Annotated in this window: 55 protein-coding genes (2 of these 55 running past the window's edge); 31 read left to right on the top strand and 24 right to left on the bottom strand. The window is 60.6% G+C overall.

The features are described 5' to 3' along the window. On the bottom strand, window positions 1-75 hold the 5' portion of the coding sequence (gene prlC, locus ACQZ2L_RS03590) for an oligopeptidase A (RefSeq protein WP_430324678.1). 2013 nt of this gene lie to the left of the window's left edge; only the first 75 of its 2088 coding nucleotides appear in the window; it begins with the start codon at window positions 73-75; its stop codon lies off the left edge, out of view. 66 nt (window positions 76-141) lie between these two features. Between prlC and ACQZ2L_RS03585 the strand changes: the two genes are divergently transcribed. Continuing rightward, window positions 142-690: a gamma carbonic anhydrase family protein gene (locus tag ACQZ2L_RS03585; RefSeq protein WP_101322735.1), complete on the top strand. Its 549-nt coding sequence runs from the start codon at window positions 142-144 to the stop codon at window positions 688-690. 38 nt (window positions 691-728) lie between these two features. After that, the gene (locus tag ACQZ2L_RS03580) at window positions 729-1379 is read left to right on the top strand and encodes an HAD family hydrolase (RefSeq protein WP_430324677.1); all 651 of its coding nucleotides are present in this window, start codon (window positions 729-731) and stop codon (window positions 1377-1379) included. Here the strand turns inward: ACQZ2L_RS03580 and ACQZ2L_RS03575 are convergent. Then, on the bottom strand, window positions 1369-2478 hold the full coding sequence (locus ACQZ2L_RS03575; RefSeq protein ID WP_430324676.1) for an aminopeptidase: 1110 nt from the start codon (window positions 2476-2478) through the stop codon (window positions 1369-1371). The two genes, ACQZ2L_RS03580 and ACQZ2L_RS03575, sit on opposite strands and share 11 nt — an antisense overlap. Window positions 2479-2544: 66 nt before the next feature. Here ACQZ2L_RS03575 and ACQZ2L_RS03570 point away from each other — a divergent pair, with 66 nt between their 5' ends. Continuing rightward, entirely contained in the window at window positions 2545-2958 is a 414-nt protein-coding gene (locus ACQZ2L_RS03570; protein WP_430324675.1) for a hypothetical protein, read from the top strand. Window positions 2959-3013: 55 nt separating this feature from the next. Beyond that, window positions 3014-3427 (top strand): hypothetical protein, encoded by a 414-nt coding sequence (locus ACQZ2L_RS03565; RefSeq protein ID WP_314875371.1) that lies wholly within the window; start codon window positions 3014-3016, stop codon window positions 3425-3427. Window positions 3428-3473: 46 nt separating this feature from the next. Here ACQZ2L_RS03565 and ACQZ2L_RS03560 read toward each other — a convergent pair whose 3' ends face one another. Further along, on the bottom strand, window positions 3474-3707 hold the full coding sequence (locus tag ACQZ2L_RS03560) for a DUF1161 domain-containing protein (RefSeq protein ID WP_430324674.1): 234 nt from the start codon (window positions 3705-3707) through the stop codon (window positions 3474-3476). A 74-nt stretch (window positions 3708-3781) separates the two neighbouring features. Further along, the gene (locus ACQZ2L_RS03555; protein ID WP_430324673.1) at window positions 3782-4207 is read right to left on the bottom strand and encodes an OsmC family protein; all 426 of its coding nucleotides are present in this window, start codon (window positions 4205-4207) and stop codon (window positions 3782-3784) included. A gap of 155 nt (window positions 4208-4362) precedes the next feature. Here ACQZ2L_RS03555 and ACQZ2L_RS03550 point away from each other — a divergent pair, with 155 nt between their 5' ends. Next, complete coding sequence (locus tag ACQZ2L_RS03550) at window positions 4363-5367, top strand: LLM class flavin-dependent oxidoreductase (protein WP_430324672.1); 1005 nt, start codon at window positions 4363-4365, stop codon at window positions 5365-5367. A gap of 159 nt (window positions 5368-5526) precedes the next feature. On the opposite strand, the gene ACQZ2L_RS03545 is transcribed toward ACQZ2L_RS03550, so the two are convergent. Further along, window positions 5527-5748, bottom strand: a complete 222-nt coding sequence (locus ACQZ2L_RS03545) for a DUF1161 domain-containing protein (protein ID WP_430324671.1) — start codon at window positions 5746-5748, stop codon at window positions 5527-5529. 99 nt (window positions 5749-5847) lie between these two features. Beyond that, window positions 5848-6063, bottom strand: a complete 216-nt coding sequence (locus tag ACQZ2L_RS03540) for a dodecin (protein WP_101322744.1) — start codon at window positions 6061-6063, stop codon at window positions 5848-5850. Window positions 6064-6218: 155 nt separating this feature from the next. On the opposite strand from ACQZ2L_RS03540, the gene ACQZ2L_RS03535 reads away from it, so the two are divergent. Further along, entirely contained in the window at window positions 6219-6542 is a 324-nt protein-coding gene (locus ACQZ2L_RS03535) for a DUF883 family protein (RefSeq protein WP_101322745.1), read from the top strand. Here the strand turns inward: ACQZ2L_RS03535 and ACQZ2L_RS03530 are convergent. Next, on the bottom strand, window positions 6539-7432 hold the full coding sequence (locus ACQZ2L_RS03530; RefSeq protein ID WP_430324670.1) for a LysR family transcriptional regulator: 894 nt from the start codon (window positions 7430-7432) through the stop codon (window positions 6539-6541). The genes ACQZ2L_RS03535 and ACQZ2L_RS03530 overlap by 4 nt on opposite strands. A gap of 108 nt (window positions 7433-7540) precedes the next feature. On the opposite strand from ACQZ2L_RS03530, the gene trpB reads away from it, so the two are divergent. Then, window positions 7541-8758: a tryptophan synthase subunit beta gene (gene trpB, locus ACQZ2L_RS03525; protein ID WP_103435466.1), complete on the top strand. Its 1218-nt coding sequence runs from the start codon at window positions 7541-7543 to the stop codon at window positions 8756-8758. Further along, window positions 8755-9564, top strand: coding sequence for a tryptophan synthase subunit alpha (gene trpA / locus ACQZ2L_RS03520; protein ID WP_430324669.1), 810 nt, complete (start codon window positions 8755-8757; stop codon window positions 9562-9564). Before trpB ends, trpA begins: the two co-directional genes overlap by 4 nt. Window positions 9565-9609: 45 nt before the next feature. On the opposite strand, the gene ACQZ2L_RS03515 is transcribed toward trpA, so the two are convergent. Both ACQZ2L_RS03515 and ACQZ2L_RS03510 read right to left on the bottom strand, forming a co-directional pair. After that, the gene (locus ACQZ2L_RS03515) at window positions 9610-9942 is read right to left on the bottom strand and encodes a DOPA 4,5-dioxygenase family protein (RefSeq protein WP_430324668.1); all 333 of its coding nucleotides are present in this window, start codon (window positions 9940-9942) and stop codon (window positions 9610-9612) included. Window positions 9943-10030: 88 nt separating this feature from the next. After that, window positions 10031-10930, bottom strand: coding sequence for a choline sulfate utilization transcriptional regulator (locus tag ACQZ2L_RS03510; protein WP_430324667.1), 900 nt, complete (start codon window positions 10928-10930; stop codon window positions 10031-10033). Between the two features lie 108 nt (window positions 10931-11038). On the opposite strand from ACQZ2L_RS03510, the gene betC reads away from it, so the two are divergent. The 3 genes from betC (at window position 11039) to ACQZ2L_RS03495 (ending at window position 15135) form a co-directional block, all read left to right on the top strand. Then, window positions 11039-12553: a choline-sulfatase gene (gene betC, locus ACQZ2L_RS03505; RefSeq protein ID WP_430324666.1), complete on the top strand. Its 1515-nt coding sequence runs from the start codon at window positions 11039-11041 to the stop codon at window positions 12551-12553. A 14-nt stretch (window positions 12554-12567) separates the two neighbouring features. Further along, the gene (choX, locus tag ACQZ2L_RS03500; protein WP_430324665.1) at window positions 12568-13491 is read left to right on the top strand and encodes a choline ABC transporter substrate-binding protein; all 924 of its coding nucleotides are present in this window, start codon (window positions 12568-12570) and stop codon (window positions 13489-13491) included. 78 nt (window positions 13492-13569) lie between these two features. Beyond that, entirely contained in the window at window positions 13570-15135 is a 1566-nt protein-coding gene (locus ACQZ2L_RS03495; protein WP_430324664.1) for a SulP family inorganic anion transporter, read from the top strand. 182 nt (window positions 15136-15317) lie between these two features. Here ACQZ2L_RS03495 and aroE read toward each other — a convergent pair whose 3' ends face one another. Continuing rightward, entirely contained in the window at window positions 15318-16142 is an 825-nt protein-coding gene (aroE, locus tag ACQZ2L_RS03490; protein ID WP_430324663.1) for a shikimate dehydrogenase, read from the bottom strand. 26 nt (window positions 16143-16168) lie between these two features. Then, window positions 16169-17080, bottom strand: coding sequence for an oxygen-dependent coproporphyrinogen oxidase (gene hemF / locus ACQZ2L_RS03485; RefSeq protein ID WP_430324662.1), 912 nt, complete (start codon window positions 17078-17080; stop codon window positions 16169-16171). Between the two features lie 135 nt (window positions 17081-17215). Here hemF and ACQZ2L_RS03480 point away from each other — a divergent pair, with 135 nt between their 5' ends. Then, window positions 17216-18193: an NADPH:quinone reductase gene (locus tag ACQZ2L_RS03480; RefSeq protein ID WP_430324661.1), complete on the top strand. Its 978-nt coding sequence runs from the start codon at window positions 17216-17218 to the stop codon at window positions 18191-18193. Between the two features lie 45 nt (window positions 18194-18238). Here the strand turns inward: ACQZ2L_RS03480 and ACQZ2L_RS03475 are convergent, their stop codons facing one another. Beyond that, window positions 18239-18553, bottom strand: coding sequence for a DUF3077 domain-containing protein (locus ACQZ2L_RS03475; RefSeq protein ID WP_430324660.1), 315 nt, complete (start codon window positions 18551-18553; stop codon window positions 18239-18241). A gap of 653 nt (window positions 18554-19206) precedes the next feature. On the opposite strand from ACQZ2L_RS03475, the gene ACQZ2L_RS03470 reads away from it, so the two are divergent. Continuing rightward, entirely contained in the window at window positions 19207-20403 is a 1197-nt protein-coding gene (locus ACQZ2L_RS03470; RefSeq protein WP_430324659.1) for a Fic family protein, read from the top strand. 42 nt (window positions 20404-20445) lie between these two features. Here ACQZ2L_RS03470 and ACQZ2L_RS03465 read toward each other — a convergent pair whose 3' ends face one another. Continuing rightward, window positions 20446-21003: an L-threonylcarbamoyladenylate synthase gene (locus ACQZ2L_RS03465; protein ID WP_430324658.1), complete on the bottom strand. Its 558-nt coding sequence runs from the start codon at window positions 21001-21003 to the stop codon at window positions 20446-20448. A gap of 36 nt (window positions 21004-21039) precedes the next feature. Then, window positions 21040-22137: a DNA-processing protein DprA gene (gene dprA / locus ACQZ2L_RS03460; protein ID WP_430324657.1), complete on the bottom strand. Its 1098-nt coding sequence runs from the start codon at window positions 22135-22137 to the stop codon at window positions 21040-21042. 209 nt (window positions 22138-22346) lie between these two features. Between dprA and def the strand changes: the two genes are divergently transcribed. Genes def through ACQZ2L_RS03435 form a run of 5 tightly spaced genes read left to right on the top strand, consistent with a single transcriptional unit; the run spans window position 22347 to window position 26870 of the window. Beyond that, window positions 22347-22853, top strand: coding sequence for a peptide deformylase (gene def / locus ACQZ2L_RS03455; protein WP_101322761.1), 507 nt, complete (start codon window positions 22347-22349; stop codon window positions 22851-22853). Between the two features lie 60 nt (window positions 22854-22913). Beyond that, the gene (gene fmt / locus ACQZ2L_RS03450) at window positions 22914-23846 is read left to right on the top strand and encodes a methionyl-tRNA formyltransferase (RefSeq protein ID WP_101322762.1); all 933 of its coding nucleotides are present in this window, start codon (window positions 22914-22916) and stop codon (window positions 23844-23846) included. Then, window positions 23843-25153: a 16S rRNA (cytosine(967)-C(5))-methyltransferase RsmB gene (rsmB, locus tag ACQZ2L_RS03445; protein ID WP_430324656.1), complete on the top strand. Its 1311-nt coding sequence runs from the start codon at window positions 23843-23845 to the stop codon at window positions 25151-25153. Before fmt ends, rsmB begins: the two co-directional genes overlap by 4 nt. A 22-nt stretch (window positions 25154-25175) precedes the next feature. Then, window positions 25176-26549: a Trk system potassium transporter TrkA gene (trkA, locus tag ACQZ2L_RS03440; RefSeq protein ID WP_430324655.1), complete on the top strand. Its 1374-nt coding sequence runs from the start codon at window positions 25176-25178 to the stop codon at window positions 26547-26549. A gap of 12 nt (window positions 26550-26561) precedes the next feature. After that, a complete protein-coding gene (locus ACQZ2L_RS03435) occupies window positions 26562-26870 on the top strand; it encodes a tetratricopeptide repeat protein (protein WP_430324654.1) in 309 nt (102 codons plus the stop codon). 133 nt (window positions 26871-27003) lie between these two features. Here ACQZ2L_RS03435 and ACQZ2L_RS03430 read toward each other — a convergent pair whose 3' ends face one another. Beyond that, the gene (locus tag ACQZ2L_RS03430; RefSeq protein WP_314875330.1) at window positions 27004-27891 is read right to left on the bottom strand and encodes a lysophospholipid acyltransferase; all 888 of its coding nucleotides are present in this window, start codon (window positions 27889-27891) and stop codon (window positions 27004-27006) included. Between the two features lie 40 nt (window positions 27892-27931). Continuing rightward, the gene (locus tag ACQZ2L_RS03425; RefSeq protein ID WP_220632825.1) at window positions 27932-28483 is read right to left on the bottom strand and encodes a DNA-3-methyladenine glycosylase I; all 552 of its coding nucleotides are present in this window, start codon (window positions 28481-28483) and stop codon (window positions 27932-27934) included. Between the two features lie 83 nt (window positions 28484-28566). On the opposite strand from ACQZ2L_RS03425, the gene glyQ reads away from it, so the two are divergent. The 4 genes from glyQ to ACQZ2L_RS03405 all read left to right on the top strand — a co-directional run bounded on the left by glyQ (window position 28567) and on the right by ACQZ2L_RS03405 (window position 32941). Continuing rightward, window positions 28567-29514: a glycine--tRNA ligase subunit alpha gene (gene glyQ / locus ACQZ2L_RS03420; RefSeq protein ID WP_101322768.1), complete on the top strand. Its 948-nt coding sequence runs from the start codon at window positions 28567-28569 to the stop codon at window positions 29512-29514. Continuing rightward, window positions 29511-31565: a glycine--tRNA ligase subunit beta gene (gene glyS / locus ACQZ2L_RS03415; RefSeq protein WP_430324653.1), complete on the top strand. Its 2055-nt coding sequence runs from the start codon at window positions 29511-29513 to the stop codon at window positions 31563-31565. Before glyQ ends, glyS begins: the two co-directional genes overlap by 4 nt. A 3-nt stretch (window positions 31566-31568) precedes the next feature. Further along, window positions 31569-32096 carry a D-glycero-beta-D-manno-heptose 1,7-bisphosphate 7-phosphatase gene (gmhB, locus tag ACQZ2L_RS03410; protein WP_430324652.1) on the top strand — a complete coding sequence of 176 codons (528 nt, stop codon included), beginning with the start codon at window positions 31569-31571 and terminating at the stop codon, window positions 32094-32096. Between the two features lie 62 nt (window positions 32097-32158). Continuing rightward, window positions 32159-32941 (top strand): lysophospholipid acyltransferase family protein, encoded by a 783-nt coding sequence (locus ACQZ2L_RS03405; RefSeq protein ID WP_101322771.1) that lies wholly within the window; start codon window positions 32159-32161, stop codon window positions 32939-32941. Between the two features lie 255 nt (window positions 32942-33196). Here ACQZ2L_RS03405 and ACQZ2L_RS03400 read toward each other — a convergent pair whose 3' ends face one another. Continuing rightward, complete coding sequence (locus ACQZ2L_RS03400; RefSeq protein WP_430324651.1) at window positions 33197-34816, bottom strand: MFS transporter; 1620 nt, start codon at window positions 34814-34816, stop codon at window positions 33197-33199. Window positions 34817-34913: 97 nt separating this feature from the next. Beyond that, window positions 34914-36563: a GMC family oxidoreductase gene (locus tag ACQZ2L_RS03395; protein ID WP_430324650.1), complete on the bottom strand. Its 1650-nt coding sequence runs from the start codon at window positions 36561-36563 to the stop codon at window positions 34914-34916. Between the two features lie 170 nt (window positions 36564-36733). On the opposite strand from ACQZ2L_RS03395, the gene ACQZ2L_RS03390 reads away from it, so the two are divergent. Then, window positions 36734-37621: a LysR family transcriptional regulator gene (locus ACQZ2L_RS03390; protein WP_430324649.1), complete on the top strand. Its 888-nt coding sequence runs from the start codon at window positions 36734-36736 to the stop codon at window positions 37619-37621. On the opposite strand, the gene ACQZ2L_RS03385 is transcribed toward ACQZ2L_RS03390, so the two are convergent. Genes ACQZ2L_RS03385 through ACQZ2L_RS03375 form a run of 3 tightly spaced genes read right to left on the bottom strand, consistent with a single transcriptional unit; the run spans window position 37610 to window position 40630 of the window. Further along, entirely contained in the window at window positions 37610-38464 is an 855-nt protein-coding gene (locus ACQZ2L_RS03385; RefSeq protein WP_430324648.1) for a sulfite exporter TauE/SafE family protein, read from the bottom strand. The genes ACQZ2L_RS03390 and ACQZ2L_RS03385 overlap by 12 nt on opposite strands. Then, entirely contained in the window at window positions 38419-39699 is a 1281-nt protein-coding gene (locus tag ACQZ2L_RS03380; protein ID WP_430324647.1) for an NAD(P)/FAD-dependent oxidoreductase, read from the bottom strand. The genes ACQZ2L_RS03385 and ACQZ2L_RS03380 overlap by 46 nt, the downstream gene beginning before the upstream one ends. Window positions 39700-39745: 46 nt before the next feature. Next, window positions 39746-40630: an MBL fold metallo-hydrolase gene (locus ACQZ2L_RS03375; RefSeq protein WP_430324646.1), complete on the bottom strand. Its 885-nt coding sequence runs from the start codon at window positions 40628-40630 to the stop codon at window positions 39746-39748. A 245-nt stretch (window positions 40631-40875) separates the two neighbouring features. On the opposite strand from ACQZ2L_RS03375, the gene ACQZ2L_RS03370 reads away from it, so the two are divergent. From ACQZ2L_RS03370 to ACQZ2L_RS03350, 5 genes are all read left to right on the top strand, one after another. Further along, window positions 40876-42177 (top strand): sigma-54 interaction domain-containing protein, encoded by a 1302-nt coding sequence (locus ACQZ2L_RS03370; RefSeq protein ID WP_430324645.1) that lies wholly within the window; start codon window positions 40876-40878, stop codon window positions 42175-42177. 183 nt (window positions 42178-42360) lie between these two features. Then, complete coding sequence (locus ACQZ2L_RS03365; RefSeq protein ID WP_430324644.1) at window positions 42361-43416, top strand: haloacid dehalogenase-like hydrolase; 1056 nt, start codon at window positions 42361-42363, stop codon at window positions 43414-43416. A gap of 766 nt (window positions 43417-44182) precedes the next feature. Then, window positions 44183-44584, top strand: a complete 402-nt coding sequence (locus ACQZ2L_RS03360) for a hypothetical protein (RefSeq protein WP_169882566.1) — start codon at window positions 44183-44185, stop codon at window positions 44582-44584. An 81-nt stretch (window positions 44585-44665) separates the two neighbouring features. Next, window positions 44666-46063, top strand: coding sequence for a hypothetical protein (locus ACQZ2L_RS03355; RefSeq protein WP_230385194.1), 1398 nt, complete (start codon window positions 44666-44668; stop codon window positions 46061-46063). A gap of 188 nt (window positions 46064-46251) precedes the next feature. Continuing rightward, window positions 46252-46794 (top strand): hypothetical protein, encoded by a 543-nt coding sequence (locus ACQZ2L_RS03350; RefSeq protein ID WP_044270172.1) that lies wholly within the window; start codon window positions 46252-46254, stop codon window positions 46792-46794. An 86-nt stretch (window positions 46795-46880) separates the two neighbouring features. Here ACQZ2L_RS03350 and ACQZ2L_RS03345 read toward each other — a convergent pair whose 3' ends face one another. From ACQZ2L_RS03345 to ACQZ2L_RS03335, 3 genes are all read right to left on the bottom strand, one after another. Further along, the gene (locus tag ACQZ2L_RS03345; RefSeq protein WP_044270171.1) at window positions 46881-47204 is read right to left on the bottom strand and encodes a hypothetical protein; all 324 of its coding nucleotides are present in this window, start codon (window positions 47202-47204) and stop codon (window positions 46881-46883) included. Window positions 47205-47322: 118 nt separating this feature from the next. After that, window positions 47323-47997, bottom strand: a complete 675-nt coding sequence (locus ACQZ2L_RS03340) for a heavy metal response regulator transcription factor (RefSeq protein WP_003253420.1) — start codon at window positions 47995-47997, stop codon at window positions 47323-47325. Between the two features lie 488 nt (window positions 47998-48485). Beyond that, window positions 48486-49829: an OprD family porin gene (locus ACQZ2L_RS03335; RefSeq protein WP_047279633.1), complete on the bottom strand. Its 1344-nt coding sequence runs from the start codon at window positions 49827-49829 to the stop codon at window positions 48486-48488. Window positions 49830-50233: 404 nt separating this feature from the next. Here ACQZ2L_RS03335 and ACQZ2L_RS03330 point away from each other — a divergent pair, with 404 nt between their 5' ends. The 3 genes from ACQZ2L_RS03330 to ACQZ2L_RS03320 all read left to right on the top strand — a co-directional run. Further along, window positions 50234-51505, top strand: coding sequence for a TolC family protein (locus ACQZ2L_RS03330; RefSeq protein ID WP_139047608.1), 1272 nt, complete (start codon window positions 50234-50236; stop codon window positions 51503-51505). Between the two features lie 68 nt (window positions 51506-51573). Continuing rightward, a complete protein-coding gene (locus ACQZ2L_RS03325; protein ID WP_047279635.1) occupies window positions 51574-52824 on the top strand; it encodes an efflux RND transporter periplasmic adaptor subunit in 1251 nt (416 codons plus the stop codon). A 24-nt stretch (window positions 52825-52848) separates the two neighbouring features. After that, window positions 52849-55663, top strand: partial view of a CusA/CzcA family heavy metal efflux RND transporter gene (locus ACQZ2L_RS03320; RefSeq protein ID WP_047279636.1) — the 5' portion only. Its footprint extends 347 nt past the window's final position; 2815 of the gene's 3162 nt are visible here — the first part of the coding sequence; it begins with the start codon at window positions 52849-52851; its stop codon lies off the right edge, out of view.

Raw genomic sequence — 55663 nt, 5'->3', positions numbered from 1 at the left:
CAGATCGTAGGACTGCAGAAGCGGGTTGTTCGCACTCACGGTTTGGATACCTTGGCAGGAGAAACATGGGACCATCTTAATTACAATCGACGCCGTCCGCAGCAGGCAGCCCGCCTATTGGCATTCAAGAGAGGCGCTATCATGGCCATTCGTAGCTTTCAGCAACACACTCCGATCGTTGGACCCCGGGCCTTTGTCGACCGTTCGGCGGTGGTGCTGGGCGACGTGCAGATCGGCGAGGACAGCTCGGTATGGCCGCTGACCGTGGTGCGCGGCGACATGCACCGCATCCGCATCGGCGCGCGCACCAGCGTGCAGGACGGCAGCGTGCTGCACATCACCCACGCCGGCCCGTTCAACCCGGACGGCTTCCCGCTGATCATCGGCGACGAGGTGACCATCGGTCACAAAGTCATGCTGCATGGCTGCACCCTGGGCAATCGCATCCTGGTCGGCATGGGCAGCACCATCATGGATGGCGCGGTGGTCGAGGATGAGGTGATCATCGGCGCCGGCAGCCTGGTGCCGCCGGGCAAGCGCCTGCAAAGCGGTTACCTGTATGTCGGCAGCCCGGTCAAACAAGCGCGGGCACTGACTGACAAGGAGCGGGCGTTTTTCCCGTACAGTGCCGCCAACTACGTCAAGCTCAAAGACCTGCACCTGGCCGAAGGCTACGACCGCCCGGAATGACGCCCTCGCGGCGCCCATCCGCACAACCGAGAGACTCCATGCACCAGCAGACCATTCTTTTCGACCTGGACGGCACCCTGACCGACCCGCGTCTGGGCATTACCCGTTCGATCCAGTACGCCCTGGCCAAACTGGGCATCGACGAGCCGAACCTGGCCCGCCTCGAGCACTTCATCGGCCCGCCCTTGCTGCAGGCCTTCATGCAGTTCTACGAGTTCGACGAGGCCAAGGCCTGGCAGGCGGTGAACTTCTACCGCGAGCGCTTCAAGGTCACCGGGCTGTACGAAAACAGCGTATATGCCGGCGTGCCCGAGCTGCTCGCAGCGCTCAATGAGCAAGGCCGCACGCTTTATGTAGCCACCTCGAAGCCGTGGGAATTTGCCCGCGAGATCGCCCGCCACTTCGCCTTCGATCATCACTTCAAGGTGATCTACGGCAGCGAGCTGGATGGCACCCGGACCAACAAGGTCGAGCTGATCGCCCACCTGCTCGAGCAGGAAGGCCTCGACCCGGCGCACACCCTGATGATCGGTGACCGCAAGCACGACCTGATTGGTGCGCGCAGCAACGGCGTGCAGGCCGTTGCAGTGGGCTACGGCTTCGGCAGCCGCGAAGAGCTGACGGCAGAAGCGCCAGCCTTCCATTTCGAAACGCTGGCGGAACTGCATCAGGCGTTTATCAGGGCCTGATTGGCTTCGCCGACGGCTGTGCAAGCTTACCCAGCTCAGCTTTACGCTGTGCCAGGGGCAGCTTGCCCAGCTGTTCAACCGCCTGATAGAACCGCGGCCAATCCCCGCCGACCTGTTGGAACAACGCTGCAAAGGCCGGCACCCACTGGTCATAAAGGCCGAAGGGCAACAGCTTGGCATTGCTCATTGGCGCGTAGATCCAGGCGTCATAGCGTTTGTCGCCGGCCCATTGGCTATCGCGCAGTTGCCGGTACTCATCGCGTAGACGGGCAAACTCGGCGTGCTTGGCCGCTCGCTTAGCGATATCGGACAGCGGTCCGGCGTAAAGCTGCTGCAATCGCTCTCGGCTATCGAGCACCAGCTGAATGAACTGCTCGCGTTGCCGTGAGGCGTCTTCGCCAATCGCTGCAAGGCCACGGGCGGCGCGCCATTGCCGCGTGCCTTGCTGCTCGACGAAGGTAGCAAAGGATTCGTTGAACTCGGTGTCGTCCTTCACGTAGAAGCGCTGGTGCGCCAGCTCGTGAAAGATCAGAGAAGCCAGCCGCTCGTCACCCCAGCCAAGCATCGACGACAGCAGCGGATCATCGAACCAGCCCAAGGTTGAATAGGCTTCGACGCCACCGACATACACGTCCAGCCCTTGCTGACGCATCAGCGCCGCTGCACCGCGCGCTGCGCCCTGGCGGTAGTAGCCACGATAGGCCACGCAGCCGGCAATCGGGAAGCAGTGGGTGATTGGCTGCAGCGACAGCTCGGGCGTGGCAAACACATTCCACACCACATACGGCCGGCCCAGGTCGGCATACACCCGGTAGCTGCGGTTATCCGGAAGCTTCAGCACATCGCTGGCAAACATTCGGGCCTGCTCGGCATGCTCAAGCCGCTCGCGCAATACCGGATCTGTCGCCGGGTCGCGCAGCACCTGCGCGACCGGCTGACGCGCACGCAGCAACTGCAACTGGCCCTCGGCCAGCTGGCTGTAGTAGCTCACGCTGCTGCAACCGCTCAGCAGAACGAGCGCCAGTACGGGAACCAAAGGTGAAAAAACGCGGTCGAGTGCCCCAAGGCCTGAGCGCTGACTAAAAAAATCGCAAAGCATCGCCGCTGTTCATCTCGCTCAAGGTTGTGCAAAGCCACAGACTATCTCGCCAAGGGGAGTATCGCCATGCGTGCACCGATAGCCATCGGCGCCTTACTGCTGTTGTCGGGTTGCTCCACCCTGCCCGATGCCGACCCGAGCAAGGCCTGGGTCGATCTTGCGCCGAACGATGACACGGCGCTGCACGCCGTGCAGGTCGACGAGCGCGACTGGCAAGACAACCGTTACTTCGAGGTTGAGCCCGGCAAGCATGAGCTCACCGTGCGCTATCAATTCCCGGTAGCGCCGAGCAACATTGGCCCGGTGGCCGAGCCGCTATGGCGCGACTGCCAGCTGAATGTCGACTTCAAGGACTTCAACGCTGGCCAGCGCTACAGCCTGCAAGCAGGCAGCATCGGCTTCAGGCCGTGGCTGAAACTCTACGATGAACAACAAAAACTGGTCGGCCAGGGTGCACCGGCCGGCTGCCAACGCAGCTGATGACGACGATTGGCGCTATGCTCAAGGCTTGTAACCTGCAAGTGGGAGTTTCACCATGCGCCAGCCCATGATGCTGATCGCCCTGAGTACACTTGGGGCCTGCGCCAGCCCCTTGCCCCCCGTTGACCCGAAACAGGCGTGGGTCGACCTCTACACCATGACCCCCGGCAAGGTGATCATGGCTGATCGCCTGGATGGCAAGCGCCTCGACGACGGCCGCTACTTCCAGGTACCCCCCGGCCAACACGAGCTGCGAGTACGTTTTGACTACGAACTCAGTGGCGGACTGTTCACCACTGATCCCACCGAGCGGACCTGCTACCTGACCGTACGTTTCGACAACTTCGAAGCCGGCCAGCGTTATCGCCTGGAAGCCAGGGCGCCAGCCATGCAGCCGCAGGTGTACCTGTACGACACCAGTCGCAAGGTGTTGGTAGATGAGCCCAGCGACGTGTTTTGCATCCCGTAACGAAAATGGGGCTGCTCGAATCCGAGCAGCCCCATGGCATTAACCGTTACTGATCATTCTTTTGATAAATGATCTTCTTGCTGCCACCTTCACAGCTGCCCACCACCATGTTCGGGTCGGTGACTTCACTGTTGGCAACAATCTCCAGGGTGTAGGAAGCAACGCCTTGCGCCTGGATCTTGGCTTCGATTTCAGATTTGAGCTCTTCGCAGGGCTTCACTGCAGCTAACGCAGAGGTAGCGAGCAGCGAAGCCAGCAGAGCGATTGCGACGCGAATCATGGGACGGCTCCTGGAGCGGCAGGCCAACTGCCGACAGTCCTTAGACTACAACAAACCGCCCCAGTTGCGCCGCCTCAGCCCTCCAGCGTGGCGTCGAGGCTGATCTGCGCGTTGAGCACTTTCGACACCGGGCAACCGGCCTTGGCCTTGTTGGCGATCTCGGTGAACTGCTCTTGGCTGGCGCCCGGCACCTTGGCCTTGAGGATCAGGTGCACGGCGGTGATGGCGAAGCCGTCGTCCTGTTTGTCGAGGGTGACCTCGGCGGTGGTGTCGATGCGCTCTGCGGTCAGGCCAGCCTCACCGAGCATCATCGACAGTGCCATCGAGAAGCAGCCGGCGTGGGCAGCGCCGATCAGTTCTTCAGGGTTGGTGCCGGGGGTGCCTTCAAAGCGGGTATTGAAGCCATAAGGGTTCTGCTTGAGCGCGCCGCTCTCGGTGGAGAGCATGCCTTTGCCATCCTTCAGACCACCTTGCCATACCGCTGATGCTGTCTTTTTCATGGTGTCCCCTGAATAGTTGCTTGCGTGTAGGTAAAGATTGAGAGGACACCACCTACGGCAAGTTCAGAACAATCCGCGGGCAAACATTGAATCCATCGAATCTGCCCATACAGAGTCTACAAGGCTAACGCCCTTTACTTTTTGCGGAGGCAGCGATGACGCAGTTGCGTGATCTGAAGATTTCAACCCTCGACCTGGTCCCGGTACGCGCCGACGCCGGCCCAGCCCAATCCCTGCACAATTCACTGGACCTGGCGCGCCACGTCGAGCGCTTTGGCTACAACCGCTTCTGGGTGGCTGAACACCACAACATGGATGGCATCGCCAGCTCGGCCACCTCGGTACTGCTCGGCTACCTGGCCGGCGGCACCTCGACCATCCGCGTCGGCGCCGGTGGGGTGATGCTGCCCAACCACGCGCCACTGGTGATCGCCGAGCAGTTCGGCACCCTCGCCAGCCTGTACCCCGGCCGCATCGACCTGGGCCTGGGGCGTGCGCCCGGCTCTGACCAGATGACCGCCCGCGCCCTGCGCCGCGAGCGCTCGGGCAGCGCCGACGACTTCCCCGATGATGTCGAAGAGCTGGTGCGCTACCTCGGCCCACGCACACCTGATCAAAAAGTGATCGCCGTACCCGGCTATGACACCGAAGTGCCGATCTGGCTGCTCGGTTCCAGCCTGTTCAGCGCCCAGCTGGCTGGCATGCGCGGCTTGCCCTACGCCTTTGCCTCGCACTTTGCGCCGCGCTACATGCATGAGGCGATTCGCACCTACCGTAATCACTTCAAGCCGTCGACGGTGCTCGACAAGCCCTATGTGATGCTCGGCGTGCCGATGGTGGTCGCTGATACGGACGAAACTGCAGAATATCTGGCAACGTCGGTGTACCAGCGCATCCTTGCCCTGATGCGCGGCCAGAGCCTGATGCAGCGCCCACCGGTGAGCACCATGGACGGCCTGTGGCTGCCCCATGAGCGCGAGGCGGTGATGAGTTTCCTCGGTCTGGCGATGATCGGCAGCCCGCAGAAGGTTCGGGCCAAGGTCGAGGTCTTGCTGGAGCAGACCGGGGCCGATGAGCTGATCTTTACCTGTGACCTGTATGAGCATGCCGACCGCATCAGGTCGTACGAGCTGCTGGCGCAGGCGCTCAAGGTCGAATAAAGGCAATTGGGGCCGCTTCGCGGCCCTTCGCGGCGGTCCGGCGTTCCGGTGAACCCGCTCCCACAAGGTTTGCAGCGCCGCCGTAACCTGTGGGAGCGGGTTTACCGGAACGCCGGACCGCCGCGAAGGGCTGCAGAGCAGCCCCAATCGCAGGCAGCATTACTTACGCGAATAAACGATTTCCTTGGTGCCGCCCTCGCAAGAGCCCACCACTTTGCCCGCTGGATCACCCTTGTCAAAGATCTCCAGCGTATAACCACTGACCCCTTTGGCATCCAGCTTGGCCGCAATCTCTGCCTTGAGCTCCTCGCACGGTTTGCCTGCGGCCATGGCACCACCGGCCAGCATCAGCAAACCCATCGCCATCAGTAGCTTGTTCATCGATCGCTCTCCTTGTTCAGATCAAATCAAACAGGGCGCAACGCGCGCCCCTGAACTGTATTACCCCATCCTGCACGGACACTCTAGCCCGGTAGTGTTTCAGCTCTCGGCAATACGGAAACCAACCTTCAGGGTGACCTGGAAGTGCGCGACCTTGCCGTTCTCGATATGGCCGCGGGTTTCGGTAACTTCGAACCATTCCAGATGCTTGAGGCTCTTGCCGGCCTCGGCAATAGCGTTGTTGATGGCGTCTTCTACACTGGTCGTGGAAGATCCAACCAGCTCGATTTTCTTGTACGTACGATGCTCAGACATTAGCGCGTTCCTCGAGTGATTACCGCAGATGAGCCTAGCAGTGCAGGCTTGATTTACCTGCGAGCGGTCAATTCGAGAAAAAGTTCGATCGCACTTTTGCCGCGCGGCGCAGTCGCACTAGTTACTGCCACTTACCATTGCGAAGGAGAGTCAACATGGCCCGCAACACCCTGCGTAAGACATCGCTGCAAAGCATGGAAGCCGAAATCGAGAGCCTCCTCAACACCCTCGAGACGCTCAAGAACGACGCCTCCGAAGAATCGCAAAAGTCCCTCAAGGCCATTCGCGGCAACGCCGAAAACGCCCTGAAACACTCGCGCAGCGTCATCAGCGACGCCTATGACGAGGTCAAGACCCGCACCCGTCAAACCGGCATCGCTACCCGCGACTACGCCCAAGAGCACCCATGGACTGCCGCCGGCGTTGCCGTTGGCGCACTGGGCCTGCTGGCTGCTTACCTGCTGACCAAACGCAACTAAGCCATCTGCTCCAGCTCGCGGCGCAGCCACTGCGCCAGTTGCTCGGCGCGCCCATCTGCGGCGCGCCGCGGCACCCACAGCGCCAGCGCGGCGTTGGTCGGCGAGAACCCCCAAGGCGCAATCAAACGCCCGGCACGCAAGTCATCCGCCACCAATGGTTGCGGTGCGATCGCCACGCCCAGGCCTGCCACGGCCGCCTCCAGCAAATAATACAAATGCTCGAACGCTTGCCCCAGCTGCAGCTCGCCCGTGCTCAGGCCATGCTGCGCCGCCCAGGTAGGCCAGGCTTGTGGCCGCGAGGTGGTGTGCAGCAAGGCTTGCTGCAGCAACGCCGCGGTGGGGGCGTTGCGCAGGCTCTGCGAGCCGGCGAAGTGTGGGCTGAGCACCGGGCCGATGCGCTCTGCGGCCAGGACATGGACCTGCATATCTGCCGGCCACGGCGGCTCGGCGTATACCAGCAGGGCATCCAGCCCGGGCCGGCGCGGGTCCAGGTCGCCTTCTCCCGCCGACAGGTGCAGGCGCAGCTCCGGCAGCTCGGCATTCAGCCGCCCAAGCCTGGGGATAAACCAGCGCGCCAGCAGGCTGCCCGAGCAGCCCAGCACGAACGGCGCCTCGCTGACGTCCCGGCTCAGTTCGGCACACACGCCGCGCAGGCGGTCAAAGGCATCGATGCTGGCATCGCGCAGGCGCACGCCGGCATCTGTGAGTTTGACGCCACGCCCATCCTTGACGAACAACGCCACGCCAAGATGCTCCTCAAGCACCTTGATCTGCCTGCTGACCGCGCCGTGAGTAACGTGCAGCTGCTCGGCGGCCTGGCTGACACTGTTCAGCCGGGCGGTCGCTTCAAATGCCCGCAGGGCATTCAGGGGAGGGAGGTCGAGGCGCATAACCTGTGAGATTTCCTGACATGTTTGCGCAATCTTATCGGTTTTCAGCCGGGCGCAGTGAAGTTAGAGTAAAGCCCATCAGTCATCCATATCGCCTTGGAGCGCTCCATGACCCAGACCCAATTCCGCGCTGGCCCCGACGCCGACGGCCTGTTCGGCTCGTTCGGTGGCCGCTACGTGGCAGAAACCCTGATGCCGCTGGTGCTGGACCTGGCCCGCGAGTACGAAGCGGCCAAGGCCGACCCAACCTTCGTTGAGCAGCTGGCGTACTTCCAGCGCGATTACATCGGCCGGCCCAACCCGCTGTACTTCGCCGAGCGCCTGACCGAGCACTGTGGCGGCGCGCAGATCTACTTCAAACGCGAAGAGCTCAACCACACCGGCGCGCACAAGGTGAACAACTGCATCGGCCAGGTCCTGCTGGCCAAGCGCATGGGCAAAAAACGCCTGATCGCCGAAACCGGCGCCGGCATGCATGGTGTCGCCACCGCAACCGTGGCTGCCCGTTTCGGCCTGCCCTGCGTGATCTACATGGGCGCCACCGACATCGAGCGCCAGCAAGCCAACGTGTTCCGCATGAAGCTGCTGGGCGCCGAGATCGTCCCGGTTACTTCCGGCACCGGCACCCTCAAAGACGCCATGAACGAAGCACTGCGTGACTGGGTCACCAACGTCGACGATACCTTCTACCTGATCGGCACCGTCGCTGGCCCGCACCCATATCCTGCGATGGTGCGCGACTTCCAGTCGATCATCGGCAAGGAAACCCGCGCCCAGATGCAGGAAAAACAAGGCCGTCTGCCCGACAGCCTGGTGGCCTGCGTCGGTGGCGGCTCCAACGCCATGGGCCTGTTCCACGAGTTTCTCGATGACGCCAGCGTGCAGATCATCGGCGTTGAAGCCGGCGGCCATGGCGTCGACACCGACAAGCACGCCGCCAGCCTGAACGGCGGCGTACCGGGCGTGCTGCACGGCAACCGTACCTACCTGCTGCAGGACGGCGACGGCCAGATCACCGATGCCCACTCGATTTCGGCAGGCCTGGACTACCCCGGCATTGGCCCGGAGCACGCCTTCCTGCATGAAGTGAAACGGGTCGAGTACGTCAGCATCACCGACGACGAAGCCATCGATGCGTTCCACGCCACCTGCCGCCTGGAAGGCATCATCCCGGCGCTGGAAACTGCCCACGCCCTGGCTGAAGCCATCAAGCGCGCGCCAACCCTGCCTAGCGATCACTTGATGGTGGTGTGCCTGTCCGGCCGTGGCGACAAAGACATGCAAACCGTGATGAACCACATGGCCGCCCAGGAGAAACAGGCATGAGCCGTCTCGAACAACGCTTTGCCGACCTCAAGGCCGAAGGCCGCTCGGCGCTGGTCACCTTCATCACTGCCGGCGACCCTGGCTACGACACCTCGCTGGCCATCCTCAAGGGCCTGCCAGCCGCCGGCGCCGACGTGATTGAGCTGGGCATGCCGTTCACCGACCCGATGGCCGACGGCGTGGCGATCCAGCTGGCGACCTTGCGCGCCCTGGATGCCGGCCAGACCCTGGCGAAAACCCTGCAGATGGTCCGCGAGTTCCGCGTCGACAACCAGACCACGCCAATCGTGCTGATGGGCTACTACAACCCGATCCACCGTTTTGGCGTTGAGAAGTTCGTCGCCGAGGCCAACGAGGCTGGCGTTGACGGTTTGATCATCGTCGACCTGCCACCCGAGCATGACGCCGAGCTGGCCACCCCGGCGCAGGCCGCGGGCATCGACTTCATTCGCCTGACCACACCGACCACCGACGATGCGCGCCTGCCGCGCGTGCTCGAGCGCAGCTCGGGGTTCGTCTACTACGTCTCGGTGGCCGGCGTGACTGGTGCCGGCTCCGCTACCAGCGAGCACGTCAGCGAGGCGCTGGCGCGTCTGCGTCGCCATACCGACCTGCCGATCAGCGTCGGCTTTGGTATCCGCACCCCTGAGCAAGCAGCGGCAATCGCGCGCCTGGCTGAAGGTGTGGTGGTCGGCTCGGCGCTGGTCGACAAGATCGCCAACGCCAACAGCAACGAACAGGCCGTCAACGATGTGCTGAGCCTGTGCTCGGCGCTGGCTGAAGGCGTGCGCTCGGCACGTCGCTGAGTTGCCTTGGGCCGTTCGCGCAGCCGCAGCGCGGATGGCCCTGCTTCACTCCTCGAAGATCGACAGGTCCAACGGTCGTAAAGCGCCCATCCAGATCGCATGATCACGGTGATCGGCCAGCTCATCGCCAGTCAGCGGGTGCAGAAACACCACCAGCCCACGCCGATACAACGCTAACCACGGCAGCACCACGCCTACCACTTCCGGCGCAAACGCCAGCTGGCAGCTCCAGTCCGGATGCGGCCCGACCGGTTTCTGATGCATGCGCCCCATGCTCACGGGAAACAGCCGTGTTGCCTCCTCGCACAGCTCCCGCGCCTGCTCCATGCTGTGCGCGTCGTAATAGACGTGCGCGTGGTAACCCTTGATTCTCTGCACGATAGCTCCTGATTACGCTGCAACCATCACCGCCGGCAAGGCAGTGATGTAATGAAAGATAGCCCAGACCACATAGCGGCCCAACCTCTTAACGGTTGCGCTCTTGCTCCAGCCAATCTACAAACCGCTCGATCAACGGCCCACGGCGCTTGCGCGGCGGTAATACCACGTAATAGCCACGGTCCGAGCGCAAACTTCCCGCCAATGGCCGGCACAACAACCCTTGTTCCACCAGGCCGTCCACAAGGTGCCCCCAGCCAATCGCCACACCTTGGCCGGCAATCGCCGCCTGAATCAGCAGCGTGTAGTTATCGAAGCGCAATTGCCCCGCCGGCGGTGGGCTGGACACGCCAAAGCCGCGAAATACCCCCGCCCAGTCAAACCAGCGGCTGGCCTGCTCGCCCTTCAAATGCAGCAACGGCAAGCGTTGCAAAGCCGAGGCTGACAAGGCTTTGCCGTCAGTCATCCGGGGACTGCACACAGGGAAAACCTCTTCATTGAACAACCAGCGGCTCTCCCCCTGATGGAAGCGCCCATCGCCAAACAGCACCGCCACGTCGATGTCCGGGCGCAACATGCCCTGACTACGTTCACCGGTCACCAGGCTTACATCCACTTGTGGGTAAGCCTCATGAAAGCGCTGCAGGCGCGGCATTAGCCAGAATGCTGCAAAAGCAAAGTCGGTAGCCACCTGCAGCACCTCGCGTTGGCCGCGACCGCTGGCCTGGGCGATGCCGTCATCCATCGCCTGCAGGCCCTGATGCACCTGTTCGAATAACAACTGGCCGGCTTCGGTGAGCTGAATGCCCCGATAAATACGGTCGAACAGGCGCGTGCCTAGCTTTGCTTCCAGGCGCTTCACTTGCTGACTCACGGCCGGCTGGGTGGTGCCAAGCTCCAACGCAGCAGGGGTAAAGCCACGCAGGCGCGCGGCCGCTTCGAACACGCGCAAGGTATCCAGCGACAGCCCGGCAAGGTGTTCAAACATAAGCTCAGCTAATCCCAGTCATTGCCCGCCATGGGCTTTACCCATGTTAGCGGAAGTCGCATCTTGAAAGGCACGCGGATCGCATAACCTTCAACAATGGAAGCCGACATGACGCGCCCGAATATCCTGTTCATCATGGCCGACCAAATGGCCGCACCCCTGCTGCCAATCTATGCCACTTCGCCCGTGCAGATGCCGCATCTGAGCCGGCTGGCCGAACAGGCGGTAGTGTTTGATTCAGCCTACTGCAACAGCCCATTGTGCGCGCCTTCCCGCTTCACGCTGGTCAGTGGCCAACTGCCGAGCCGCATCGGCGCCTACGACAATGCTGCCGATTTTCCCGCCGATGTACCGACCTATGCGCACTACCTGCGCCGCTTGGGTTATCGCACTGCGCTGTCCGGCAAAATGCACTTCTGCGGCCCGGACCAACTGCACGGTTATGAAGAGCGGCTGACCAGCGACATCTACCCAGCCGACTATGGCTGGGCGGTGAACTGGGACGAACCGCACGTGCGCCCGAGCTGGTTCCACAACATGTCCTCGGTGCTGCAGGCAGGGCCGTGCGTGCGCACCAACCAGCTGGATTTCGACGAAGAGGTGGTGTTCAAAGCGCGCCAGTACTTGTACGACCATGTGCGCGAGAACCACGGGCGACCTTTCTGCCTCACGGTGTCCATGACCCACCCGCACGACCCCTACACCATCCCCAAGCGATATTGGGATCGCTACGAGGGTGTCGATATTCCGATGCCCACCGCGCTCAGTCAGGCACAACTGGACCCCCACTCACAGCGCCTGCTGAAGGTTTACGACCTGTGGGACAAGCCGCTGCCTGTGGACAAAATCCGCGATGCCCGCCGAGCCTACTTCGGCGCCTGCAGCTACATCGACGACAACATCGGCCAGCTGCTGCAGACCCTGGAGGAGTGCAAGCTGGCCGACGACACCTTGATCGTGTTCTCCGGCGACCACGGCGACATGCTGGGCGAGCGCGGCCTCTGGTACAAGATGCACTGGTTCGAGATGTCGGCGCGGGTTCCGCTGCTGATTCATGCACCCAAGCGCTTTGCCGCCAGCCGGGTGAGCGCCTCGGTATCAACCTGTGATCTGCTGCCGACATTGGTAGAGCTGGCCGGTGGCGCTGTGGATAAACACCTGCACCTGGACGGCCGCTCACTGCTCGGCCATCTGCAAGGGCAGGGCGGTCACGACGAAGTCATCGGCGAATACATGGCTGAGGGCACGGTCGGCCCACTGATGATGATCCGCCGCGGGCCCTACAAGTTCGTGTACAGCGAAGACGACCCCTGTCTACTCTATGACCTGAGCCGCGACCCGCACGAGCGGGAGAACCTCACCGGCAGCCCGGAGCACCAGGCGCTGCTGCAGGCATTTGTCGATGAAGCACACCAGCGCTGGGATATCCCCAGCCTGCGCCAGCAGGTGCTGGCCAGCCAGCGCCGCCGGCGCCTGGTTGGCGAAGCGCTGGCCATCGGCAAGCTGAACAGCTGGGACCATCAACCCTGGGTAGATGCCAGCCAACAGTACATGCGCAACCACATCGATCTCGACGACCTCGAGCGCAAGGCACGTTATCCACAGCCCGCACCCCTGGATTGAGAAGAGAGGCCGCCATGCACACGTTCTCCACCGCCGTACTTGCTTTGGCTCTGGGCATCGCTACGGCGAACGCAGCCGACAGCGACGCGCAATGCAGCACCGTAAAACTGGCCGACCCTGGCTGGAGTGATATTGCCTCGACCAACGCAGTCGTCCGGCTGCTGCTGGAAAGCCTGGGCTACCAGGTCAAAATAGACAGCTTGGCCGTGCCGATCATCTACGGCGGCCTCAAGGATGGGAGGGTCGATGCCTTTCTTGGCAACTGGATGCCGGCGCACCAGAGCTTCCATGACAAGTTCGTCGCCAACGGCGATGTCCAGCAGCTGTCACGCAACCTGGAAGGAACCGAGTTCACCCTGGCGGTGCCCGACTACGTGTGGAACGCCGGGGTCAAGAGCTTCGCTGACCTGCAGAAACACGCCGCTCAGTTCGGCAACAAGCTGTACGGTATCGGCTCCGGCGCCCCGGCCAACCTCTCGTTGAAAGAAATCATCGACAACAATGAATTCAACCTTGGCCAGTGGAAGCTGGTGGAATCCAGCGAGCAGGCGATGCTGGCCCAGGTCGATCGGGCGATCAAGAAACAGCAGTTCATCACCTTCCTTGGCTGGACCCCGCACCCGATGAACGTGAAGCTGAAGATGCATTACCTGACCGGCGGCGAGAAGTGGTTCGGCAGCAAAGGCGAGGTATACACGCTAACCCGCAAGGGTTATCCACAAGCGTGCCCGAATGCGGCGAAGCTGCTGGGGAATCTTAAGTTCACACTGGACATGGAAAACAGCATCATGGCCCAGGTTGTGGATAAGAAGATCAGCTTCGATGAAGCGGCTAAGGCATGGGTGCAAGCGCACCCTGAATTGCTGGACGAATGGCTGCTCGGCGTGACTACCAAAGCCGATAGCAATGGGCTGGAGGCAGTCAAAGCCAAGCTCTGACCTTGCGAACAGCCCCGCAGAACTGGGGTCAGGTGGTGCGGTCAATCTCGGCGAAACCTTAAGGATTGTGGATAACTCATGCATCGCCTCAGTCATCTGCTGCCATTCCTCACGTGGCTGCCGCGGCAAACGCCACGCAGCGTGCGCCAGGACCTGCTGGTCGGCCTGAGCGGTGCCATCCTCGCCCTGCCGCAATCCATCGCCTACGCGCTGATCGCCGGCCTGCCGGCCGAGTACGGCCTGTATGCGGCCATCGTGCCGGTGATCATCGCCTGCCTGTGGGGCTCGTCGTGGCACCTGATCTGCGGCCCGACCGCGGCCATCTCGATCGTGCTGTATGCCAGTGTCAGCCCGCTGGCCGTCAGTGGCAGCAGCGATTACATCAGCCTGATCCTGCTGCTGACGTTTCTAGCCGGCGCCTTCCAACTGGTGCTCGGGCTGGTGCGCTTTGGCGCGCTGGTCAATTTCGTTTCGCACTCGGTGGTGCTCGGTTTCACCCTTGGCGCTGCTGTGGTTATTGCCCTGGGGCAACTGCCAAACCTGCTGGGCATCGAGCTGGCCAGCCAGGCCACGGCGCTGAAAACCCTGCAGGACCTGCTCAGCCACGCTGGCGAAATTGACCTGCCAGCGCTGACGCTGGGCCTGGCGACGTTGCTGCTTGGCCTGCTCTTGAAGCTATGGCGACCACGCTGGCCGAGCCTGTTGATAAGTCTGCTGCTGGTCAGCCTGATCGCCTGGTTGCTGCCGCAGTGGTTTGGCCAGGTGGCGCGGGTGCCGGCGTTCAGCGGCCAGTTACCGCCCTTGAGCCCGCTGCCCTTGCTGGATTTCGAGCTGATCCTGCGCCTCCTGCCAAGCGCCGTGGCGGTGGGCATGCTCGGTTTGGTGACCAGCTTGTCGATTGCCCGCTCGCTGGCGTCGCGCTCCGAGCAGATGATCGATGCCAATCAGGAAATCCGCGCCCAGGGCCTGTCGAATATGGTCGGCAGCGTGTTCTCTGGTTACCTCTCATCCGGCTCCTTTACCCGCTCGGGCTTGAGCTACGATGCGGGCGCACGTTCGCCGCTGGCCGGGGTGTTCTCAGCGCTGTGGGTGGCGCTGTTCGCAGTGACCGGCGCCGGGCTGATCGCGCACCTGCCGATCCCGGCCATGGCTGGCAGCATTCTATTGATCTGCTGGGGCTTGATCGATGTGCGCGGCATCCGCGCGCTGTTTCGGGTCAGCCGGGCGGAGTTTCTGGTAATGGCCCTGACGGCGCTGGCGACGCTGTTACTGGAGCTGCAGACGGCGATCTATGCCGGCGTGCTGGCGTCGCTGTTCTTCTACCTCAAGCGCACCTCACAGCCCCGCGTGCTGCAAAGCCGCGAAGGCGAGACGGATGTGTTGCGTGTCGGTGGGTCGATCTTCTTTGGCGCAGCGCACTACCTGCAAGTGCGCCTGCAACGCTGCCAGGGACCGCATGTGCTGATCGATGCGCGGCAGGTCAACTTTATCGACTATTCAGGCGTCGACATGCTCCACCGCGAAGCGCGGCGGCTGGCGCGCAATGGCGGCAGCCTGACGCTGCAAAGGGCCAGACCGCAGGTGATCGAAGAGTTGCAGAAGCTGGAAGGGGCGCATGCGTGCCCGATATGCTTTGAGGACTGAGTACACCTTTCAGAATGCTGGGGGCGCTTCGCGCCCCTTTCGCGACACAAGGCCGCTCCTACGCCGACCGCGTCCACCCAGGCTGACGCGGTCCCCTGTAGGAGCGGCCTTGCGTCGCGAAAGGGCTGCAAAGCAGCCCCAACATTCTCAAATCAGACACACTTCTGAGACGCGCCCGATCCTCAGCCCCGCGCCAACTGGCGCCGCAGCTCATCCAACACCGGCGCTGTATCCGGCCGCACCCCGCGCCAGATGAAGAACGCCTCGGCCGCCTGCTCGGCGAGCATGCCCAGGCCATCGAGCACCTGGGCTGCCTGCAAACGAGTTGCCCACTGGCAGAACGGAGTCGGCTCCTTGCCGTACATCATGTCGTAGCACACGGTGCGGCCAGCTTCGACCAGGCTGTTGGCAATCGGCGGCATCTGCCCGGCTAGGCTGGCTGAGGTGGCGTTGATGATCACGTCGACCGGCTCACTGAGCCAGGCAAAACCACTGGCCACCACCGGGCCCAGCGCATCGAACTCATGCGCCAGCTGCTCGGCCTTTTCTTCCGTGCGGTTAGCGATCACCAGCGCCAGCGGGTTATGCGCCAGGATCGGCTCCAGCACCCCGCGCACCGCGCCGCCGGCACCAAGGATGAGGATGCGCTTGCCCTTGAGCTCGACCCCAGCGTTTTGCGTGAGGTCGCGCACCAGGCCGGCGCCGTCGGTGTTGTCACCTTGCAGGCTGCCGTCGGCCAGTTTGGTCAGGGTATTGACCGCGCCGGCGCGCTGGGCGCGCTCGGTGAGGCTGTCGCACAGGCGGTAGGCCTCTTCCTTGAACGGCACGGTGACGTTGGCACCCTGGCCTTGCTTGAAGAAGCCGCGAGCGCAGTCGCTGAACTCGTCCAGCGGCGCCAGCAGGGTGTTGTATTCAATGTGCTGGCCTGTCTGATCGGCAAACAGGCGGTGGATTAGCGGCGACTTGCTGTGGCCGATCGGGTTGCCGAAAACGACGTATTGGTCCATGGCGCTTCCTCGGTTATCCACAGGGCTTACTGGGCTAGCCAGTCGCGGTCTTGCAGGTAGTAGTCGGTCAGGCGCGCTTCTTCGCTGCCTGGCTGCGGCTTCCAGTCATAGCCCCAGCGCACTTGCGGCGGCAGCGACATCAGGATCGACTCGGTACGCCCACCCGATTGCAGGCCGAACAGGGTGCCACGGTCGTAGACCAGGTTGAACTCGACATAGCGCCCACGGCGGTATTCCTGGAATTCGCGCTGCTCGGCGGTATAAGGCGTGGCCTTGCGCCGCTGCACGATCGGCAGGTAGGCGTCGATATAGGCATCGCCGATCGCCCGAATGAAGGCGAAGCAGGTGTCGAAGTCCCACTCGTTGAGGTCATCGAAGAACAGCCCACCAATGCCACGCGGCTCGCCGCGGTGCTTGAGGTGGAAGTAGCGGTCGCACCAGGCTTTGTAACGCGGGTAGACGTCGGCGCCGAACGGCGCGCAAGCCTGCTCGGCGACGCGGTGCCAGTGCACGCAGTCTTCCTCGTTGCCGTAGTAGGGCGTGAGGTCAAAGCCGCCGCCAAACCACCACACCGCCTCTTCGCCTTCTTTCTCGGCGATGAAAAACCGCACATTGGCGTGCGAAGTCGGCACATGCGGGTTGTGCGGGTGGATCACCAGCGATACCCCCAGCGCCTCGAAGCCGCGCCCGGCCAGTTCTGGCCGGTGAGCACTGGCCGACGGCGGCAGGCCGCTGCCGAACACGTGGGAGAAGTTGACACCGCCTTTTTCGATCAGCGCGCCATCCCCGATCACCCGCGTGCGCCCGCCACCACCGGCTTCGCGCACCCATGCGTCCTCGACGAAGCGGGCGCCGCCGTCTTCGCGTTCGAGGGCAGAGCAGATGCGGTCTTGCAGGTCGAGCAGATAGGCCTTCACGGCCTCGGTGCGGCTGGTCATCGGGGTCACCTGGGAGGAGCAGGGAAGAATTCGCCGCGTAGCATACCACCGGCAACCGGCGCGTCGCAGTTGACGGCAGTCAAGCAAAGGCGTCCGATAGAAGGCCTGCATCCAATCCGACAACAGGAGTGCGAGATGGCCCAGCGTATCCAGTTCAGCCAGCATGGCGGCCCCGAAGTACTGCAACTGGTCGAATTCGACCCGGCCCCACCCGGCCCGCAGCAGGTTCGTGTACGCAACCAGGCAATCGGCCTGAACTTCATCGACACCTATTTCCGCAGCGGCCTGTACCCACCGCCAGCACTGCCTTCGGGCCTGGGCACCGAAGGTGCCGGCATCGTCGATGCAGTCGGCGAAGGTGTCACCCGGCTCAAGGTCGGCGACCGCGTCGCCTACGTCGGTGGCCCGCTGGGCGCCTACAGCCAAGTGCACACGCTGCCCGAGGCCAACCTGGTCAAACTGCCCGACAGCATCAGCTTCGAGCAGGCCGCCGCGGTGATGCTCAAAGGCCTGACCGTGCAGTACCTGCTCAAACAGACCTACGCCGTGCAGCCGGGCGAAGTGATCCTGTTCCACGCCGCAGCTGGTGGGGTTGGCTCACTGGCGTGCCAGTGGGCGAAAGCGCTCGGCGCCAAGCTGATCGGCACGGTCAGCTCGGCGGAAAAAGCCGAGCGGGCCAAGGCACTCGGCGCCTGGGCGACTATCGACTACAGCCACGAAGACGTCGCCAAGCACGTGCTTGAGCTGACTGACGGCAAAAAGGTTGCGGTGGTGTACGACGGTGTTGGCGCCGATACCTGGCTGACCTCGCTGGACTGCCTGCAGCCACGCGGCTTGATGGTCAGCTTCGGCAACGCCTCTGGCGCGGTCAGTGGCGTCAACCTCGGGATTCTGGCGCAGAAGGGTTCGCTGTACGTGACCCGACCGACCCTGGCGACTTACGCCAACAACGCCGAGAACACCCAGGCCATGGCCGATGACCTGTTCGCCATGATCGCCAGCGGCCAGCTGACGGTGGATATCCAGCAGCGCTACCCGCTCAGCGAAGCGGCCAAGGCGCAGAGCGAGCTGTCGGCGCGGCGCACCGTTGGTTCGACTGTACTGCTGCCCTGAGTGATTGGGGCCGGCTAACGGCCCCAATATCCAACACAGCGGCTGTCAGATGAGCGACATACGCTTCTCCAGCGTGCCTGCCTCGAAATTGTCGAGCAGCGACTCGACCACACCCTCAGCCGCTTCCACCGCATGCAGGTTGGCCCAGTACAGGCCACGACCTTCTTCGCGCACGTGCTCCATGGCTTGCATGCCGGTTTCGTAGGCACAGCGCAGGTGCAGTGCAACGTGGACCAGAGCGTCTTCGATGGGGATGTTTGGGTTTACTGAGAAGAGCGGAGGATGGCCGGCTTCGCAGCGGCCGAAGGCGTGGGCGGTGGTGGAGGGCATGGGTGGATCAGGGACTAGCTTTTTCATCATTCGCTCCCAGACTATGGAGCTGCCAACAACCGTTACCACACGGCAATAGGTGGCAGCTGTACGCAGGGTGGTAAACCGGGGGAAGACGAACCCGGCAGGCATAAGCCTCCCACGCACAGCCGCCATAGGCTGTGAATTCGTCAACACTGCGGGTTACCACACCCCATCACCGAGATATTCGGTGACGGAATGAAGCCTAGAGGCACGAGTTCCCACTGAGAAGGTGATGACGTCCGACAGCGTGCGTAGGATATTTCGCTGAATGCGATCCGCACAGCCTTTTGGTAAAAATCAGAAATATCCTGCACCTGACTGGGTAGTGCTGGGCAACAGTCTCCGCGCTTAGCACTTCGGTACCAGCCATAAATGCTGGGGGCGCTACGCACCCCTTTCGCGACGCAAGGCCGCTCCTACGGGGACCGCGCAAGCAGGTCTGACGCGGTCCCTGTAGGAGCGGCCTTGCGTCGCGAAAGGGCTGCAAAGCAGCCCCGACAGGCTCAATCCACGCCGAAAAAATGCTGTAAAAATATCCGCTAAAATATCCGCGAAAAACACCCTTAATCAAGTAAACTAATCCGCCTAAAGCCCCGTATTCAAAGGCCTGCACGCGCTTTAAATATCCGCAAAAATATCCGCGAAATCAGGTGAATTTGATGGCGATTGAGTTTATGCAAGGCAAGCATTGGCTTGAGCCTTTGATACCGTCTGGAGGGTATCCCGCCGATGTCTTGGCGCTGGCAGACGAGTTGCCTTATCTCGCAGGGAAGCTTGAGGGGACGCTTGCCCCTGAGACCGCTAAACGGGTTGGCCGCTTAATGCGACTTACCAACAGTTACTACAGCAATTTGATCGAAGGTCAGTTCACAGAGCCTGCGTCCCTCGCGCCTAGGATGAAGGTGCGAGCGCCCAAAGAGCTTAGAGAGCTGGCCGTCACTCATATCGTTGTACAGGAAACGCTGGAGCGAGCGCTTCAGCGGTTCAAGTCGATCACCTGGAGAGAGATGTTCTCGCGGCGCATGCTGTGCAACCTGCATCGCAGGCTGTTCCAGGATGCGCCTGAGCAGGAATTGAAGCTCTCTGACGGGCGCTTACTGGTCCCCGGTCAGCTCAGAGACGAGTCCCAGCGCAATGTTCTGGTGGGCGACCATGCCGCGCCCGGCTGGGAGTCAGTCGCGTCGATGATTACGCGGATGGAAGAGGTCTACGGCCAATCGGCAGAGCCACGCGCTCGACTGCTGCACGCCCTGGCTTATCACCATCGCCTGGCGTTTACCCATCCGGCCGAAGATGGTAACGGTCGCTTGATCCGATTGGTCACTCACCTGCAGCTCGTGAAAATCGGCCTCGGTTCGCCGCTGTGGTCCATCTCACGCGGCCTGGCTCGCCGGCAAAGTGAGTACTACGCCAAGCTTCGTGCTGCTGATCAACCTCGTCGCGGGGACCTCGATGGCCGGGGTCAGTTGACTCAAGCAGGCTTGATCGAGTTTGTGAGATTCATGCTCGAAGTCTGCAAAGACCAAATCAATTACACGATCGATGCCATGGGTGTGCAGAAACTGCATGACCGGTTGGAACGTATCGTGAAGTTCGAGCCCCGAATCGTCGACGCAGGGGTAAAGCCAGAAGCAGCCCGAGCACTGCACCTGCTGTTGATTCAGGGTGTGGTATCCAGGGCTGACTTCAAAATCTATCTGGGTATGTCAGATCGAATGGCTACAGACCAACTGAGGCTGCTGATCAAATTGGAACTGGTGGAAGCCTCATCGTCAAAATCACGTGAGGTCCATCCAGGTCTGCCTGTGTGGTTTGCGCAGCTGGTATTTCCGGATCTTCATACCAGATTCAGCTAACGCACCGTGCTACGAGCAAGAGGCTGGTAACAGCCTCTGCCATCACCCCGCCCGCACCACCTCGCCAGTGGCCAGATCGCGAATCACGCTCGGATTCTTCCGCCCACCCAGCAACCCACCCAACACCAGATCCAGATCCCCCCGGAAATACTGCTCCACCCGCAAGCGACTCCTCGCTGCCGGCCGTCCACCGGGGTTAGCCGAGGTGGAAATCAGCGGCCCAACCAGCGCGCACAGTTCGCGCACCTGTGGATGATCGCTGACGCGCAGGGCGACGGTGTCGTGCTGGCCGGTGACCCACTCCGGCAACATGCCCTGATGCGGTACCAGCCAAGTGTTTGGGCCAGGCCAGGTGTCGGCCATGCGCTTGATCCAGTCTTCGGGGAAGTCTTCGAACAGGAAGTCGAACTGCTCGATGCTGTCTGCCACCAGAATCAGGCCTTTATCCACAGGTCGCGACTTGAGCGCGAGCAGGCGGTACACCGCGTCTTCGTTCCACGGGTCGCAGCCCAGGCCCCAGACTGCTTCGGTCGGGTAGGCAATCACCGCGCCCGCGCGAATTTCCCGTGCGGCTTGCTGCACACGCCAACTGCTGACCATTGTTGTTTCTCCGAAGTACGCTGACCTGCAGTTTACTCAGCCAGACCGCGCAAACCAACGCCCAGCTTGATTGCTGACCCGGCCCTCCAGCTCCAGCTCGGTCAGGCTGGCAAGCACCTGCGCCAGCGCCTGCCCACTGCTGCGGGCCAGGCCTTCGCTGGTTTGCGGGGCAGCATGGAGCAAGGCGAGCAGGGGATGGGTGGGTTTATCCACAGCCACCGGCGGCAGGTTTTGCCAGCCGCGCAGGCTGTCGAGGATCTGCTCGACGCTTTCCACTAACAGCGCGCCATCGCGAATCAACTGATGGCAACCCTTGGCGCCGGGGTGATGGATCGAGCCGGGGATGGCATACACCTCGCGGCCTTGTTCGGCCGCCAGGCGGGCGCTGATCAGCGAGCCGCTGGCGGTACCGGCCTCGACCACCAGCACACCGAGCGACAAACCACTGATGATCCGGTTGCGCCGGGGGAAGTTGCCAGGCAGTGGCCCGGCGTCCAGCGGGAACTCTGAAGCCACCGCGCTACCACGCTCGATCATCTCCTGCGCGAGGGCTTTGTGGCGCTGTGGATAAAGTTTTTCAAGACCCGTGCCAAGCACCCCGATTGTGCTGCCTTGAGCGTCCAGCGCAGCCCGATGAGCGGCACCGTCCACGCCCAAAGCCAGGCCGCTGGTGATGGTGAAACCGGCGCGGGCGAGGTAGCGCGAAAAAGCCGCGGCGTTGTCCAGCGCTGGGGGCGAAGCGCGCCTACTGCCGACGATTGCCAGCTGCGGACGCTCGAGGATTTCAGCGTTGCCGGCCACAAACAGCAGCGGCGGGGCATCGTCAATTTCGCCCAGCAGTGGCGGGTAGCCAGGCTGGTCCCACATCAGCAAATGCTGGCCCGGACGCTCTAGCCAGGCCATTGCAGCGCTGGCACCATCGCGCACTTCAGGGCTGCGCCGGGCCTCGCAGGCGGCGGCAGTCAGGCCCAGCGTGCGCCAGGCAGTGGCCGGTGCACTGAGCGCCGAGGACGCACTGCCAAACGCTTCAATCAGTGTAAGAAAACGCCGCATACCGACGTCAGGCAAGCGATGCAGGCGCAGCCGCGCCTCTAATTCAGCAGGTGGACAGTCAGACGAAAGGGGAACGGGCATGGCTGATCATCCTTGATCGACAGAGGGTCATGCAGATGGCACAACCTGTGGATAACTGTGTTGATAAGAGTTTTATAACCTGTCAGCAGATTCGGCTATAAGCGCCGTTCTGAAACCCTAGCTGACCTTTGCCGCGTGCTGAATCGTGCGTTTGCCTTTATTATGTGTGTTCAGTTTTCAACCGACCGCACAGTGACTGCCTGACCCCTATGGCCATTTTGAACATTCTCGAATTCCCGGACCCGCGCCTGCGTACCATTGCCAAACCGGTGACGGTGTTTGACGACGCCCTGCGCCAGCTGATCGACGACATGTTTGAAACCATGTACGAAGCGCCTGGCATCGGCCTGGCCGCGACGCAGGTCAACGTCCACCTGCGCTTGGTAGTGATGGACCTGAGCGAAGATCGCAGCGAGCCACGGGTGTTCATCAACCCCGAGCTCGAAGAGCTGACCGACGACATGGGCCAGTACCAGGAAGGTTGCCTGTCGGTGCCGGGCTTCTACGAAAACGTCGATCGCCCATTGCGTATCCGGGTCAAAGCCCAGGATCGCGATGGCAAGCCGTACGAGATGGAGGCCGAAGGCCTGCTCGCGGTGTGCGTGCAGCACGAGCTGGACCACCTCAACGGCAAGCTGTTTGTCGACTACCTGTCGCAGCTCAAACGTGACCGGATCAAGAAGAAGCTGGAAAAGCAGCACCGCCAGAACGCCTGATCCCCCACCTTGCAGAAGGCTTGCTCCGGCAAGCCTTTTTCTATTTCAAGCGAGAACTCCATGCGCATCGTCTTCGCGGGCACCCCTGAGTTTGCCGCCGAACACCTCAAAGCCCTGCTCGACAGCCCTTACCAGGTGGTTGCGGTGTACACCCAGCCCGACCGCCCGGCCGGCCGTGGGCAAAAGCTCATGCCGAGCCCGGTCAAGCAGTTAGCCGTGGCCCATGACATCCCTGTGCTGCAGCCGCCGACCCTGCGCAATGCCGAGGCCCAGGCCGAACTGGCCGCGCTGGCGCCGGACCTGCTGGTGGTGGTCGCCTACGGTCTGATCCTGCCGCAGGCGGTGCTGGATATCCCGCGCCTGGGCTGCATCAACAGCCATGCCTCGCTGCTGCCACGCTGGCGCGGTGCGGCGCCGATTCAGCGCGCCGTCGAAGCTGGCGATGCCGAGAGCGGTGTCACCGTGATGCGTATGGAAGCGGGCCTGGACACCGGGCCGATGCTGCTCAAGGTGACCACCCCGATCAGCGCCAGCGACACCGGCGGCAGTCTGCATGACCGCCTTGCCGAAATGGGCCCGCCGGCCGTGCTCGAGGCGATTGCCGGGCTGGCCGCTGGCACCTTGCAGGGCGAGGTGCAGGATGACGCCCTGGCGACTTATGCACACAAGCTGAACAAGGAAGAGGCGCGCATCGACTGGAGCCGCCCGGCGGTCGAGCTGGAGCGCCTGGTGCGCGCCTTCAACCCATGGCCGGTGTGCCACACCAGCCTGGACGGCGAAAGCGTCAAAGTCCTCGAAGCGAAGTTGTCCACAGGCAGCGGCGCACCCGGCCAGATCCTCAGCGCCAGCAAAGACGGCCTGGTCGTCGCCTGCGGTGAGCAGGCACTGAGCCTGACCCGCCTGCAACTGCCAGGCGGCAAGGCGCTGAACTTCAGCGACCTGTTCAACAGCCGCCGCGAGAAGTTCGCTGACGGCAAGGTGCTTGGCCAATGAATCCGCGTCTGGCTGCCGCCCGTGCCCTCGCTGCTGTGCTCAGCGGCAAGGCTTCGCTGAACAGTTCGTTGCCAACCCAACTGGACAAGGTCGAGGAACGCGACCGTGGCCTGACCCAGGACCTCGCCTTCGGCACCGCCCGCTGGCAGCCACGCCTGGAGCTGCTGGCCGCGCAGTTGCTGCAAAAGCCGTTCAAGGCGGCCGACAGTGATGTGCAGGCGCTGTTGCTGGTGGGCTTGTACCAGCTGTTCTACACGCGGATCCCGGCGCATGCCGCCATCGGCGAAACAGTAGGCTGCGCCGACAAGCTGAAAAAGCCGTGGGCCAAGGCCTTGCTCAATGCCGTGCTGCGCCGCGCCCAGCGCGAGGGCGAGGAACTGCTCGCCAGCATGGAACGCGACCCGGTGGTGCGTACGGCCCACCCGCGCTGGCTACAGAAGTCGCTCAAGGCGTTCTGGCCGGAGCAGTGGGAAGCCATCTGCGCCGCCAACAACGCCCATCCGCCGATGATCCTGCGGGTCAACCGCCGCCATCACAGCCGCGACGCCTACCTGGCCTTGCTTGGCGAAGCCGGTATCGCTGCCGCTGCTTGTCAGTACAGCCGCGACGGCATCGTGCTTGAAGCTGCCTGCGACGTGCGTAGCCTGCCGGGCTTTGCCGAGGGCTGGATCAGCGTGCAGGATGAAGCGGCGCAACTGGCCGCCGACCTGCTCGAACTAGCTCCCGGCCAACGCGTGCTGGACGCTTGCTGCGCACCGGGCGGCAAGACCTGCCACCTGCTCGAAGCCGAGCAGGGCCTGGCTGAAGTGGTGGCGATCGACCTGGAAGCAAAGCGCCTGGTCCGCGTGCGCGAGAACCTGGCGCGCTTGCAACTGGACGCCAAGCTGATCGCCTGCGATGCCCGCGACACCGCCAACTGGTGGGACGGCAAGACCTTCCAGCGCATTCTGCTCGACGCACCGTGCTCGGCGACTGGGGTGATCCGCCGTCATCCGGACATCAAGTTGACTCGTCAGGCCGACGATATCCCGGCCCTGGCCGCCTTGCAGGGCGAGTTGCTCGATGCGCTGTGGCCAACCCTGGAAGTCGGCGGCATGCTGCTGTACGCCACCTGCTCGAGCCTGCCGACCGAGAACACCGAAGTGATCGAGGCGTTTCTGGTCCGCACGCCGGGCGCCCGTGAACTGGACCTGGCCACCGAGGCCGGCCTGCGCCAGCCGCACGGGCGCCAGCTGCTGGCGCAGGAAGGCGGCCACGACGGCTTCTACTATGCCAAGCTGATCAAGATTGCCGCCTCGCGCGGATAAAACACCAGGTTAGGAGTAGTGGATGAAGATCATCATCCTTGGTGCAGGGCAGGTAGGCGGCACGCTGGCAGAACACTTGGCCAGCGAAGCCAATGACATCACCGTGGTCGACACCGATGGCGACCGCTTGCGCGACCTCGGCGATCGCCTCGATATCCGTACCGTGCAGGGCCGTGGCTCGCTGCCGACGGTGCTGCGCCAGGCCGGCGCCGACGACGCCGACATGCTGGTGGCGGTGACCAACAGCGACGAAACCAACATGGTCGCCTGCCAGGTCGCCTACTCGCTGTTCCACACCCCGACCAAGATCGCCCGCGTTCGCGAGTCGGCGTACCTCACCCGTGAAGAGCTATTCCACAACGACCATATCCCGGTCGACGTGCTGATCAGCCCCGAGCAGGTGGTGACCAACTACATCAAGCGCCTGATCGAGCACCCGGGCGCGTTGCAGGTGATCGACTTCGCCGACGGCAAGGCCCAGCTGGTAGCGGTCAAGGCCTACTACGGCGGCCCGCTGGTGGGCCAGCAGTTGCGCCAGATCCGCGCGCATATGCCCAATGTCGAAACCCGCGTGGCGGCGATCTTCCGCCGTGATCGGCCGATCAAGCCGCAGGGCGATACCGTCATCGAAGCCGATGACGAGGTGTTTTTCATCGCCGCGAAGAAGGACATCCGCGCGGTCATGGGCGAGCTGCGCCGCATCGACGAGACCAACAAGCGTGTGGTCATCGCCGGCGGCGGGCAGATCGGCGAGCGCCTGGCCGAGGCGATCGAGAGCCGCTACCAGGTCAAGATCATCGAGATGAACGCGGCCCGTTGCCGGTATCTGTCCGACAACCTGGAAAGCACTGTGGTGTTGCAGGGCAGCGCCTCGGACAAGGACCTGATGCTGGAAGAGAACATCGCCGACGCCGATATCTTCCTGGCCCTGACCAACGACGACGAAGCCAACATCATGTCGTCGCTGCTGGCCAAGCGCCTCGGCGCGCGCAAGGTGATGACCATCATCAACAACCCGGCCTATGTCGACCTGGTGCAGGGCGGCGATATCGACATCGCCATCAGCCCGCAGTTGGCGACCATCGGCACCTTGCTCGCCCACGTGCGCCGTGGCGATATCGTCAGCGTGCACTCGCTGCGCCGCGGTGCAGCCGAAGCGATCGAGGCGGTGGCGCATGGTGACGCCAAGTCGAGCAAGGTGATCGGCAAGGCCATCGCCGACATCGACCTGCCGCCGGGCACCACCATTGGCGCGATCATCCGTGCCGAGCAGGTGCTGATCGCCCACGACAACACGGTGCTGGAAACCGGCGACCACGTGATTCTGTTCGTTGTGGATAAAAAGCATATCCGCGACGTCGAGAAGCTGTTCCACGTGGGCTTGAGCTTTTTCTAAGGAGGCGCGGCAATGCGCGAATCGCTGCAGAAGATGCTCGACAAGGGTGTGGATAACCCACTGTTGCGCTTTGGCCTGGGCAAGGCCTGGCTGGATGAGGGTAACGGCGCCGAGGCGGCGGTGCATCTGGCCCGCTGCGTTGAGCAGGACCCGAAGTATTCGGCGGCGTGGAAGCTGCTGGGCAAGGCTTATCAGCTGAGCGGTGATCTGGCTGCGGCGCGGCAGGCTTGGGAGCAGGGGTCTGCGGCGGCGCAGGCGCATGGCGACAAGCAGGCCGAGAAAGAGATGGCGGTGTTTTTGAAGAAGTTGAATAAACTCTGAGATTGCTGGGGGCCGCGTTGCGACCCCTTTCGCGACACAAGGCCGCTCCTACAGACCGCGCATTACCTGCTTGCGCGGTCGATGTAGGAGCGGCCTTGTGTCGCGAAAGGGCCGCAACGCGGCCCCAAAAATATCAATACCAGCGCGGTTCGCCAGCCGGACGCTTCTTGAAGCGCTTCATGCTCCACATGTACTGGCTCGGATACTCGCGCACATAACGCTCGACCACCTTGCTCATGGCCGCCGCCGACACCGTCACATCGGTGCTGTACATCTCTTCAGGCGCCGCCTCAAGAATCACCCTGAACCCAGAACCATCCGGCAGCCGCAGCGCATGCAGGAACACCCCGACCGCCTTGCCGCCAGCCAGCATGTTCGGCACAAACTTGCTGGTCAGCGCCTGGGTACCGAGGAACGGCACGAATACCCCAGCCGACTCGGCCGGCTCCGGGTCTGCAGGAATCCCCACCTGGCCACCACGGCGCACTTCCTTGATCACGCTGAGGATGCCTTCCTTGGTCGATGGCGCCACGCGGTTACCCATCTGCACGCGTTGCTCGCGAAGCAGGTCATCGACGGCCTTGAGCTTGGGCGGGCGGTAGAAAATGATCGGTTTGCACTGGCTGCAATAGAAGTGGTTGAGCACTTCCCAGTTGCCCAGGTGGCTGGTGATGCCGACCACGCCCTTGCCCGAAGCCAGCGCGGCCTCGAGCACTTCCAGGCCCTGCACTTCGTGGACGAGGTCCAGCGAACGCTGTGGCGGCCAGATCCAGGCGCAGGCGCTTTCGACAAACGACTTGCCAATATCACGCAGGGCGCGGCCGACCAGTTGCTCACGCTCGGCCGGGTCCATCTCCGGGAAGCACTTGGCCAGGTTGATCCGCACCACGTTGCGCGAACCGTTGGGTACCTTCCACATCAGCCAGCCAATGCCGGCGCCAACCCGTTGCACCGCGCTCCAGGGCAGCTTGGCAAACAGGCGCAGCACCCCGACCATCAGGGCGCCCTTGAACTTTTCCACAGGCGAATTCCTTATTTCAGCAAGCGCGCATTGTACCCGCTCAGCGCGCCAAGGCGGCGTAGCGATCGCAGTCGGTGGTGTGGTCCATGACCATCCCGGTGGCCTGCATGAACGCATAGCAGATGGTTGGCCCAACAAAGGTGAAGCCGGCTTTCTGCAGCGCCTTGCTCATTGCCTTGGCCTCGTCGGTGACTGCCGGCATCTCGCTACGGTCGGTGAAGTGGTTGATCTTCGGCGTGCCGCCGACAAACGACCAGAGCCACTCGGCCGGGTTATCCACAGCCAGCCAGGCCTTGGCATTACGCCGCGCCGCGTTGAGTTTGAGACGGTTGCGGATAATCCCGGCATCGAGCATCAATTCCTCGATGCGCTCATCGCTCATCTGCGCCAGCTGCACAGGGTCAAAGTCATACATGACCTGACGATAGCGCTCGCGTTTGCGCAATACGGTGATCCAGGACAGCCCGGCCTGGAACCCTTCGAGCAAAAGCATCTCGAACAGCAACGCCGGATCGCGCTGCGGCGTTCCCCACTCCTGGTCGTGGTAGGCCTGGTACAACGGATCGTCGGTACACCAAAAGCAGCGTGGCATAAGGCTCCAATCAGTAGAGGGCGAGGCGAATCGGGTTATACTCCCGCTCTTTACATCCGCATCCCCAGATACAGGTGAATTTCGTGAGCCAGCCTACGCCAGCCGTGCGTACCTTCCAAGACCTCATCCTCGCCCTGCAGAAGTACTGGGCTGAGCAAGGTTGTGTGGTACTTCAGCCCTACGATATGGAAGTAGGCGCCGGCACTTTCCACACCGCGACCTTTTTGCGCGCCGTCGGCCCAGAAACCTGGAACGCCGCCTACGTGCAGCCAAGCCGTCGTCCTGCCGACGGACGGTATGGTGAAAACCCTAACCGCCTGCAGCATTACTATCAGTTCCAGGTGGTCCTCAAGCCTAACCCGGCCAACTTCCAGGAACTGTACCTGGGCTCGCTGAAAGCGATCGGCCTCGATCCGCTGGTGCACGATGTGCGCTTCGTCGAAGACAACTGGGAATCGCCGACCCTCGGCGCCTGGGGTCTGGGTTGGGAAATCTGGCTGAACGGCATGGAAGTGACTCAGTTCACCTACTTCCAGCAAGTCGGCGGCCTGGAGTGCTACCCGGTCACCGGCGAAATCACCTACGGCCTCGAGCGCCTGGCGATGTACCTGCAGGGCGTTGATTCGGTGTACGACCTGGTCTGGGCTGACGGCCCGTTCGGTGTGGTCACCTATGGCGATGTGTTCCACCAGAACGAGGTGGAGCAATCGACCTACAACTTCGAGCACGCCAATGTCGACAAACTGTTCGAGCTGTTCGACTTCTACGAAAGCGAAGCCAACCGCCTGATCAAGCTCGACCTGCCGCTGCCGACCTATGAAATGGTTCTGAAGGCATCGCACACCTTCAACCTGCTCGACGCCCGCCGCGCCATCTCGGTGACCGAGCGCCAGCGCTACATCCTGCGCGTACGTACGCTGGCCCGCGACGTGGCGCAAAGCTACCTGCAAGCCCGTGCCCGCATGGGCTTCCCGATGGCGACCCCTGAACTGCGTGACGAAGTGTTGGCTAAGCTGGAGGCTGCACAATGAGTGCTCAAGATTTTCTGGTTGAACTGGGCACCGAAGAGCTGCCACCCAAAGCCCTCGCCAGCCTCGGCGATGCGTTCCTGGCCGGTATCGAAAAAGGCCTGCAGGCCGCTGGCCTGAACTACGCCGGCAAGAGCGTGTATGCCGCGCCGCGCCGCCTGGCAGTGCTGATTCGTCAGCTCGACGTGCAGCAGCCTGACCGCTCCATCAACGTTGACGGCCCGCCCATGCAGGCCGCGTTCAATGCCGAAGGTCAGCCAACTCAAGCAGCACTGGGCTTTGCCAAGAAGTGCGGCGTCGACCTCAGCGAGATCGACCAGAGCGGCGCCAAACTGCGCTTCTCGCAGCACATCCCGGGCAAGGCTACGGCCAGCCTGCTGCCGACCATCGTCGAAGATTCGCTCAACGACCTGCCGATCCCCAAGCGCATGCGCTGGGCGGCCAGCCGTGAAGAATTCGTGCGGCCAACCCAATGGCTGGTGATGCTGCTCGGTGAGCAGGTGGTCGATTGCACCATCCTCAAGCAGCAAGCCGGTCGCGAGTCGCGCGGGCACCGTTTCCACCACCCGGAAAACGTGGTTATCAGCGCGCCTGCCAACTACGCCGAAGACCTGCGCAAAGCCTACGTACTGGCCGATTTCGCCGAGCGCCGCGACCTGATCGCCAAGCGCACCGCCGAGCTTGCCCTGCAGCAGGAAGGCACCGCCATCGTGCCGCCGGCGCTGCTCGATGAAGTGACTGCGCTGGTTGAGTGGCCGGTGCCGCTGGTGTGCTCGTTCGAGGAGCGGTTCCTCGAGGTGCCACAAGAAGCGTTGATCACCACCATGCAGGACAACCAGAAGTACTTCTGCCTGCTCGACAGCGACGGCAAGTTGCTGCCGCGCTTCATCACCGTGGCCAACGTCGAGAGCCGTGACCCGCAGCAGATCGTGCTCGGTAACGAGAAGGTCGTGCGTCCACGCCTGACCGACGCCGAGTTCTTCTTCAAACAGGACAAGAAGCAGCCGCTGGCGACCTTCAACGAGCGCTTGAAGAACGTGGTGTTCCAGGCCCAGCTGGGCAGCGTCTACGACAAAGCCGAGCGTGTTTCCAAGCTGGCCGCCTACATCGCCCCACGCATCGGCGGCGACGCCCAGCGTGCGGCGCGTGCCGGCTTGCTGTCCAAATGTGACCTGGCCACCGAAATGGTCGGCGAGTTCCCGGAAATGCAGGGCGTTGCCGGCTACTACTACGCCATGAACGACGGCGAGCCGGAAGACGTCGCCCTGGCCCTGAACGAGCAGTACATGCCGCGCGGTGCTGGCGCTGAACTGCCGCAGACCCTGACCGGTGCTGCCGTGGCCATCGCCGACAAGCTCGATACCCTGGTCGGTATCTTTGGTATCGGCATGCTTCCAACCGGCAGCAAAGACCCGTACGCCCTGCGTCGCGCCGCCCTCGGCGTGCTGCGTATTCTGATCGACAAGCAGCTGGACCTGGACCTGACCGACGCCGTGAGCTTCGCCGTCAACCAGTTCGGCAGCAAGATCAAGCCAGCCGGGCTGTCCGAGCAGGTGCTGGAGTTCATCTTCGACCGCCTGCGTGCGCGTTATGAAGACGAAGGCATCGACGTTGGTACCTACCTGTCGGTACGTGCGCTCAAGCCAGGCTCGGCGCTGGACTTCGACCAACGCGTGCAGGCTGTGCAGGCGTTCCGCCAACTGCCTGAAGCCGAGGCCCTGGCCGCGGTCAACAAGCGGGTGTCGAACCTGCTGAGCAAGGCTGAAGGTGCGATCTCCGAGCAGGTCGAGCCGAAGTACTTCGACAATGCCAACGAGTTCTCGCTGTACTCGGCGATCCAGCAGGCCGACCAGGCTGTGCAACCGATGGCTGCGGCGCGTCAGTACCGCGAGTCGCTGGCCCGCCTGGCAGCGCTGCGTGACCCGGTCGATGCCTTCTTCGAGGCGGTGATGGTCAACGCCGAAGATGCCAAGGTCCGCGCCAACCGCTATGCCCTGCTCAGCCGCCTGCGCGGTCTGTTCCTGGGTGTGGCCGACATCTCGTTGCTGGGGTAAGCCTTGAAACTGCTGATTCTCGATCGTGACGGGGTGATCAATCACGACTCCGACGCCTACATCAAGTCGCTGGAGGAGTGGATCCCCATTGCCGGCGCGATCGAGGCCATCGCGCAGTTGAGCAAAGCGGGCTGGACGGTGGCAGTGGCCACCAACCAGTCCGGCATTGCCCGTGGCTACTATTCGCTGGACACCCTCGAGGCCATGCATGCGCGCTTGCGCGAGCTGGTGGCCGAGCAGGGCGGCGAACTGGGCCTTGTCGTGTACTGCCCGCATGGCCCGGACGAGGGCTGCGCCTGTCGCAAACCGAAGCCGGGCATGCTCGAGGCAATCGCTGCCCATTACCAGGCCGAGCTGCCTGGCGTATGGTTCGTCGGCGACAGTAAAGGTGACCTGGAGGCCGCCCTGGCCGTCGGAGCACAACCTGTGTTGGTGAAAACCGGCAAAGGTGAGCGCACCCTGAGCAAGGGCGTCGCTGCAAGCACGCTGATTTTTGACGATCTGGCCGCTGTCGCCAGAGCACTTATCTAGACTGTCCGCCGCCTGGCGCACAGTTCATTAGGCGGGCACGACCCGCAACGGTACATGCCACTATGTCGATCCTGCAGGCGATCAGAATCTTTCTTTTTTACCTGCTGCTGGGCACCAGTTCGTTGCTCTGGTGCACCTTGAGCTTCTTCATCGCGCCGTTTCTGCCGTTTCAAAAGCGCTACCGCTTCATCAACGTCTACTGGTGCCGCTTTGCCGTGCGCCTGACCGAGGTGATGCTGGGTATCCGCTACAAGATCACCGGCGCCGAAAACGTGCCGGCGACCCCGTGCGTGATTCTGTCCAATCACCAGAGCACTTGGGAAACGTTCTTCCTGTCGGCATACTTCCAGCCGCTGAGCCAGGTGCTCAAGCGTGAGCTGCTGTATGTGCCGTTCTTTGGTTGGGCCATGGCCATGCTGCGGCCGATCGCGATCGACCGCGATAACCCCAAGGAAGCCTTGCGCCACGTTGCCAAGAAGGGCGATGAGCTGCTCAAGCAAGGCGTGTGGGTGTTGATCTTCCCTGAGGGCACCCGTGTGCCGTATGGGCAAATCGGCAAGTTCTCCCGTGGCGGCACTGCCCTGGCGGTGAACGCAGGCCTGCCGGTGCTGCCAATTGCGCATAACGCTGGCCGTTACTGGCCTAAGTCTGGCTGGGGCAAGCAGGCGGGTGTGATCGAAGTGGTGATCGGCGAGCCGATGTATGCCGAAGGTAGCGGGCCGCGGGCTATTGCTGACCTGAATAACCGCGCTGAGGCGTGGAATCAGGAGACCCAGCGGGCGCTGGGTGCGCTGCCCCCAGTGGCTGAAAGCAGCGCCGCAGACAGCTTGGAAAATTGTGGATAACTTGTGAGCAACTTTTCAAATGATGCTTAGAGATTGGCTCTAAGTAATTGAAATAGTTACTTATTTTTCTATGTGACAGTTTTTCGGAAACCGTGCATAAGTTTTTTGCGGTGTTGAAATCTGGGGCTGCTTTGCAGCCCTATCGCGACACAAGGCCGCTCCTACAGGGGTACGCGCAAGAAGGTAGTGCGCGGTCAGTGTAGGAGCGGCCTTGTGTCGCGAAAGGGCCGCAAAGCGGCCCCCAGCTATTTCAGATCAAACCTTGTCCAAGTCCACATCCTTGGTCTCTTTCAAACAGAATATCCCCACCACCAGGCTCACCCCGGTAATCAACACCGGGTACCACAGCCCATAGAAGATATCCCCGGTATACACCACCAGCGCGAACGACACAGTCGGCAGGAACCCACCAAACCACCCATTACCAATGTGATAGGGCAGGGACATCGAGGTATAGCGGATCCGCGTCGGGAACAGCTCGACCATCACCGCCGCCAGCGGGCCATAGGTCATGGTCGCGATCAGGATCATCGCCACAATCAGCGCCACCACCATGAACTCGTTGACCTGCGCCGGATCTGCCTTGGCCGGGTACCCCGCCTGGGTAATCGCCGCACGCATGGCCGCTTCGTCAAAGCCGGTGATGGCCGTGTCGCCGATGTTTACCACGACATCACTGCCAGTCGCAGCAGCCGAGCTGTACGGCAAGCCCTGCTTGACCAGGAAGGTCTTGACCTTGTCGCACGGGCTGTCGAAACGCGCTTTGCCGACCGGGTCGAACTGGAAGGTGCAGCTGGCTGGGTCAGCCATCACCACGATGGGCGACTGACGGCTGGCCATATCAATCTGCGGGTTGGCGTAATGGCTCAGGGCCTTGAACAGCGGGAAGTAGAGGACGGTTGCCAGCAGCAGGCCAACCATCAGGATCGGCTTGCGACCAATGCGGTCCGACAGCCAACCGAAGAACACGAAGAACGGCGCGCCGATCACCACGCTGATGATCAGCAGAGTGTTGGCCTGGGCCGGGTCCATCTTGAGCATCTGGGTCATGAAGAACAGCACATAGAATTGCGCCGTGTAGAACGTTACCGCCTGACCGGCGTTGATGCTGAACAGTGCCGTCAGAACGATCTTGAGGTTGCTCCAATTGGTGAACGACTCACGGATCGGCGACTTGCTCAGCTTGCCCTGGGCCTTCATTTTCACGAACGCAGGCGACTCGTGCATGCTCATGCGGATCCAGGTGGAGATCCCCAGCAGCACAATCGACAGCAGGAACGGCAGGCGCCAGCCCCAGGTTTCGAACTCGTCACCGCTGATGTAGCGGCTACCCAGCACCACTAGCAATGAGAGCAGCAAGCCCAGGGTCGCGGTCGACTGGATGAAGCCGGTATGGAAGCCACGCTTGCCGGGCGGTGCATGCTCGGCCACGTAGGTTGCCGCGCCACCGTACTCGCCGCCCAACGCCAGGCCCTGGAGCATGCGCAGAATCACCAAAATGATCGGCGCTGCGATACCAATGCTGGCGTAGGTGGGCAACAGCCCTACCGCGAATGTCGATACCCCCATCAACACGATGGTGACCAGAAAGGTGTATTTACGCCCGATCATGTCGCCCAGGCGGCCGAACACCAGTGCCCCGAACGGCCTGACCAAGAAGCCCGCAGCGAATGCCATCAGGGCGAAGATGAACGCCGTGGTGTCGTTGACCCCTGCAAAGAACTGCTTGCTGATCACCGCCGCCAGAGCGCCGTACAGAAAAAAGTCATACCACTCGAAAACCGTCCCGAGGGATGACGCGAAAATGATCTTTCTTTCTTCGCGACGGCTAGTGGGGCTCGCCGCTGCTCCCTGCTCTTGAATGTAATCAGACATCGTTGCTGTCCTCGGCCCGCAGGCCACAGTGATTATTCTTGTTGTTCCACTGCCGGCAGGCCCTGATCACCAGCCGCCGCTTGTTGCACGCACCTGGTCAGGGCGTCGGTACTGCACTTGCGTCGCTGAGGTAGGTTTGGGTTGCAGCTCCTTTGAGAATCAGTTGCGCCGCTTTCTCGGCGATCATCAGTGTCGGTGAACAGGTATTGCCGGAAACAATCTGCGGCATGATCGAGGCGTCGGCCACGCGCAGGCCCGGGATGCCGTGTACACGCAGCTGGTGGTCGACCACATCGAGCGGCCCGCTACCCATGCGGCAGGTGCCGACCGGGTGGAAGATGGTGGTGCCGATCTTGCTCGCGGCCTCAAACAGCTCTTCCTCGGTGTTGAGCGCGGCGCCGGGCAGATACTCGACCGGGTCGAAGGCGGCGAGGGCAGGGGCCTGGACGATGCGTCGAGTCATGCGAATGGCATCGGCGGCAACACGCAGGTCTTGCGGGTCGCTGAGGTAGTTGGGGTTGATCACGGGCTCGGCGTGCAGATCGGCCGAGCGGATGTCAATGCGCCCGCGGCTGGCGGGGCGCAGGTTGCACACCGACGCCGTGAACGCCGGGAAGCGATGCAGCGGCTCGCCGAAGCGCTCCAGTGACAACGGCTGGACGTGATACTGCAGGTTGGCGCTGGCTTGATCGGGGCTGGAGCGAACGAAGGCGCCGAGCTGACTGGGCGCCATCGCCAGCGGGCCGCTGCGGTCGTATAGATAGCGCAGGCCCATGCCCATCTTGCCCCATAGGCTGTTGGCCATCTGGTTCAAGGTACGGGTGTTGCGGATCTGATAGATCAGGCGCAGCTGCAGGTGATCTTGCAGGTTGCCGCCTACACCAGGCATGTCATGGCGGACGCCAATGCCGAGATCTTCCAGCAGCTTGCGCGGACCGATGCCGGAACGTTGCAGGATACCCGGTGACCCGACCGAGCCTGCGCAGAGGATGATCTCGCGCCGCGCCTGAAACTCATGCCACTCACCCTGCCAGCGGGCTTTGACCGCGGTAGCGCGGGTATTGTCGAGCAGCACCTGGTCGACTTCGACGCCAGTGAGCAGGGTCAGGTTGTGGCGCTTGAGGATTGGCCGCAGAAAGGCCTTGGCCGCATTCCAGCGTACGCCACTGCGCTGGTTGACCTGAAAGTATCCACAGCCTTGATTGTCGCCGGTATTGAAGTCGTCGACCTTGCCAATCCCGCTCTGCTCGGCGGCATCGCGGAAAGCGTCGAGGATCGGCCAACTGTAACGCTGCTGTTCGACCCGCCACTCGCCGTCGGCGCCGTGGCTGTCGCTACTGCCGGCATAGTGATTCTCGCTGGCCTTGAACAGCGGCAGCACGTCTTTCCAGGCCCAGCCGTGGTTGCCTTGTTCAGCCCAGCGGTCATAGTCGCTGGCCTGGCCGCGCATGTAGATCATGCCGTTGATCGACGAGCAGCCGCCGAGCACCTTGCCGCGCGGATAACCCAGGCTGCGACCGCCGAGGCCCGCTTGCGCCTCGGTCTTGAAGCACCAGTCAGTGCGCGGGTTACCGATGCAGTAGAGGTAACCGACCGGGATGTGAATCCATGGGTAGTTGTCGCGCCCACCCGCTTCGAGCAGCAGCACCCGGCAGGATGGATCGGCGGACAAACGGTTGGCCAGCAAACATCCGGCTGGGCCAGCGCCTACAACGACATAGTCGTAGGCAGAATCGGCTGATGGCATGAGCGACCTCGGGCCTGATTATTATTCTTGTCGCTTTTGATCTTAGTGCGTAATTTCGCTAATGAAACACGAGTTTTCGCTCAACCGCTGTGCGTTTTAGCACAGCCAGTATCAGCCGTTTCCTAAGTAACCTGACTGAAAGCCGCTCACAGTTATGCACAGGGATAAGCATGTTCGACTGGAATGATCTGAGGTTCTTTCTCGAGTTGCAGCGCAGCGGCCGCCTGCTGACTGCCGCCAAGCGCCTGAACACCACCCACAGCACGGTGGCGCGGCATATCGAGGGCATCGAAAAGAGCCTGGGCACGGCGCTGTTCGTTCAACATGCCCAGGGTTATGAACTGACGCCGTCTGGTCAGGCACTGCTCAAGCACGCCGAAGCGATGGAGAACGTCGCGTTACTGGCGCAGGAGGAGATCACCCAAGCGATAACGCCGCTGGGCAAGATCCGCCTGGGCGTCACCGAAGGCATCGGCATCATGTTCTTCACTCCACGCATGCGGGCGTTGTTCGAGCGCTATCCCGGCCTGGAAGTCGAGCTGGTGGCGGTACCGCGCTTCGTCAGCATCCTCAACCGCGAGGCAGAAATCAGCATCCACCTGGAACGGCCCAATGCCGACCTGTTGATAACTCGCAAGCTCACTGACTATCGGCTGGCGCTGTACGCCAGCCCCGAGTACCTCGAACGCTCACCGCCGCTGAACAGTCGCGAAGATCTGGCCCGTCACAGCTGGATTGGTTACGTCGACGATCTGCTGTTCAGCCAGGAGCTGCTGTTTCTCAACAGCTTCTGCAGGGCACCTAACGTGATCTTCCGCAGCACCAGCGTCATCGCTCAGCAGCAGGCCGCACGCGCCGGGCTGGGCATCGCTGTGCTGCCCAATTACATGGCCAGGCATGACCCACAGCTGCGCCGGGTGCTGCCCAGCGAAACCATCCAGCGCAGCTACTGGATCTGCACCCGCCGCGAGTTGCACAAGTCAGTGCGCCTGCGGGTAGTCTGGGATTACCTGCTGGCGCTGTGTGCAGCAGAGCAGGCCGAACTGCTAGCCGAGTAGGGCCTTGCTCGCCAGCAGTAGCGCTGCGCCGATGCCGACCACGGCAAACACCTGCTGCAAGCGCGGCCCGGCCAGCTTGCCGGCCAGTGGGCGCGCCAGCAGCAGGCCGATCACCGCACCTACTGCAAAGGGTGCACCTACCTGCCAGTGCATCACCCCAGCGACGCTGGCGCTGACTACGCTGCCGCAGGCAACCAACGCGATCACCGCCAACGAGGTGGCGACGATGCTTTTCATCTCCAGGTTGGTATAACGGCTGAGTGCCGGAATGATGACGAAGCCGCCACCGACGCCCAGCAGTCCCGACAGCAATCCTGCTACGCCGCCAGTCACAGCCAGGGCGCGGGCGCAGGGTAGGGTCCAGCGCAGCCGCCCCCGCGCAGGGTTGAGTACGCACGGCATGATCTGACGCTCGCCACACGGCGGCTCACCACGCAACTCGCGCGCCGCCTTGCGCCAGATGCGCAGGCAGGCATAAATCAGCACCGCGGCGAATACCAACGCCAGCGGTGCATTGGGCAACCGATGAGCGAGCATCAGACCGAAAGGTGTTGCGCAGATGCCGATCAGCGCGATGAACAACGCTGCGCGATAACGCACCAGGCCCTGGCGCAGCCCGAGCAGCGCACCGACTGAAGCCGCCAGGCCGACTGCCAACAGGCCAACTGGCGCCGCCTCGACCATATTCAAACCCAGCCCGAATACCAATAACGGCACTGCCAGAATGCCTCCACCAGCACCGGTCAACGCCAGTACCGCACCGATGATCGCGCCCAGCGCTGCACCCAGCAGTTCGATCACGATTGCTTCTCGGTGCCGGCAGGTTGCGGCCGCGCCAGCCATTCACGGCCTTTGAGCATCCCATGCCAGTACAGCGCAGGCAGCAGCTTCGCCTTGAGTAACCAGGCCAGCCGAGTAGGCTGCTGGCCGTTGAGCAACCACTGCGGAAAACTGGGTGCCAGCGTGCCGCCGTATTTGAATTCAGCCAGGACGATCTTGCCGCGCTCCACGGTCAACGGGCATGAACCGTAACCGTCATAGTGGGCGAGGGTGGGCGACCGACGGAGCGCTACCAGCACGTTGTTGGCTACCACCGGCGCCTGCTTGCGCGCAGCTGCGGCAGTCTTGGCGTTACTGGTATTGATCACATCACCCAGGCCGTGCACGTTGGCGAACTGCCTATGGCGCAGAGTGAACGGATCGACATCCAGCCAGCCCGGGCCATCTGCAAGCGGGCTGCTGCGGATGAACTCGGGCGCCATTTGCGGCGGCACCACGTGCAACATGTCGAAGGGCTCGACTCGTGTTTGCGTGCTGCCATCGGCCAGGCTGTGGATAAACGTCGCGCGCTTGCCCGGACCATCTACTGCCACCAGGCGGTGTGAGTAGTTGAGGTCCACCGCGTACTTGTCGATGTAGGCCATCAATGCAGGCACGTAGTCAGCGACGCCAAACAGCACAGGCCCGGAGTTGTAGAAGCTGGCCTTGATGGCACCCAGGCGCCCACGCCGCAGCCAGTGATCACACGAAAGGTACAACGCCTTCTGCGGGGCGCCCGCACACTTGATCGGCATCGGCGGCTGGGTGAAGAGGGCGCGGCCTTGCTTGAGGTTCTGGACCAATTGCCAGGTGTAAGGTGCCAGGTCATAACGGTAGTTGGAGGTCACACCGTTGCGCCCGAGGGTTTGCGTGAGGCCCTCGATTGCCTGCCAGTCGAGAGTCAGGCCGGGGCAGACCACCAGTTGTTCGTAACTGATGATGCGGCCGTCCTCCACAGCCACGCTTTGCGCTGCGGGATCAAAACTGTCTACCCGCGCCTTTATAAGTCGCACGCCTTTGGGGATAGCGCTGATCATGCTGCGCGCAGTGCTGGCAGCGCTGAATACACCCGCGCCGACCATGGTCCAGCCGGGTTGGTAGTAGTGCACCTCAGCCGGGTCGATCAGCGCGATATCAAGTGTCGGATCACGCTTGATCAAGCTGGCGGCGGTGGCAATCCCCGCAGCACCAGCGCCGACGATCACCACCTTGTGATGGTCGATGCGGGTGCTAGGGGCTGTGGATGGCAAGGCAGGCATGCGGGTATTCCTTTTCGATCTTGGTATGGATACTGGCCGGCGACGTTCAGAGCTGGTTCAGCGGAATTTTCAGGTAGCGCACGCCGTTGCTCTCCGGCTCAGGCAACTGCCCGCTGCGCATGTTGACCTGGACGGCGGGCAGGATCAGTACCGGCATATCCAGGGTGGCGTCACGCGCTTCGCGCATGGCGACGAATTCGTCTTCGCTGATACCCTGATGGATATGAATATTGCTGGCGCGCTGCTCGGCCACTGTGGTGACAAAGCGCAGGGCACGGCCCTCGGGCAGGTAGTCGTGGCACATGAACAGCTGGGTCTGGTCGGGGTAGGCGAGCAGGCGCCGGATCGAGCGATACAGCGTGCGTGCGTCTGCACCAGGGAAATCGCAGCGGGCAGTGCCATAGTCAGGCATGAACAAGGTATCGCCGACGAACACCGCCTTCTCGCCAGCATCCTCGACCACGTAGCTCATGCACGCTGGGGTGTGCCCTGGAGTGTGCAATGCATGGGCTTTTAGATTGCCGATCATCAGCACGTGGTCGTCTTCAAGCAGCACATCGAACTGACTGCCGTCGCGGGCGAAACCTGGCTCGGCGTTGAACAGCGCGCCGAAGGTCTTCTGTACCTGAGTGATATGCGAACCAATGGCAATCTGGCCGCCAAGTTTGGCTTTCAGATAAGCCGCAGCCGACAAGTGATCGGCGTGCACATGGGTTTCCAGAATCCACTGCACGCTGGCGCCGAGTGCCTCAACCCGGGCGATCAGCTTGTCCGCCGAGGTGTAGCTGGTGCGTCCCGACTTGGGATCGTAGTCGAGCACGCTGTCGATCAACGCGCACTTGAGGGTCTGGCGGTCCATCACCAGGTAGCTGATGGTCGAAGTGGCCTCGTCGAACAGGCCCTCTAAATGGATGTTGTTGCCGATGATCATCACACTCTCCAGATATCTGCAGCGCCTTGTTAGGCGTAGGCAGTAACCCAGGGTTTATCAAGATGCATGCCAGGGTTTCTATGAGGCGTTATGGCCCGCCTGTCAGCGGTCCCACGGCTACCGCAGCGTTGTCTTGCTCACAAATCGCTGCCAGCACTGCCAGTTATTGGCAGTCGACTGTCAGTCAATGGCAGTCACTGGCAGTCCTTGCTACGCTGGCCAGGTACCCGCAACCGGTCCTGCTCATGTCCGCGCTTTCCGCTTCTCATCCTGCCATCCTCGGCCTGGTGTCCTACCTTGAGCACGATGTGCACCCGTCGATCGTGCTCGACACCGACTACAACATCCTTGCGGCCAATGCTGCCTACCGTCGTCAGTTCGGCATCAATGACAGTGCGCCGCTGGGCGAGAAGTGTCATCGCGTTTCTCATCACTATGCGGTGCCCTGCGATCAGGCCGGCGAGCATTGCCCGATGCGCAAAGCCTGGGACAGCAAAGTGCCGGAGCGGGTCCTGCACATTCATCACACCCCACGCGGGCCCGAGCATGTCGACGTCGAGTTGCGGCCAATCCTCAATGAGCAGGGCAGGGTGGTTGCCTTCGTCGAGCGCCTCAACACCGTGACCCTGGCTGCCGCCCAGCCGCAACAGCAAGGGCTGGTTGGCCGCGCGCCGGCGTTCCAGACGGCGCTGGCGAGCTTGCAACGCGCCGCGCCGGCGCAGATACCGGTGTTGCTGCAAGGCGAGTCCGGCACTGGCAAGGAGTTGTTTGCCCGCGCCCTGCACCTGGGCAGCCCGCGCGCGACCGGGCCGTTGGTGGTGGTCGACTGCACCGGGCTCAATGACAGCCTGTTCGAGAGTGAGCTGTTCGGCTACGAGAAGGGCGCCTTTACTGGCGCGACCCAACGCAAGATCGGCCTTGCCGAAGCGGCCCATGGCGGCACGCTGTTCCTCGACGAAATAGGTGAAGTGCCGCTGACCATGCAGGTCAAATTGTTGCGCCTGATCGAGTCGGGCAGCTTCCGTCCAGTGGGCAGCCTACGCACCGTGCATTCGGACTTTCGCCTGATCTCGGCTACGCATAAGCCGCTCAAAGAGATGGTGGCAGCAGGTACCTTCCGCGAGGACCTGTATTACCGAATCAGCGGTTTTCCGATCCGCTTGCCAGCGCTACGCGAACGGGTAGAGGACCTGCCGATGCTGGCGCAGAGCTTGTTGCAGCGCATGGCTGGTACCCATGCCGTCACGCTGACGCCTGAAGCTCAGGCTCGTCTGAGCCTGCACACATTCCCGGGCAATATCCGCGAGCTGCGCAATATCCTTGAACGAGCCCGATTGTTTGCCGATGACGGGCTGATCCGGCCAGAGCATCTGCCTGAGGATCTAGCTCCCGCCAGCCCGGCTGTATCAACACGCGGCTCGCGTAATCCGCTGACCGACCTCGCGCAGTTGGTGGAGCAGTTCCAAGGGCCGCGCAGCGAGCTGGCGCAGGCACTTGGCATCAGTGAACGCACGCTGTATCGCCGGCTGCGTGAACTCGGGCTTTAAAAAGTTCGGATGCGCTTCTGTTCCACGTGGAACATACCCACGCAGAGGCGTCTTCTTTTTGCACATCATGTCGGGATTAGCCGCGCATAAGGCGCCCAGAGACCACTCGCAGTCGCGGACGTGTCAGCGCTGTAGCTCATCTTTGCTAGGGTCTCAGTTCCCATTGCAAGAGGGCGTTACGTAATGAAGCTCTTATCAAAGATGTTGGCCGCCGCGATCTGCTTTGGCCTCGCAAGTCAGGTGTTTGCGACTGACCTCAAGCACTGGCCCGAGCCTGCTGCCAAACAACTCGACGCCATGATTGCCGCGAACGCCAACAAGGGTAACTACGCGGTTTTTGACATGGATAACACCAGCTACCGCTTCGACCTCGAAGAAGCGCTGTTGCCGTTTATGGAAAACAAAGGGCTGATCACCCGCGACACCCTGGACCCTTCTCTAAAGCTGATCCCTTTCAAAGACACAGCGGATCATAAAGAAAGTCTGTTCAGCTATTACTACCGTCTTTGCGAACTGGATGACATGGTCTGTTATCCATGGGTAGCGCAGGTGTTCTCGGGCTTCACCCTCAAAGAGCTGAAGGGTTACGTAGATGAGCTGATGGCTTCCAAGAAGCCAGTCCCAGCCACTTACTACGATGGCGACACGGTAAAAACCACCGAAGTCCAACCGCCTAAAGTCTTCACTGGACAGACTGAGCTATATAACAAGCTCATGGAAAATGGCATTGAGGTGTACGTGATTACCGCCGCGTCCGAAGAGCTGGTACGCATGGTCGCGTCTGATCCCAAGTACGGCTACAACGTCAAACCGGAAAATGTGATCGGCGTCAGCACGCTGCTGAAGGATCGCCAAACCGGTGCGCTGACAACGGCGCGCAAGCAGATCACCGCCGGTAAATACGACGAGAAAGCTAACCTTGGCCTTGAACTGACACCTTACCTCTGGACGCCGGCTACCTGGATGGCGGGTAAGCATGCTGCGATTCTGACGTACATCGACCAATGGAAAAAACCGGTACTGGCCGGTGGCGACACGCCCACCAGTGACGGCTACATGCTGTTCCACGGAGTTGATGTGAGCAAAGGTGGCATTCACCTGTGGATAAACCGTAAGGACAAATACATGACTCAGCTCAACGGCATGATAAAAGCAAACGCTGAGGCCCAGGCCAAGCAAGGCTTACCGGTGACGGCCGACAAGAACTGGGTGATCGTGAAGCCGGACGACATTCAATAAAGAGCAGTCCGAATGCCCATCAACAAAAAGCCCGCTTTCGCGGGCTTTTTGTTGATGGGCCAGGCTTAAGCACGGCCGGTCATCTACAACAGATGTAGGTTCACAAAATAGGTGATAGGCCAGACCCCGTGAAATTGGAAGCTTGGCCATTTTTTTTGTGAAATGAAGGGGTGCTTTTCACAGAAAAGCCGAGAAAGCCCTACTCACCAATCACAAAAGTTGATTGGCCTGGAAAGGGCCAGTGTGTTCTCCCTTTACGACCGACGCGTGACTTTTCGGTAAGGGATGAGGAGTAGTCGCAGCGATCCTTTAGCTCCCAGTCTGGCGACCTTGGGTTCAGAATCCGACTGGCAATGCCCGTCGTCACTACTTCAGAGGAACCAGCTTCCTCTGCTGCCAGAATTGCGGGGGGGCTCATGCTGGTACCCAGGCCCGACAAATGCGCAGTTGCAGCCCTCAATTGCAAGGCTATCCAAGGCGGCACGCGTGTCAATCAAGATCTGATGCATGACGATGGCCGGCCTCACGGAGGTGAAACCGGAGATTCAGAATGACTAAACCGGCCCCGTAGACACCAACCTCCACGAAGGCCGCTATCGATCCAAAGCTGTCCTTGAAGAAAGGTAGCTAACGGCATCTATCTACAGTTTTCGGGGCGATTCACTCGTCTGAGGCTCAGGAGCACCAGGATGGGCGTCAAGGAGGTGGTCATCTTGAGGTGGACTATGCTGACCAGTTGCTCTCAAATCTAATCGTGAGGTCCTCCATGGCAACCCCCAATCTGCTGGCCCGATTCAGAGATGAAGTCCTTCTGGCCGGGCCTGAAAGCTCCCTACCTAGCAACCTATCTCAGTTCTGGCTTGAGGAGCTCCAGAATCATCTGGAGAGGTATTTCGACGGTTTGAACTCGGAGTCAGATGCAGAAGAGAAGGATCTCGACATCTCCCTTCCACTCGCAGCGATCATCCACATCTTGTTCGCAAAGAATGGTGGGGAGGAGATATCCGAGAGCTCTGAAAAGCTGTACGAGTATTTCCAAGACTACCGGCTCGAACTGGCCCTTGAAGAGATCACGCGAAAGACTCATGTGGCTGCCGAGGCTGCAACCATTGAGACCATCTTCACCAACCGAGATGTCCTGGTGGAACAAGGCCCCCTTCTTCAATAGGTACCTCCACCGATGCCATCGCCGGCGGGCACGCTCCGAGGCATTGATGGAATGCATTTTGACGGCTGCCGAGATCAGCGAATGAAAGAAATTGCTGCGCCGATGTTCGATCTAATCGCTTTGTCGCTTCCACGAGGGTTGGGGTTTGGGGACAGCCCGCCAGTAGGGGCATGGCTTAGTGAGGACGGAATTTCTTGTGCCGCTCTAACCCGAAATATCCATTCCGGCAGTTTCGGAATTGTCACCTTGCGGCGTCGTGTCGATAGCGTGTGGGTGCTCCTCAGTCATAGTGAGTGCACCACTGGCGAGTCCGAAGCCCGCGCCTCAATCAGCCATTTTCTCAGTACCCAAGCCCATCCGCTTCCACTCCCCTCAGGCGAACGACGACGTGCTCCTCTAAGCAGAATGGGTAAGCGCACACCAAGCGTGGTGTTCAAATCACTATTTGATCCAAGCCGCCGTATTGGGGCGTGGGCGCTCAATCAACTGTATCTCGCACTGCCATCCCCAGACAGAAATTGGGTTCCCGATTGCCAGACTGAGAATTTTCACACCCGCCTTTGGGAGGCCCACCTATTAGCGATTTTTCGTGAGCAGGGACTCTTTGTCACCCAGCCTAAAGAATCACCCGATTTTCATATCGAGAATAGGCTGGGAGGTGAGGCCTGGGTTGAAGCAGTGACAGCCAACCCGGAAGAGCGGTATGAGCATTTTGGCGCCTCGCCGGTCCCCCCACCAGCTGACCGACATGAGCGCTTCTTTGGAGCGGCTGCAGAAAGGTTTGCGAGGACCATCCAAAACAAATTGGACAAGCGTTACGAATCCCTACCGCACGTGGAGGGTAAGCCGCTCATTCTGGCCTTAGCCGATTTCCATGCGCCCAGTTCAATGCTGTGGAGCAGGGAGTCGCTCATCAGCTATCTCTATGGCTTTTCAGTTCACTCATCTGCGCATCGTGGAATGCAGCTGATAACTGTGGAGGAAGAGACATCTCTGCTATCAGGGCGCCCCAACGGCCTATTTACGCTAAGGGAAAATGCCCATCTTTCAGCGGTCATTTTCACCAATGCCTGCACAGTCTCAAAGCTCAGCCGAGTGCCGATTTCAGGTGGAGCTCATCTAGACGGGTACCGATACTTGCGGTTTGGTGAGTTTTTCGACCGTTCTCCAGGTGCATCACGAGGTATCCCATTTTTGTTGGATGTAGCGTCCAGCGATTACGGTCAGCTCTGGCCGCAGTATGGCTACGAGCCGTGGTCTGCTGAAGTGGAGGTCTTCCATAATCCTATGGCATTACATCCGGTGCCTAACGAACTGATACCAGAAGTCACCCACTGGAGAGAAGTGAATGGACGAGTCGAGTGCGAATCCTTCTATGAAGTATCCATACTCCGATCCAGGACACTCGTCCTCAGTGCAAACGCTAAGGTTCCGTCACTCGATGAGTTGCTGACAGCAACCAGTCCTCCAGAGCTCTGACGGCGGCGGGGTGGCCGCATCTTTGCCCCGCAGATAGATGAGGATTTTTCAGCAAGATATCCGACCTGGGAAAGACATGAGACCCCCTGCGCAATTCAGAACTGTTGAAGCGTCACCTCTCATCGGGTAAAAGCATGACATTCTTACAACGTTAAAATAGCGTCATCCCCGAGAGCATAGGAAGAGAAATGTCGACCCAAGGACTAAATCGATTCATCGGACGCAAGATTCACGCAGTGATAATGATGGCCCCTCTTAAGCGGGAAATGATACGCCTCGGCATATGCACCGTCATGGCAATTGTTCTGAATGTCATCTTGTATACCGGCGTTGAAATAGACGGTACCATCAAGCCGTGGGCAGAAACGCCGATAAAGCTATTTGCATCGTCGATGCTATTTGCCTTCATGATTAAGGCATTTTTACCACTTCTCGGATGGACCATTTTAAAGGCAGTGCTACTCAGCGCAAACAATGCCTTCAGCGGCATACTGAGTTTTATGGGAAACCAATTCACGGGTGTCATGTACTGCACCGGAATCATCCTGGGATCTATCACGATTAAGCAGTATATGATTTCTGGGGTCTTAGATTTAGAAATGGTTTCTCTGTCTGCTATCGTATTTGCCTCAGGGATTATGTACTTCTTTATACTGCAATGCGCCATTCAAAAAACAATGAGTCCAGCTCTGCGCACACCAGCAGTACCTCGTTCAGCCACTAGGCTGTGACTATCCACCTCTGGTGCTCAGTAGACGCCCGCTCTGTTGAATCCTCAGTCATAAATAACCATTAATGGCCAGGCCCGCCTTCGACTTTATGAAGAAGGCGAGCGTGCGCGTGCCTGATTGCGCATGTATTCCGAGATGAGATTTCCGAAATTGATGTCAGCTTCTTCAACGAGAATGTTGACGTGGCAGTACAGATCTTCAGGACCTCCTAGATAATTGAAAATCCTTGATCTGACGATGCCACAAACCCCTTCTTTGACCGCCGTAGAGGGAAGGTTGATAACATCGCCGACGCACGGAATAAGTGCTAAGCCATGGTCGCTGTTGAAGATAATGTCAGCTGGACAGGCATCAATCCTGGCATGCGATTGACCTTGCGAAACCTGCTGATAATCAATGCTATACCTCATGTACAGCCTACCTCATTTGTTGGGTGAGGAATCAGCGCCGCGGATCGTAAACAGAAACCTCAAGCTCGCAAGCGACGGGAGTGTACAGCCAATTTTCGGTACCTAGAGAGCTTGGCAATTATCGCTTTTCAAGCACATACCCTACGCCCCGAAGCGTATGTATCAGCTTGGTCTCGAATGGGTCATCTATCTTGGCTCTGAGTCTTCGAATCGACACTTCTACAACGTTCGTGTCGCAGTCAAAATTCATATCCCAAACCTGAGAAATAATCTGCGTACGGCTCAGTACCACCCCGGTGTTACGCATCAAGTAGTGCAATAACGCGAATTCTTTTGTGGTCAAATCAATTCGCTGACCGTCCCTGAACGCCCTGTGCCGGCTCTGATCAAGCTCCAGGTCAGCGACGCGAATGACCTCTACGGATGCGGGGTGATCCGACCTGCGCATCAAGGCGCGAACCCGGGCCAACAGCTCAGGGAACTCAAATGGCTTGATCAGGTAGTCATCTGCGCCGTTCTCTAGCCCCCGGACCTTATCCGCCAGCCGGCTTCTCGCCGTCAGCATCATGATGCGGGAAGGGCAATTTTTACGGCGCAACAACTCAAGAACCTGCCAACCATCCATCTCTGGGAGGTTTATATCGAGAATAATCAGCTCGTATTCGTGCTGCTTGGCCAAGAATAATCCATCTGATCCGGTGTGGACGCAATCTACGACATAGCCACACTCCGTCAGACCTTGACGCACATACTCCGCAGTTTTTACTTCATCCTCAATTACCAGAATTCGCATGGGATTTTGTCTCGATATCACTGAGCAATTAACCGCGCACGCGCGCCGGCATTATTGAAAGGGATGGTAAATCAAAATGAGCGTGCCGGGGCTCAAATGACGGATTTGTAATTTCTAGGTAATACAGTTGATAGTCTGGCGGTATATCTTGTCGCGGTTTGGGTTTGACAGTTGCGGACCCTCTCTCCAGCAGGTGACTTGACCTTATGAAGTATTGGGTTATTTTCTTCTTTGTACTGGCTTCGTTCCGCTCAGATGACGGCGAGGTTGCTCACATCGAGGAGACTGGTCATTGGTGTAGCCATGAACTTCACCGGCATGCGATGCGTACAATCGAACGCTTACTTGAATTTTAGGCAAAAAAAAGGCGCCCAAAGGGCGCCAAATATCCACCTTTTACCAAAGGAGCACTTAAGCCACTCAAGGTGAATTCGTAATGCTCGTTTTACTAACAGGATCAGCTAATGAATAACTGGTCCGTTAGCGAATTAAAGAATCGAAAGCGGGTACTCGATGATTACACGAGTTTCATCCAAATCCGATTCGAAAGCAGTGGCACGCGTGGTTGCCTGGCGCAACCGGAAGGACAGATCTTTTGCCGGGCCGGTTTGGACAACGTATTTGACTTCGACGTCACGCTCCCAGCGCTTCTGATTGTCGAGCGGGTTGCCGTTGTCGTCAGTGCGCATGTAGAACTGGTTAGCGTTCGAGTAATCCGCGCCCGAGCCTCTGGCGTAGCGGGTCATGAACGTCAGGCCTGGAATGCCGTAGCTGGTGAAGTTCAGGTCGTAGCGCAGCATCCATGAACGCTCTTTCGGCGAGTTGAAGTCGCTGTATTGGATGGAGTTGTCGACGAAGATCGAGTCCGACTGACGCAGGTAGTCGAAGTCGTCGTCGCCGTTGTTGCGCTGATGCGAGAGGGCCAGGGTGTGAGCACCGTAACGTACGCCGACCTTGGCACTCCAGATGTTGTTGTCAAATTCGCCCAGGCGTCGCTTACCTTCATCCACGGCTTTGTAGTAATTGAAGCCGCCGATCAGCGCCAGATCGTCGTTCAAGGGGTAGGCGAAGCTGGTACCGGCGTAGTACTGGTTCCAGACGTCTTTCAACTGGCTTGCATAGGCACTCACGGTCCAGTTGTCGTTGATCGAGTAATCACCGCCACCGTAGCCGATCCATGGCGAGTTGACTGGGCCGCCGTAGAAGGTCACGAAGTTGTCGTTAAGGTTGCTAGAGACCGGTTGGCTCATCGCATGCAGACGACCACCCTGCAGGGTGAGGCCTTGGATGCTGGTGTTCTCAACGGTCACGCCGCGAAAGCTTTCCGGCAACAGTCGCGAGTCACCCGATGCAACGACCGGGGTCGATGGGAAGACATCACCCACTTTCACGATGGTATCGAACAAGCGAACTTTGGCTGCGCCGCCGACCTTGGTGTATTCGTCGCGAGCTTCGCCCTTGTTATCAACAGGCAGCACGTCGAAGGAGCTACGGCCGCCGTTGCGCCCATCACCGGTGTCGAGCTTAAGGCCGATCATGGCGAAGGCATCAACGCCAAAGCCCACTGTACCCTGGGTAAACCCAGAGTTGAATTTGCTGATGATTGCGTGCGCCCAGGCTTCGGAGTAGCCATTGGTATTGCCTTTGCCACTGTTGTAAGTAGGGGCAGTGCTGTCGCGGTTATCACGATTGAAATAGAAGTTACGGTTCAGCACTGTAAGGCTGCTGCCTTCAATGAAGCCCTCTGGCTTGTCTTCAGCTTGTGCCGAAATAGCATAGCTTCCAGACAGCGCAGAAACTGCCGCCAAATACAGTGGTACTTTGATTTTCATCCGATGCTCCTTTGATTCACGGCAGTTTTTATTATGTTTACCTGCGCGGGTGTCGTTAATTGTTCTGACCCGGCGGCGCGCCTAGCGTAGCGCGAGCTCATATTTGCAGGCCGAAGATAACGGGAGGGTGATAGGAAAATTACAATTTCGTCATCTGCCCGTTATTTGGCGCCTTCGCACCGCGTGGTTGCCATCTCCGTTGCTTGTAACGAAATCATAGAGCCGGGTTGGGAATCGCAGTATTTACGGGCATTACAGGGATTTATTACGAAATTGTAATTTTCCAGCCACCCCTCTGATAGCTACCGCTCATTAGAGTGCCATCACCTAATCAAGTGGGGCTTGGCAGCTGTTTCGGCGTTCTCGCCAAGCTTTATCGAAGTTTGTGCACGAGGACCATCAAAGTGCCCCGGTATAACCGCAATGTCTTATCCAAGACCTCCGTCTCGCCCTGGAAGATCGCTGCACTCTGTGCAGTCATCTCTGGATTGATGGCACCTGCAGCCCTTGCCCAAAGCATCAGCTTGCCCCAGGCGCTTTCGACGGCCATGGATGCCAACCCTGATCTAGCTGCAGCCAGGCAAGAGATTGGGATCGCTGACGGCGCTCGCAAGCAGGCCGGACTTATCCCCAACCCCACAATCTCGTACGACGTGGAAGACACCCGTCGTAACACCAGCCAGACAACTGTTTCGCTCAGCCAAACCCTTGAGCTGGGCGGTAAGCGGGGGGCTCGGGTTGACGTCGCCACATTCGGGCAGACCGCCGCACAGCTGGAGTTAGACCGTCGCGTGAACGGACTGCGTGCAGACGTCGTGCAAGCCTTCTACGCCGCGTTGCGGGCCCAGACAGGCCTTGATCTGGCCAAGCAATCTCTCGAACTGACTGAGCGCGGTCTCCGCATCGTCGATGGCCGTGTTCGCGCAGGTAAATCGTCCCCAGTAGAGGCCACCCGCGCCCAGGTGCAACTGGCCGAAGCCAAGCTTCAAGTTCGACGTGCCGAAACGGAAAAGGCGACCGCTTACCAGCAGCTCGCGCAAATTACCGGGAGCTCAGTCACGGTATTTGATCAACTCGAATCGCCAACCCTCTCCCCGGGGCTGCCACCGCAGACTGAAGAGCTGCTGGCAAAGCTCGATCAGACCGCAGAAATGCGCCAGGCCGTGGTGCAGATCGACAAGAGCGATGCCTCGCTCGGTTCAGAGAAAGCTCAGCGTATCCCGAATCTTACTGTCAGCGTAGGCAGCCAGTACGACCGCTCTGTGCGCGAGCGGGTCAACACTGTGGGCCTGTCTATGCCTCTGCCGCTGTTCGATCGTAACCAAGGCAACATTCTTTCCGCTTCTCGACGTGCCGATCAGGCCCGAGACCAGCGCAATGCTGTGGAGCTGCGCCTGCGCACCGAAACCCAAACCGCGTTGAACCAGTGGTCCACCGCAATGCAGGAGGTCGAGTCCTACGACAAGACCATTCTGCCGTCAGCCCAACAAGCCGTAGAGACCGCAACCCGCGGCTTCGAGATGGGCAAATTCGGCTTCATCGAAGTGCTGGATGCCCAGCGCACCTTGATCGTCGCTCGTGGCCAATACCTCGAATCGTTGGCAGCGGCGACCAATGCGCGTGCGCAGGTGGAAAGGGTTTATGGCGAAGTCGGCTCAACTGCCGGCGCTCGCTGAGCGGGCCAAACATTTTCTTCGGCACCCAGCCTTGAACAAGCCGGTGCCTACGATCAGCAGGAGTAGCAATGGATAACAAACGCAAGATCGCCCTCGCGGTAGCCGCTGTGGCAGCCCTCGGATTTGGCAGCCTTGCCTGGAACAATAGTTCCGGACAGCAGGCCGCCAGTACCGCCGAACATGGCGCTAACGATGGCCATGGCGACGAAAAGAAAGCCTCATCTGCCGCCCAAGAGGAAGGTGATGAGGGCCATGGCGAAGAAGGCCACAGCGAAGAGGGCGGTGAAGAAGAGGGCAAACTGACGCTCAGCGATGAACAGATCAAGGCAGCCGGCGTTGCCCTGGAAGCTGCAGCGCCGCGTGACTTGGGTACAGTCGTGAGCTTCCCGGGCGAAATTCGCTTCGATGAAGACCGTACTGCCCACGTGGTTCCTCGTGTTCCTGGCGTTGTTGAAGCTGTCCAGGCCGACCTGGGTGAGACGGTCAAAAAGGGTCAGGTCCTCGCTGTAATCGCCAGCCAGCAGATCTCTGACCTGCGCAGCGAACAACAGGCCGCACAGCGTCGCGTCGAACTGGCGCGTGTGACCTTCCAGCGTGAGAAAGAGCTGTGGCAGGACAAAATCTCTGCAGAGCAAGACTACCTCCAAGCACGCCAAGCGTTGCAAGAAGCGGAGATCTCCTTGGCCAACGCCAAGCAGAAGGTCGGCGCTATCGGTGCCTCGGTTAACTCCGTTGGCGGTAATCGATACGAGCTTCGAGCTCCCTTCGACGCCGTGGTAGTGGAGAAACATCTGACCGTTGGCGAAGTCGTAAGCGAGGCGACCAACGCCTTCATCCTTTCCGACCTGAACCAGGTTTGGGCAACCTTCGCCGTCCCGCCTACAGATCTGGGCAAGGTCACGACTGGTCGTGCGGTGAAAGTCTCTTCGCCTGACATGAACGTCGAGGTCGAAGGGAAGGTGGGTTATGTCGGCAGCCTGCTGGGCGAGCAAAACCGTGCAGCTACTGTCCGCGTCACCTTGACCAACCCCAACGGCGCCTGGCGTCCAGGCCTGTTCGTGAACATTGCGGTCACTTCCCAGACCGATCGAGTTGCCGTAGCGGTCCCCGAGCACGCAGTGCAGACCGTTGAAGACAAACCTTCGGTATTCGTACGCACCCCAGATGGCTTTGACACCCGCCCGGTAAAACTGGGTCGCCGCGACAGTGGGTACGTGGAAATCATCGACGGTATTGAAGCCGGCGCCCAGGTAGCAACCAGTGGCAGCTTCACACTCAAGTCCGAGCTCGGCAAAGCTTCTGCCGAACACGGTCACTGATGCGAACTGACAGGATGATTTCTCATGTTTGAACGTATCATCAGATTCGCCATCGAGCAGCGCATCGTAGTAATGATCGCTGTTCTGATCATGGCGGGTATCGGTATCTACAGCTATCAAAAGCTGCCCATCGATGCGGTACCCGATATCACCAACGTTCAGGTGCAGATCAACACTGCAGCGCCTGGTTACTCGCCCTTGGAAACCGAACAACGGATCACGTTTCCAGTTGAAACGGCAATGGCCGGTCTCCCGGGCCTTCAGCAGACCCGTTCCCTGTCTCGCTCTGGCCTGTCTCAGGTCACCGTGATCTTCAAGGATGGCACTGACATCTTCTTTGCCCGCCAGTTGATCAACGAGCGGCTGCAGGTTGCGAAGGAACAGCTGCCAGAAGGTGTAGAGGCCGTCATGGGTCCGGTATCTACCGGCCTCGGCGAGATCTTCCTATGGACTGTTGAAGCCGAAGATGGCGCGGTCAAAGAGGACGGTACGCCGTACACCCCGACCGACCTGCGCGTGATCCAGGACTGGATCATCAAGCCTCAGCTGCGTAACGTCCCGGGTGTGGCCGAGATCAATACCATCGGCGGTTATGCCAAGCAGTTCCTGGTTGCGCCGGATCCAAAGCGCCTGGCTACCTACAAGCTGACACTCAATGACCTGGTTGCTGCGTTGGAAAGTAACAACGCCAACGTCGGCGCCGGCTACATCGAGCGTAATGGTGAACAGTTGCTCATCCGTGCACCGGGTCAGGTAGGCAATATCGAAGACATCGCCAACATCGTGATCACCAGTGTGGATGGTGCACCGATTCGCATCAGCAGCGTAGCTGACGTCAGCATCGGTAAAGAGCTCCGTACAGGTGCTGCTACTGAGAACGGCCGCGAAGTCGTGCTCGGTACCGTGTTCATGCTGATTGGTGAAAACAGCCGCACCGTATCTCAAGCTGTCGCCGCCAAATTGGCGGACATCAACCGCACCCTGCCAAAGGGCGTGGTGGCTGTGACTGTTTACGACCGTACCAACCTGGTTGAAAAAGCCATCGCGACGGTGAAAAAGAACCTGGTGGAAGGCGCGATCCTGGTTATCGCCATTCTGTTCCTGTTCCTCGGCAACATCCGTGCGGCTTTGATCACCGCGATGGTGATTCCGCTGTCCATGCTGTTCACCTTCACAGGCATGTTCAACAACAAGGTCAGTGCCAACTTAATGAGTTTGGGGGCACTCGACTTCGGCATCATCGTCGACGGTGCCGTGGTTATTGTAGAAAACGCGATCCGTCGACTGGCTCATGCGCAACATAAGCATGGCCGCATGCTTACCAAAACCGAACGCTTCCACGAGGTCTTTGCCGCGGCGCGAGAAGCTCGTCGGCCGCTGATCTTCGGCCAGCTGATCATCATGGTGGTGTACCTGCCGATCTTCGCCCTCACCGGCGTCGAAGGCAAAATGTTCCACCCGATGGCCTTCACCGTTGTGATGGCGCTGCTGGGTGCAATGATCCTGTCCGTTACTTTTGTTCCTGCAGCTATTGCCATGTTCGTCACTGGCAAGGTGAAGGAAGAGGAAGGCGTGGTCATGCGCACAGCTCGACTGCGCTATGAGCCGGTTCTGCAATGGGTGCTGGGACACCGGAACATCGCTTTCTCGGCCGCAGTAGCTTTGGTCGTGCTCAGCGGCGTACTGGCAAGTCGTATGGGTAGCGAGTTCATCCCAAGCCTCAGTGAGGGCGACTTTGCGCTTCAGGCCATGCGTGTGCCTGGAACGAGCCTCACTCAGTCCGTCGAGATGCAGCAGCGTCTGGAGAAAGCGGTGATAGCGGAGGTGCCTGAAGTTGAGCGGATGTTCGCACGCTCGGGTACCGCAGAAATTGCATCTGACCCGATGCCGCCAAACGCCTCTGACGCCTACATCATGCTCAAGCCTCAGGATCAGTGGCCTAACCCCAAGAAGCCACGCGATGAGCTGATTGCTGAGGTGCAGAAGGCCGCGGCAGGTGTTCCAGGAAGCAACTATGAGTTGTCACAGCCAATCCAGTTGCGTTTCAACGAGCTGATTTCGGGCGTACGTAGTGACGTCGCGGTGAAGGTCTTCGGCGATGACATGGACGTGCTTAACAACACCGCCAACAAGATCGCGGCAGCTCTACGAGCGGTACCGGGCTCGTCGGAAGTGAAAGTTGAACAGACATCCGGTCTGCCGGTGCTGACTATCAACATCGATCGCGAAAAAGCAGCACGCTACGGTCTGAATATCGCGGATGTTCAGAATTCGATCGCTATCGCCGTGGGTGGCCGCCAGGCCGGCACGCTGTATGAGGGCGACCGCCGGTTCGACATGGTAGTGCGCCTGCCTGAGACCGTTCGTACCGACGTAGCGGGTATGTCCAGTTTGCTGATCCCGGTACCCGCTAATGCGGCTCAGGGTGCCAATCAAATCGGCTTCATCCCGCTGTCGCAGGTCGCTAATCTGGACCTGCAACTGGGCCCGAACCAAATCAGCCGCGAGAACGGCAAACGCCTGGTAATCGTCAGCGCCAACGTTCGAGGCCGTGACCTGGGCTCCTTCGTTGAGGAGGCGACCGCTTCGCTGGATAAGAAAGTGCAAGTTCCTGCAGGCTACTGGACGACTTGGGGTGGCCAGTTCGAGCAGCTGCAGTCGGCAGCCAAACGCCTGCAGATCGTTGTTCCAGTCGCCTTGCTACTGGTCATGACCTTGTTGTTCCTGATGTTCAACAACCTGAAAGACGGCATGCTGGTCTTCACTGGTATTCCATTCGCACTTACCGGTGGTGTTGTGGCGCTGTGGCTACGGGACATCCCACTGTCGATCTCGGCAG

This window comes from Pseudomonas shirazensis, assembly GCF_050496565.1.
GTDB lineage: Bacteria > Pseudomonadota > Gammaproteobacteria > Pseudomonadales > Pseudomonadaceae > Aquipseudomonas > Aquipseudomonas shirazensis_A.
Note: the sequence above shows the minus strand (reverse complement) of the source record. Positions and strands in the feature narration are given on the sequence as shown.

Bases quoted from the DNA above. Each gene is read 5' to 3' on its own strand.
- ACQZ2L_RS03585 (WP_101322735.1), top strand. From the start codon at position 142: ATGGCCATTCGTAGCTTTCAGCAACACACTCCGATCGTTGGACCCCGG.
- ACQZ2L_RS03580 (WP_430324677.1), top strand. From the start codon at position 729: ATGCACCAGCAGACCATTCTTTTCGACCTGGACGGCACCCTGACCGAC.
- ACQZ2L_RS03575 (WP_430324676.1), bottom strand. From the start codon at position 2,478: ATGCTTTGCGATTTTTTTAGTCAGCGCTCAGGCCTTGGGGCACTCGAC.
- ACQZ2L_RS03570 (WP_430324675.1), top strand. From the start codon at position 2,545: ATGCGTGCACCGATAGCCATCGGCGCCTTACTGCTGTTGTCGGGTTGC.
- ACQZ2L_RS03565 (WP_314875371.1), top strand. From the start codon at position 3,014: ATGCGCCAGCCCATGATGCTGATCGCCCTGAGTACACTTGGGGCCTGC.
- ACQZ2L_RS03560 (WP_430324674.1), bottom strand. From the start codon at position 3,707: ATGATTCGCGTCGCAATCGCTCTGCTGGCTTCGCTGCTCGCTACCTCT.
- ACQZ2L_RS03555 (WP_430324673.1), bottom strand. From the start codon at position 4,207: ATGAAAAAGACAGCATCAGCGGTATGGCAAGGTGGTCTGAAGGATGGC.
- ACQZ2L_RS03550 (WP_430324672.1), top strand. From the start codon at position 4,363: ATGACGCAGTTGCGTGATCTGAAGATTTCAACCCTCGACCTGGTCCCG.
- ACQZ2L_RS03545 (WP_430324671.1), bottom strand. From the start codon at position 5,748: ATGAACAAGCTACTGATGGCGATGGGTTTGCTGATGCTGGCCGGTGGT.
- ACQZ2L_RS03540 (WP_101322744.1), bottom strand. From the start codon at position 6,063: ATGTCTGAGCATCGTACGTACAAGAAAATCGAGCTGGTTGGATCTTCC.
- ACQZ2L_RS03535 (WP_101322745.1), top strand. From the start codon at position 6,219: ATGGCCCGCAACACCCTGCGTAAGACATCGCTGCAAAGCATGGAAGCC.
- ACQZ2L_RS03530 (WP_430324670.1), bottom strand. From the start codon at position 7,432: ATGCGCCTCGACCTCCCTCCCCTGAATGCCCTGCGGGCATTTGAAGCG.
- trpB (WP_103435466.1), top strand. From the start codon at position 7,541: ATGACCCAGACCCAATTCCGCGCTGGCCCCGACGCCGACGGCCTGTTC.
- trpA (WP_430324669.1), top strand. From the start codon at position 8,755: ATGAGCCGTCTCGAACAACGCTTTGCCGACCTCAAGGCCGAAGGCCGC.
- ACQZ2L_RS03510 (WP_430324667.1), bottom strand. From the start codon at position 10,930: ATGTTTGAACACCTTGCCGGGCTGTCGCTGGATACCTTGCGCGTGTTC.
- betC (WP_430324666.1), top strand. From the start codon at position 11,039: ATGACGCGCCCGAATATCCTGTTCATCATGGCCGACCAAATGGCCGCA.
- choX (WP_430324665.1), top strand. From the start codon at position 12,568: ATGCACACGTTCTCCACCGCCGTACTTGCTTTGGCTCTGGGCATCGCT.
- ACQZ2L_RS03495 (WP_430324664.1), top strand. From the start codon at position 13,570: ATGCATCGCCTCAGTCATCTGCTGCCATTCCTCACGTGGCTGCCGCGG.
- aroE (WP_430324663.1), bottom strand. From the start codon at position 16,142: ATGGACCAATACGTCGTTTTCGGCAACCCGATCGGCCACAGCAAGTCG.
- hemF (WP_430324662.1), bottom strand. From the start codon at position 17,080: ATGACCAGCCGCACCGAGGCCGTGAAGGCCTATCTGCTCGACCTGCAA.
- ACQZ2L_RS03480 (WP_430324661.1), top strand. From the start codon at position 17,216: ATGGCCCAGCGTATCCAGTTCAGCCAGCATGGCGGCCCCGAAGTACTG.
- ACQZ2L_RS03475 (WP_430324660.1), bottom strand. From the start codon at position 18,553: ATGATGAAAAAGCTAGTCCCTGATCCACCCATGCCCTCCACCACCGCC.
- ACQZ2L_RS03470 (WP_430324659.1), top strand. From the start codon at position 19,207: ATGGCGATTGAGTTTATGCAAGGCAAGCATTGGCTTGAGCCTTTGATA.
- ACQZ2L_RS03465 (WP_430324658.1), bottom strand. From the start codon at position 21,003: ATGGTCAGCAGTTGGCGTGTGCAGCAAGCCGCACGGGAAATTCGCGCG.
- dprA (WP_430324657.1), bottom strand. From the start codon at position 22,137: ATGCCCGTTCCCCTTTCGTCTGACTGTCCACCTGCTGAATTAGAGGCG.
- def (WP_101322761.1), top strand. From the start codon at position 22,347: ATGGCCATTTTGAACATTCTCGAATTCCCGGACCCGCGCCTGCGTACC.
- fmt (WP_101322762.1), top strand. From the start codon at position 22,914: ATGCGCATCGTCTTCGCGGGCACCCCTGAGTTTGCCGCCGAACACCTC.
- rsmB (WP_430324656.1), top strand. From the start codon at position 23,843: ATGAATCCGCGTCTGGCTGCCGCCCGTGCCCTCGCTGCTGTGCTCAGC.
- trkA (WP_430324655.1), top strand. From the start codon at position 25,176: ATGAAGATCATCATCCTTGGTGCAGGGCAGGTAGGCGGCACGCTGGCA.
- ACQZ2L_RS03435 (WP_430324654.1), top strand. From the start codon at position 26,562: ATGCGCGAATCGCTGCAGAAGATGCTCGACAAGGGTGTGGATAACCCA.
- ACQZ2L_RS03425 (WP_220632825.1), bottom strand. From the start codon at position 28,483: ATGCCACGCTGCTTTTGGTGTACCGACGATCCGTTGTACCAGGCCTAC.
- glyS (WP_430324653.1), top strand. From the start codon at position 29,511: ATGAGTGCTCAAGATTTTCTGGTTGAACTGGGCACCGAAGAGCTGCCA.
- ACQZ2L_RS03405 (WP_101322771.1), top strand. From the start codon at position 32,159: ATGTCGATCCTGCAGGCGATCAGAATCTTTCTTTTTTACCTGCTGCTG.
- ACQZ2L_RS03400 (WP_430324651.1), bottom strand. From the start codon at position 34,816: ATGTCTGATTACATTCAAGAGCAGGGAGCAGCGGCGAGCCCCACTAGC.
- ACQZ2L_RS03395 (WP_430324650.1), bottom strand. From the start codon at position 36,563: ATGCCATCAGCCGATTCTGCCTACGACTATGTCGTTGTAGGCGCTGGC.
- ACQZ2L_RS03390 (WP_430324649.1), top strand. From the start codon at position 36,734: ATGTTCGACTGGAATGATCTGAGGTTCTTTCTCGAGTTGCAGCGCAGC.
- ACQZ2L_RS03385 (WP_430324648.1), bottom strand. From the start codon at position 38,464: ATGGCTGGCGCGGCCGCAACCTGCCGGCACCGAGAAGCAATCGTGATC.
- ACQZ2L_RS03380 (WP_430324647.1), bottom strand. From the start codon at position 39,699: ATGCCTGCCTTGCCATCCACAGCCCCTAGCACCCGCATCGACCATCAC.
- ACQZ2L_RS03375 (WP_430324646.1), bottom strand. From the start codon at position 40,630: ATGATCATCGGCAACAACATCCATTTAGAGGGCCTGTTCGACGAGGCC.
- ACQZ2L_RS03370 (WP_430324645.1), top strand. From the start codon at position 40,876: ATGTCCGCGCTTTCCGCTTCTCATCCTGCCATCCTCGGCCTGGTGTCC.
- ACQZ2L_RS03365 (WP_430324644.1), top strand. From the start codon at position 42,361: ATGAAGCTCTTATCAAAGATGTTGGCCGCCGCGATCTGCTTTGGCCTC.
- ACQZ2L_RS03360 (WP_169882566.1), top strand. From the start codon at position 44,183: ATGGCAACCCCCAATCTGCTGGCCCGATTCAGAGATGAAGTCCTTCTG.
- ACQZ2L_RS03355 (WP_230385194.1), top strand. From the start codon at position 44,666: ATGAAAGAAATTGCTGCGCCGATGTTCGATCTAATCGCTTTGTCGCTT.
- ACQZ2L_RS03350 (WP_044270172.1), top strand. From the start codon at position 46,252: ATGTCGACCCAAGGACTAAATCGATTCATCGGACGCAAGATTCACGCA.
- ACQZ2L_RS03345 (WP_044270171.1), bottom strand. From the start codon at position 47,204: ATGAGGTATAGCATTGATTATCAGCAGGTTTCGCAAGGTCAATCGCAT.
- ACQZ2L_RS03340 (WP_003253420.1), bottom strand. From the start codon at position 47,997: ATGCGAATTCTGGTAATTGAGGATGAAGTAAAAACTGCGGAGTATGTG.
- ACQZ2L_RS03335 (WP_047279633.1), bottom strand. From the start codon at position 49,829: ATGAAAATCAAAGTACCACTGTATTTGGCGGCAGTTTCTGCGCTGTCT.
- ACQZ2L_RS03325 (WP_047279635.1), top strand. From the start codon at position 51,574: ATGGATAACAAACGCAAGATCGCCCTCGCGGTAGCCGCTGTGGCAGCC.